The following is a 44671-nucleotide window of genomic DNA, read 5'->3' as shown; positions in this document are numbered from 1 at the left end:
CCCCCTGCTTCCCCTGCTCCCCCTGCTCTCTTATCCCCCCTACCTGAAATGAATCCTGCGATTATTTCCCATCAACTAGCCCAGGAATCGAAGATGCAACCAACACCAGAAAAAGCTATAAATTTCCAACGGGTACTAGAAAGTTTAGAGTACCTCTTGACAAAATTTCAACAAAATCAAGCTGAGAATTTACAAGCCCACGGAACTTACCTAAATCATCAGATGGAATACACTAAAACGTTTTTCCAACTGATGCAGCAGCAACATGCTTTGTTTGCTAACACCAAATCTTCCACAGAAACAGCACAACTCAAGCAAGTTGTCATGGAAAGCGTAGAACGCAGCATGATGCAGTTTCACGCCCAACAAGGTGAAACTTTACGCATCCATGAGCAATATCTGCAAGAACAGGTAGAATACGCGAGAAACTTTTTCCAACTCATCCAACAAGAGTATTCTCAGTTACTTTCACAAGAGGAAACTACGCAGCTTCCAAAAACACCAGCCAATGGAGTAAGCGATCGCCAGTTTGTACCTTTCACCATCGCTACACCCGTCACCGAAGCACCTGTACCTCCCACCGCTAAGATAGTCGAAAGCCAGTCGGAACCTGTACAGCAGCCTGTAACTAAGAATGGCTCAAAGGTCGCCCAAGCACCTGTAGCTCCAGTTTGGGAAATCCAACCAGAGCCTGTAGCACCCGTACCTGCTCCTGCTCCAGTGGTAGAGCCTCAGCCAGAAGTTGTTGTTAAAATTAGCACATTTGCCGTTGTTGAAACTACCCCTGAACCTGCACTCACAATTACTGCACCTATAGCTGTTCCCAACATTAATGTGGCTGACTTGGGTAAAAATCTGTTAGCCATCACCAGCGAGAAAACTGGTTACCCAGTGGAGATGCTGGAACTAGACATGGACATGGAAGCAGACTTAGGTATTGATTCCATCAAACGGGTAGAAATTTTGGGAGCATTGCAAGAGATGTACCCCGATTTACCCAAGCCAAACTTAGAAGAACTGGCAGAAAAACGCACCATCGGTCAAGTTGTCGAATATCTGCAATCCCACGCTGCTAAAAGTGTCTCTGTAGAAATTGCCATTAACCAAGTGCAAGATGCACCGGTAATGACAATTGTAGCTCCAGCCGAAGTAACAGTAATTACTGCACCTGAGCCAGTTGTTACCCCAGTAATTACAGAAATTGCAGAAACAGCTAGTAATGAGTATGCAGACTTAGGTCAAACTCTGTTAGCCATCACCAGCGAGAAAACTGGCTACCCAGTAGAGATGCTGGAATTAGATATGGATATGGAAGCTGACTTAGGCATTGATTCCATCAAAAGGGTAGAAATTTTAGGGGCGATGCAAGAAATGTACCCCAACCTACCCAAGCCAAACGTCGAAGAACTGGGAGAACTCCGCACCATTGGGCAAATAGTTGATTATCTCCAGCGGTTAGTTGGAGGTGAAAAAAAAAAGTCTCAGCCACAGTTTGACTTCCAGCCAGTCCAGATAATCGGTAACGTGGCGCGGCGTCCAGCTAAACTCAAATTCCTGCCACCACCGGATAGTTTAGATTTCACTTTACCAGAGGGACACATCGGTTTAATTACTGATGATGGTTCCCTCACCACCTCCCAAGTAGCGAAAACCTTAGTAGAACGCGGTTGGAAAGTAGTAGTTTTAAGCTTCCCCCAATCGCTCATCCCCCAACAAGCGCCTTTACCAGCCGGAGTTAATCGCATCACCTTAGCAGATATGAGTGAAGAACTACTCCAACACAAATTATTAGCGATCGCGACTAACTTCGGCAGCATTGGGGCGCTGATCCACATTCATCCAGTATTCCAGACGAGCCACACCAGCCCAATTTCCTATCTAGAACAGGACAAAGCCATAGTTAAGCATGTCTTCTTCATAGCCAAACACCTAAAGAAATCCCTCAACGAAGCAGCGCGTTATGAACGTAGTTGTTTTCTGACAGTGACTCGATTAGATGGAGCCTTTGGGCTTGAGCATAACACCAAATTTGGTGCGATCGCTGCTGGCTTATTCGGATTAGTTAAGACGCTGAGATGGGAATGGCCCAGAGTGTTTGCTCGCGCCATTGATTTAAGTCCCGCTTTGGATGCCCAACTCTCAGCCCAACACATTATCGCCGAGCTTCATGATCCTAATCTTTACATTAGTGAAGTTGCTTACGGTTCACAGGGACGCGTCACCCTCACTACTTCGTTTCAGAAGTAAAGGGATGAGGGGGAACTAATGGAAGAACTTTTACCAGAGTTACCCCCTCTACCAGAGTTCCCGCCTTTACCGGAGTTTCCTCCTGTGTCTCCTCCCAAGAGTGTACCTGAGCTTTCACCACCACCTTCTCTACCTCCTCTACCTCCTCTACCTGAACTTCCCGAACTCCCTGAACTTCCACCCCTTAAGGCTAACTGCTAGATTACTTAAATTTTTTTTTACGTAGACGCGCAGCGGCTTGCCGCAGGCTACCACAGAGGCGCAGAGAACGCAGAGGAGGAAGACAAGTAATCAATAGCAGCACGAAACTCAATCTTTCTCTCTGCGCCTTTGCGCGACGGACACTTTGACGCCAGTTGCTACAACGGAGGGAACCTCCGCAACGCACTGGCTCCTCAAGTCGGCAGAGCCTTCCTGTGCAAGTGTCCTCGTCTGCGTGAGCCAAAATCCAATAATTCCCAAACTCAAATAATATGACTACACAAACCCAGGTTCGCCCCTCATCTGTCTTCCTCGTCAGTGGCGGTGCAAAAGGAATTACTGCTCAATGTGCTATCAAAATGGCACAACATCAACCTTCTACATTCATCCTCCTCGGTCGTTCAGAAGTCTTAGAAACCGAGCCAGATTTTGCCCAGGATTGTTTTGAAGAATCGGTATTAAAAAAACGCATCATGGAAAATCTGCTTTCTCAAGGAGAGAAGCCTACACCCATGAGCGTACAAAAGATATATAACAAAATTGCTTCTAGCCGAGAAATAAAAAATACCTTGGTAGCAATTCAACAAACAGGAGCAAAAGCAGAATATATCAGCGTTGATGTTACAAATGTTGCAGAATTACAAAATAAATTAGCCGCCGCTGTTGCACGCACAGGAACAATCACAGGCATTATCCACGGTGCGGGAAATTTAGCCGATAAATTGATTGAAAAGAAAACCGACCAAGATTTTGAAAAAGTTTATACTGCTAAAGTGCAAGGGCTAGAGAATTTACTGAGTTGTGTCAATCCCAACCAACTAGAGCATTTAGTATTGTTCTCTTCAGTTACTGGATTTTATGGTAATCAGGGACAATCTGATTATGCGATCGCTAACGAAATTCTCAACAAATCAGCCCATTTAATCAAGCAACAATATCCTCAATGTCACGTAGTTGCTATTAATTGGGGAGGTTGGGATAGTGGTATGGTGACACCAGAACTCAAAAAAGCTTTTGCTGAACGCGGAATTGACATTATCCCTGTAGATGTTGGCACACAAATGCTTGTCAACGAACTGCATCCTGCTCATCATGCAACCACACAAGTTGTGATTGGTAGTCCCACCATTCGGCCACCAGCACCTTTAGAACCAGAACTACGAAGCTATCGCATCCGTCGCCGGATGACAGTAGAAGCCAATCCCTTTTTACACGATCATACAATTGCAGGTTCACCAGTATTACCAGCTACCTGTGCTATGTCCTGGATGATTAATGCTTGTGAAGAACTTTATCCAGGTTACACCTATTTGAGTTGCAAAAACTTCAAAGTTTTAAAAGGAATTACATTTGGTGAAAACTCACCCCAGGAACACATTTTAGAAATACAAGAAATTGCCAAAGCTGAGTCTGATTTCATTGAATTTGAAACTACAATCTTGAGTAATACCACCACAGGTAAAACTCATTTCCATTACAAAGCACAAATAAAACTAGTGCGAAAATTGCCAGAGGCTCCCATTTATGAAGATGTGAATTTGACCGAAGATAACATTATCACAACTACGGGCAAAGACTTCTATCAAAACGGTGATTCCTCACTATTTCATGGGCCAGCCTTTCAGAAAATTGTCCGAGTCTTAAATATTAATCCCACAAAAATTACCATCGAATGTTTTTGGCAAGAAATCACAGCCAGAGAACAAGGACAATTCCCCGTACAATGGCATAATCCCTACACAACAGACTTGAGTACACAAGCTTTATGGATTTGGTTGAACCATTTTCATCAAGAAGTTTGTTTACCGGGACAATTAACACATTCCGAACAATTTAGAACCGTACCCTGCAACGCACCCTTTTATGTTTCTTGCGAAGTCGAGAATAAAACAGCCACTGGTGTAACTGCTAATTTTTTCCTCCACGATACAGAAGGAAAAATTTACTCACGTATCTTAGGAGCAAAAGCCGTGATTGCACCAATGAATCTACATAAGCGTAAATAAACCTCTTTCCTTTGTGTCTTTGTGTCTCTGTGGTTAAATTTTTGATCAACCACAAAGACACAAAGACACAGAGATTATCTCAAGCTTAACGAACCGCCAAGACGCCAAGAGCGCCAAGAATTTGTAGAGGCAATTACTGTTAAGTAATTACTCACACTTATTTAGCCATAGCAATCCTATTGAAGTTGTGAAATTTGGTTTTAAAAAAACTACTACAGAAAAGTCTAAAGCAGCAGAGCCGCCGCTGGACAGTAAGAAAAAAAGTTAGTAACTTCATAAATCATTTAGGATTGCTATAATAAGCTGATATTATATTCTACTCTCTGCGCTCTCTGCGCCTCTGCGTGAGATAAAAAAATTAGGTATTCTTGCAGCAAGACAGAAGTAGCTGACATCTCTGCCTGTCCAAAACTCTCCGTAAATCCTTTCAAGTTTGAGTAACTGCGTAAATACCGTCCAAATTAGGGAGCGTAAATCCTTCTGGCTGCCCTGAAAAATTGCCCTGTAACCTAATACCCCAACGAGGAATCAGTAGTGGAAAAAATAGCCATTATCGGATTATCATGCCTCTTCCCTGATGCTAACAACCCTGAGCAATTTTGGCAGAATCTTACCGAAGAAAAAGATTCAACATCATCTGTAACTGTTGAAGAAATAGGCGTAGATCCTGCAATATTTTACGACCCAATTAAAGGCAAACCAGAAAAAACCTACTTCCTTCGAGGAGGATTCATTCGCAATTTTAAATTTGATGCCAGCGAATACAATCTGCCAACAGAATTTGTAGAAAGCTTAGACAACACCTTTAAATGGTCGCTTTATGCTGCCAAGCAAGCAATTGTGCAGAGTGGTTATTGGGGAAACAGAAATGTACTTGCAAAATGTGGCGTAATCTTAGGAGCTTTATCTTTACCTACAAAGTTATCAAATCAGTTAGTTGCACCCATTTATCGGCAAACCATTGACCCTGCGATCGCAGAACTTTTACAAGACCAAGATTTTCATCTTTCAGCTTTACCAACAACCACCAAAGCATCCCCATACAATGCTATGGTGTGCGGTTTTCCTGCTGCATTAATCGCCCAAGCTCTCTCTTTATCTAGTACTCATTTTTGTATAGATGCAGCTTGTTCTTCATCGTTTTATGCCATGAAATTGGCATCTCATTATTTGTGGTCACGCAAAGCTGATTTGATGCTAGCTGGTGCAATTAGTTGTTCAGACCCACTGTTTATACGCATGTTATTTTCTGGAATTCAAGGATATCCTGAAAATGGTATTAGTTCTCCTCTAGATCAAGCATCAAGAGGATTAATTACATCCGAAGGTATTGGGATGGTTGTGCTAAAACGATATAGCGATGCCATCAGAGATGGTGATAAAATTTTAGCTACCATTTGTGGTAACGGACTCTCTAATGATGGTAAAGGTAAGCATTTTCTCAGCCCTAATTCTCAAGGGCAAATACTAGCTTTTGAACGAGCCTATAAGGAGGCACAACTTTCTCCCCAAGCTATTGATTATATGGAGTGTCATGCTACTGGCACTTTGTTGGGAGATACTACGGAATTCAACTCCATAGAAAGCTTTTTTGGACAACACCAAGCATCTCCTTTAATTGGTTCTACTAAGGCCAATGTCGGGCACTTGTTAGTTGCAGCCGGTATGGTTGGCTTGGCTAAAACGATTCTGAGTATGTCTGGTGATGTGATTCCAGCAACTATTAATGTGAATGAACCTCTCGGTTCGGAAGATAATATCATTTCTGCTAAAACAATTGTGCGAACTCCAACGCCGTGGCCGAATGCAAAAACTAAATATGCGGCTTTAAGTGCTTTTGGTTTTGGTGGCACTAATTCACACCTAATTATTGAACAGACGAAGGAAGGATGAAGTATGAATTTTGTATTTTAAACTTCGGAGAATGTTGAATAAACGAACCGCCAAGACGCCAAGGACGCAGAGAAAGAAGAGTTTTAAAGAATTACTGCGTAAGTCCTAACTTGATATTTCACCCCTCACACTTTAATTGATGATGTTTGAACAAGAAAGTAATAGAATTGCCATTGTCGGCATGGATGCCTTTTTCGGTGAGTGCAATGGATTAGATGCTTTTGAACGTAGTATTTATGATGGCAAACAGCATTTTATTTCCCTACCGCCGAAAAGATGGTATGGCATAGAAGCACAAAAAGACTTACTCAAAGAGTACGGTTTAGCAGAGGGAAAGGCACCGATAGGGGCATACATTACAGATTTTGACATTGATACTTTAGGTTACAAAATCCCTCCCAATGAAGTAGAAAAACTCAACCCGCAACAACTATTACTGCTAAAGGTTGCCGATCGCGCCCTCAAAGATGCGAAAATCCCAGAAGGCGGTAATGTGGCAGTGATTATTGCGGCTGAGACGGAGTTGTCTGTCCACCAGCTACAACAACGCTGGGATTTGTCTTGGCAGATTAAAGATGGTTTAAACGCTGCGGAAATCACTTTACCCCAAGAACAAATTGCCCAACTGGAAACCATTGTTAAAGATAGCGTCCACCATCAAGTAGATATTGGTGAATATCTCAGTTACATCGCTAACATCATGGCGAGTCGGGTTTCTTCGTTGTGGAATTTTACCGGGCCTTCGTTCACTATCACAGGGGTGGAAACCTCCGCTTTCAAGGCGTTGGAAGTGGCACAAATGCTACTGATTTCTGGGGAAGCAGATGCAGTTGTGGTCGGTGCCGTTGATTTAGCTGGCGGGGTAGAAAGTGTTTTGTTGCGAAATCAGTTGGCAACAATTAACACAGGTGCCAATACCTTGAGTTATGACCAAAGAGTCAACGGTTGGATAATTGGCGAAGGTGCTGGGGCAGTTGTACTCAAGCGTTATGATACTGCTAAAGAAAATGGCGATCGCATCTATGCAGTTGTTGATGCCTTGAGTTTTGGGCAAGTCTACTCTAGTTCTGGCGATGCTGCAACGGTTACCCAAGTTTGTCATGAAGCTTTTCAGCAAGCAGGTATTCAAGCCGCCGAAGTTAAGTATGTAGAAGTTTGCGGTAGTGGTGTACCTCATGAAGATGAAGCAGAAATCACTGGCTTAATACAGGCTTATCCTTCGGTGGGAAATGGTTTGCACTGTGCTATTGGTAGCGTCAAAGCTAATATCGGTCACACTCACGTAGCTTCAGGAATTGCCAGTTTAATCAAAACTGCTTTGTGTCTCTATCACAAGTACATTCCCGCCACTCCTAACTGGTCTGGTGTGAAAGCACCACAAGTATGGGAAGGTAGTCCTTTCTATGTCGCTACGGAATCAAGGCCTTGGTTTTTGGCTAAAGACTCTACACGGCGCATTGCAGCGGTTAACAGTATCGGCTGTGATGGGACTTACGCCCACTTAATCTTGTCGGAAGAACCCGACCAACAACAATACAGCAGCAGCTATCTGGAACAAATGCCTTTTTATCTGTTCCCCATAGCAGCCGACCAGCGTGCAACTTTACTAGAGGCTTTGGATAATCTCCAACAAAGTATTGATCAGAGTTCTTCTTTATCAGCTACTGCAAGCCTTGCTTTTGCTACTTTTCAACAACAATCACAAGCCAAGTATGCTTTAGCAATTACTGGACGTAACAAAAAAGAATTACTTAGAGAAATCGAATCAGCCCGTAAAGGTGTAAACAGCGCTTTTGACCGGGGGACAGACTGGTTAACACCAGCAGGTAGTTACTTTACAGCTAACCCATTGGGTAAAAAAGGTGAAATTGCTTACGTTTATCCAGCAGCGGTTAATTCCTATGTTGGTATTGGTCGTAATTTGTTTCACTTGTTCCCTAGAGTCTATGAAGACTCGATGGTGAAAAGTATTTACAAACGTGTTGCTGATGTGGAGAGGTTGGTTTTCCCCAGAAGCTTGAATAAATTGTCAACCAGACATCTAGAAACGCTAGAAAAACGATTGCTAAATGATTCCTTGGCAATGTTTGAAGCGGAAATGTTTTTTACCAGATTAATCACCACAATTATTAGTGATGATTTTCAAGTTAAACCCAAATATGTGTTTGGGTATAGCTTGGGTGAAACTAGTATGATGGTTGCCCAAGGAGTTTGGAGCAATTTTTATCAAGGAAGTAGCAGCTTTAACTCTTCAGCTTTGTTTGGTGATAGATTATCTGGGCCAAAAAATGCTGTGCGTGAGTATTGGGGATTACCAAAAACTTCTGCCACTTCAGAGAATAATCTTTGGAGTAACTATGTTCTCATGGCCAATCCATCTCAGGTCAGAGAATGTTTGAAAAATGAACCGCGCGTTTATTTAACTCAGATTAATACTGATGAAGAAGTATTAATTGCTGGTGAACCAGCAGCTTGTCAGCGAGTAATTACAGCTTTAGGTTGTAATGCTTTTCCTGCTCCCTTCGACCATGTGATTCATTGTGAAGCCATGCGATCGGAGTACGATGAGTTGGTGAAATTAAACACTTTACCATCGCGAAATATTCCCGATATTGTATTTTATTCTGCTGCTGAGTATCAACCTATCAAACTTGATGATGGTGAAATTGCTCGTAGTATTGCCACCGGACTTTCTCAACAACTTGATTTTCCTAAACTAGTTGACCGTGTTTACAATGACGGTGCGAAAATATTTATTGAAGCTGGTGCTGGTAGTGTTTGTTCTCGCTGGATCGATAAGATTTTAGAAGACAAAGAACACATCACAGTATCCCTCAATCGTAGAGGTATGGATGACCATACTTCGATTGTCAAAGCATTAGCAAAACTGGTTAGCCATCGAGTTGCTTTAAATTTAGCACCAATCTACAGTTCTATCCCAGAAACTACTACTCAAAAGAAAGCAACATTGAGAACTGTCACCTTGGGGGGCAACTCGATTACCGCCACAATATTGAGTGAAGAGAACCGCAAACTATTCCAAAATATTGCGGAGAAATTCAGACGCGATCGCTCGCAAAAGCCACATCAAAATATACCATCATTCAGCAACTCACAACTCATCAATTCTTTGAAAGTTAATCCAAAACTTGTTAATGCTGATAGTCATTTTCAAAATATTTCACCAGCCACAACTCAGCCAGCGGAAGTCCAGATGAAAACTATCATTGAACACGGTTTTGCACCTCAAGAACAACTACAATTTTCTGAGTCAACTACCACTAAACAGGCGATTCCTCAAGCTATTCCGTCTGTAACTGTTACAAATAACGAAGTTGACAACACAATCAACATATTTGATTCCAAGCAATCACAGTATCAAACACTGACTGCTAACAATTCTCGGATAACAAAATCCCATACTGCGTTTTTAAAAGCCAGACAAGATTTCAGTAAGCAAATGAGCGAAATCATTCAACTACAACTAGCTTGTGCTGAAAACTTACTGAATGAATAAACCATTACCTTAGTGTCTTTGTGCCTTAGTGGTTAATAATCTTGAATAAAACCACCAAGACACCAAGACACAAAGAACAAACAAATAGTTAGTAAACTTGAGGGATAGCGACTGTGACCACTGTAGATGTGCTGCTCAATAAACTTGATAATGGTCTTGGCTTTTCTGCCTATACCTACAATCAAAACCTTGCCTGGAGAGGGTCTTTAGATGGTATATCTTTTGAGCAGACAGCCATTAAGGATAAATTGTTAGCCTTAGATAAACCTTGTTACATTTTGAAAGTTGCCGGAAAAATTGGTGTAACAAACGAAGGTTATTTATGTCCTGCTGAGAATGGTACAACAGCACAAGTAGAACTACTCACATCTGTTGCACCAATCTGCATTCAACAGTTGGGCGATCCTAATTTTCTCTCCTTTCATGGCGTGAAATATGCCTATGTCACTGGCGCAATGGCTGGTGGAATTGCCTCTGAAGAAATGGTTATTGCCCTTGGTAAAGAAAAGATTTTAAGTTCTTTTGGTGCAGGCGGTTTAAGTCCAGACCGTTTAGAATCAGCAATTAATCGCATTCAACAAGCCTTACCTCACGGCCCCTATGCTTTTAATTTAATTCATAGCCCTAACGAACTTGCCATTGAACGCCGTGCTGTAGATTTATACCTCAAATATCAAGTAAGAACTGTAGAAGCTTCTGCATTTCTCGACTTAACTCCCAACATTGTTTACTATCGTGTTGCTGGACTTTGTTTAAATGATGCCAATCAAATTGAAATCAAAAACAAAGTCATTGCTAAAATTTCTCGTCGAGAAGTAGCCAGTAAATTTCTGCAACCAGCACCAGCCAGAATTATTAAAGAACTTCTTGAACAAGGATTAATTACTGATTTACAAGCAAAACTTGCAGCCAAAGTTCCAATGGCTGATGATATTACTGTTGAGGCTGATTCTGGTGGTCATACAGATAATCGTCCCCTAGTTTGTTTATTGCCTTCAATTATTGCCTTGCGCGATGAAATTCAAGCACAATATCATTACGAACAACCCATTAGAGTGGGAGTAGCCGGCGGAATTGCCACACCACAATCAGCCTTAGCAGCCTTTATGATGGGTGCTGCTTATGTCATGACTGGTTCGATTAATCAATCTTGTATTGAATCAGGCGCTTGTGAACATACTAAGCAACTATTAGCGCAAGCAGAAATGGCTGATGTCATGATGGCACCAGCAGCAGATATGTTTGAAATGGGGGTAAAACTTCAAGTTCTCAAACGAGGTACTTTGTTTCCCATGCGGGCACAAAAACTGTATGAATTATACAGAAATTATGAATCAATCGAAGAAATTCCTCTTGCAGAAAGAGAGAAATTAGAAAAACAAGTTTTTCGCAAAACTATTGCTGAAGTTTGGGAAGGAACAGCAGCTTATCTATCTCAAAAAAATCCTGAAAAACTAGGTAAAGCTGTCAATAATCCCAAGCTGAAAATGGCGTTAATTTTTCGCTGGTATTTAGGATTATCCTCTCGCTGGTCTACTTCTGGTGAAAAAGGTAGAGAAGTTGATTATCAAATTTGGTGCGGCCCAGCAATGGGTAGCTTCAATGACTGGGTGCAAGGTTCTTATTTAGCTGAACCACATAATCGACGAGTTGTTGATGTCGCTTACCACATCATGACAGGAGCAGCATTTTTATACCGCATTCAAAGTTTGAAAATGCAAGGAATGCAAATTCCTGAGTACTACAGTCAGTATCGTCCCGAACATTCTGTGAAATTATCAGGAGTGATTTAAGTAAGTGTCATAAACCGAGTAACTATCGCATTCCTAAATCACTTGTGAAAATGCCTCCTTCTTATCTCTCTGTGTTCTCTGCGTCTCTGTGGTTCGATTAAAAAACTATTTTTCACTACTCAGATAGGACTGCTATCTTGCATTCCTAAACGATTCATGAAATCTCACGCAGAGACACAGAGGCACAGAGAGTATAAGAACGTAGTTATTTGATAACTTATTTTGGAATGCTTTACAAAAATACTCGGCTTTGATATCAATTTTCCCAGTTGAACTAATACTATCTTCAAGGTTTGCACATGAGTTTATCTAATCCAATTCCCACTTATACCGCAGAAGAAATTCAAACTTGGCTAACATCTCATATAGCTGAATTGCTAGGAGTCGAAGCAGCAGAAATAGATATTCAAGCGCCTCTTGATAGTTACGGTTTAGATTCAGCACAGGGAATGCTTATAGCAGCAAAAGCAGGTAAGTTTTTGGGATTTCAATTGTCTCCCTTATTACTGTGGCATTATCCCACTATCGAATTACTTTCCCAACGGTTAGCTGAAGAATCTCAAGCTTCTGAGTCTGAAGTGTTTGAAATTTAAAAATAGGGAGGGGGGAGGGGAAAGAAGTTTTTTATGTTTTGTTGTGTGAGCAAATAATTTGAGCAACTGTCTTAAAATAATTTGGTAATTACTATGAATGCATCGGAAATTTTGGCGACTCTCACCCAGAAAGGTGTACAAATTTGGGTTGAGAATGAAAAATTAAATATTCGTTCTCCCAAGGGAGTATTAACACCAGATATCCAGGCAGAAATAACTGCTCGTAAGCCAGAAATTTTAGAATTTTTACGTGAGCGTAATTCTTCCCCTATTACTCCTACAATACCATTACCACAGGGTTTAAGTTTACAAACCATTGGCCGTTTAATTGGAGAATCAGGTGATCAATTAAGTCTTGAGTGTAAGGAACCGATTATCGATCCTAAACTCATGGCTCAAAAGTTAAGTATCACTTTTAGACCTTTGCCGAAGGGATATAAAAATGCAGAAATTCTCAAGTTTAGAGCCGAACTAGAACAGAAGTTGCAAGAATATGGGGTCAATGTTACACCTTGGCAACAAGCTACTACAGAGTTCCGCTATGAAATTAATATCCCATTGACTAACATCAAAAAAAGCATTAAAACCAGAGTAGTTAAAACTGGAATTAATGCTGTTATTGATGTTGATAGACCACCTTCGGTCAGAAGTCGTGCTGAGACTTTTACAGCTGAGAAGTTGTATCAATTGTATTCGCGGTTTATTTTGAAAGAGCGCAAAATCTCAGTTTCCAGAATTGCCAGTTTGATTGGTTGGGCAGAAGATTGTGCCGCTAAATTTATCGAAGACCCTACCAATACTCAAGTAATTGTTCTCACTGATTTAGATAAAGAGTTTGTGAATTTTCAAACTCCTTATCAGCAAAAAATCAAGATGGGCTTGAATACTCTTGTGAGAACTTTCTCGGAAATTGTCATTGGAGTATCTTATTCTCAATTCTCTATTTTAAACATGAATCTGTCAGATTCGGTATTTTCTAGAGATGAAATTGATGGCTTTGTCTTAAAGTCACTCATTCCTAAAGTTTATGTACCCATTTTACCGCTACCTCTGAGTAAATTTAAACTAGGTAACTACAATCCCCAGTCCTCAAGTTATGCACAAAAATTAGTCAGCTTGAGTACTCAGCTAGCAGATACAAATCTCTTTCCTCCAGGTTCCAAACTGAGTGAAGTGATTAAAAGACAATCTCATCGAGATATTGTCAATGTCATCGTTAATGGTAGAACTGGTGTTTCTTACGGCTTTGTCGCTTATGCAGAACCACCGCAGTACATTGGTGAAATTGAAATACCCGAAAGTGATTGGCAAAGCTTAACTCCTGTGACTGGCTTCAATAGTGATGAAGTCCGACAAAATACCATCGGTAGACGGTATTTAAAAACCAAAATAGGAGCAGAATATAAGTTTAAACAGATTCCTGATATCTGGATTTGTAGCGCTCGTTCTGGCTCTAATAAAACCAATTTACAACTAGAAAGTGACATTCTCAGAATTGGTTTAACTGATAGGTTATTACTGGATTTACCACAGGGAATTGATCCACAATTAGCGGATATCAAGCCTTCATATGATGTGTATGTCATGCTAGCGATCGCCATGTCCGCATCTCTCTATGCACCAAACTTAATTAGCAATGGAATGCCGATGATCCATTTCCACGGATACCCAGCAGTTGAGTGGTTGCAAAAGCATGAATACTTTATGGGAGTGAACAATCCTTCGGTACCTTGTGGCACTTATGAATCAGGAGTGTTCAACTTTTTAGGTATTTATAATTTGGTGAATCAATATGGCACAGAGATTAACTTAGCCTGCTTGATAGAACCCGATCATGGCACTAACATTATTAGTCCTAATTTGGAATATCTCTTAGCAAGATTGAAAACAGGATGTGAAGAATCAACTATTGAGTTAGGTGGCAAACATTTTGCTTCTCTTAAGAGCAAATTAGCCAACTAATAAACTGCTTGAAAAAGTGCTGTTTTAGCACTTTTTCTTCATTAAAATTATGGATATTTTAGCATGACAACTCTCAAAGGAAAAACAGTCTTGCTGACAGGTGCTTCACGTGGTCTAGGTGTATATATTGCACGTGCATTAGCAAAAGAGCAAGCAACTATAGTCTGTATTTCTCGTTCCAAATCAAGGCTAGATAAAACATGTAATGAAATCAAAGCTTTGGGTGGTCAAGGAATCAGTATTCCCTTTGACATTCAAAACTTGACAGAATTACCAGTTTTAATGGAGCGAATTCAAGAATTTGTTGCTCCAATTGATATCTTAATTAATAATGCTGGCATAGAAATTCATCGAGCTTTTACAGACTATTCTACAGAGGAGATTCAGTCAGTATTAGGAACTAATCTGTTGTCTGCTATGGAATTAACCCGTTTATTATTGCCCAGTATGAAAGAACGGGGTAGCGGTCACATTGTCAATATTGCTTCTTTAGCTGGTAAAAAAGGCGTTGCTTACAACAGCATTTATTCTGCAAGTAAAGCAGGTTTAATTATGTGGACTGATGCAATGCGTCAGGAATTCGCGGGTACTGGCGTTTATTTCTCATCAATTTGTCCAGGCTATGTTTCTGAAATTGGAATGACTGCTGATAGCCACATACCCGCACCCAAACTAGCAGGTGTTTCAACACCAACGAGAGTAGTAAATGCTGTGCTTCGAGCGATTAAGCAAAACAAGGCAGAGGTAATTGTCAATGAGAATCTTCTCACAGAAACCTTGACAAAAATTATGTTTGCTATTGGACAAATTTCTCCGGTTTCTGTCGATACAATTTATCGCCTGTTGGGTGTGGCCGAATTAAACCAACGACGAGTCGAAAATTGGACTCCAAATCGTGGTTTAAAAATCGGTACATATGATAAATAAGGTAACTCCAAGAAATAAATTATCTCGGTTGAAGTAGGGGCTGGTTCACAAATATCCTCATACTATTAAGTGACAAGATTCATCAACCCGCCCCTACTGATACTTTTGACTGTTGATTATGAACAGTGGGATATTTTTGTACATATTTATCAATAGCGCGAGAACAGCCACAGCGTTTGCAGGTATGGTTTTGGGACGAGAACGGTTTAAAGAGATACAAAAACCATATCTTTAACTGTAAATTTTGCATTCTCATAATGATATAGCCGTAGCCAGATTTGTTAGGACAATATTGATTGCTCACAACATTGAAATAACTGGGTTTTCACTCAGCACTCAACACTCAGCACTCAGCACTTTGCTATAATTGCTGACCACGGTGACGCCTTCAGACCCGAAAGAAGCCGGCCGACCGAACGGACAGCCGTGCGCCTTGGGTGCTACAGTCGCCTATTTGCACTGCACTTTTTTGATAGTGACCGACTGCAATTTCTTGGCATCGTAGGTAGGGGGAATATTCGGGTCTTTCGCAGCAGTCATTGCCGTAACAAGATTGTTCAGGGCCTGCAAGTGACCCTGCTCTCCACTTTTGAACCTGTCCTGTGCTTGTTTGTTTGCGCCAAACATTCCATTGCAGATGAGTGCCTTCCTGAAGATCTCCAACACGGAGACTCTAGCATAGTAGGTCTCAAGGCGATCCTTTGCGTTGGTGAGATTGTGTTCGATTTTACTGTATTGGTTGCTGCACTCCTTTCCGAGGATGGGATATGCAGCCTTGATTCCCTCACACGAGGCTTCGGTGGCCGGCGGTTTGGCGAGTATGGCGGTCGGCGCGAGAGAAACAATCAGGATGGACGTTGCTACCGCAAGGCGAAGAACAACGAGGTGCTGCTGTTGATCTGTCATTTGACCTAGGTTTTTCATCGGATTCTCCTTTTTAATAGTCATGTCCCGTCTTTCCGGTTCCAGAGTGATTAGCGATCGCTTGTTTTTTTCTGATTTATCTAGCTACATTAACGTGAGTTCGATGAATACTGTTTCGACCTCTCCCCCAACCCCTCTCCTACAAGGAGAGGGGAGTAAAACCCTTATTTTTTCGTTACTCCTCCCTCGCCTAAATGGAGAGGGAGGCCGGGAGGGAGAGGTCTGTCGAACTCAATTAACATTAATTGTCTAATTTGTCAATGCTTAAGTTATAGCCCCAAGCTCTGAAGCCCAGAATGCTGCCACAAAAACATTCCCTTATATTTGACTTTTGCCCCATCTCCATATGCTTCAGGCTTGTTTACCCATTAAGGATATTCTGAATCTGGATAATCTTTAGAGCATCCCATGTTTCACCTCTTCTAATTCTTAATGTAATTGTGTCCGAACAAGTACTAATGCCCTGAATATTACACTTGGAAACGTGAAACCCTTGGCCCCTCTTGGGGTTCAGCCGGGATACTTTTTATCATGGAGCTTTTTCAAAACAATTTAACTAATATTTATAGATACTTATAAACTTGATTTAATTAGCCTTTAGTTAGATTAAGTAAATCAACCTTTGGTTGTACGAGTTTATTTGTTGTTTTAGATAATCCATTTCTCGACATTATCTATATCATTTTGAAATTTTTTTTAGTTTTTATTACCAAATAAGATGCGTTTTCCCTGTTCCCCTTCGGGTGACGCTCGTGCCTCGCTAACGCTGCGCTAACGCCAGTCCCTAGCGATGCACTGAAGCTCAAGAAGTGTCCCTAGTACCCGATCGCCACTACCCAATCAATACTGCCAGCACTTGAGATGCCAACCAAAACCTGCTACGGCAACAGCAGCTAGATAATTGTCAGCGGGTACTAGTTCTAGGAGACTCCAGTCTTTAATTGTCTTTAACCTAGCCGGTTCTGTGGGAGTTAGTGCGATTTCAACTTGCTCTAGTTGAGCTATTCCTTCTCCGGTTGCTTTTAAATAAGCTTCCTTACAAGTCCAGTAGCGAAAAAACACTTCTTGCTTTTGGTCAGTAGGGAGCGATCGCACCACATCATATTCTCTTGGTAAAAAGAATCTTTCGGCAAGGCTCTCCACATCGGACATAGGGCGAATATATTCTAGGTCTATACCAATTTGGCGAGTATAATTCACCGCACACAACCCTAAACCCTGAGAGTGAGACAAGTTAAACGCTAGCCCACTCTGAGCAAAAGTATCTGCTAACACTGGTTTGCCACGGGGTTGATAATCAAATTTTATGTGTTGCGGCTCAATACCCAAATAGCCAGCTAATATACTCCGCAGCATACCGCGACCAGCGATAAAACGCTGCCGATGCTCCTGAAAATAAAATCGTTCAGCACGAGCAAGTTCGTCAGCACAGAGAGTTGCTGCCAAATTTTGTAGCTGCCCTTGAGGTCGGTCAAGGTCAATTCGCCAGACATGAACTTCATCCGGCAATAAAGTTAAATCTGTTGGTGCAGGCAGCCACATAGGATTTAGACCAGTCATTCTAATTCGTAATTCGTAATTCGTAATTCATAATTGTAGAGACGATTCGGCGAATCGTCTGTACTCAGTTACTTAGCTTCCTTGAGATAATTGTTACGTTTTGAATCGTTCGTCTACAGGTATCTGATAGCCGTTGGCGAGACGATTGGTTGTGTTAGCCGTGGCGATTATCCCCATTAGTTCCCCAAACATGGTATCACTCATACCCTTGGCACGAGCTGCTGTTGTGTGCGAGGCAATGCAGTACTCACAGCCATTGGTAACACTCACAGCGATGTAAATCAGTTCGCGCATTAACGGGTCAAGTTCGCCAGGACTAGTCATTACTTCCTTCACCGCCTGCCAGGTTCGTTGCAAGGTGGGTGGATGGTTGGCTATAGCTTTCCAGAAGTTGTTAATGTAGTCATTCTGGCGCGTAGTCCGGATGTCATCATATACCGAGCGTACTTCGTCGCTGGCCTCTTCGTATTCGATCAGCTTGGTCATTTTTCCATTCAAGGTGACAGGGGACTGGGTGCAGGGGTGCAGGGGTGCAGGGGTGCAGGGGAGAATGATCACTGATAACTAACTCCTAACTCCTAACTCCTAACTCTTACTCCAATCCTTTTTATAATTTCAAAAAATCGCCATTTTGGCACACCTTTTTTGGAAAGGACAGTTATGCTTTTGGTGTGGGATACATTTCATGTAAAAAGTATTGGAAACTATAATCTCTCAGTTAGCTGCTGAGAGATTTTTTGTGAAAGCGATCGCAGGATATGCTCTTAGCTATTCAACTTCACCTTTGCTGGCATTAACTGCTGTTTGCGACTGATTATGCAGATCATTAGAGTTAGCAACAGTAAAGCTTTGAGTGTTGATGGTTCCACAACTGTTTTCACGTCCGGTACAGGCGGATTATGACACGACGAAACTCCGACGACCTGACCATTATCAATAGAACTGTTTCCATTGGTGGGAATGCATTCTGAGGGGTTGGGAGTAATAGGCGGGATATTATTCCCAGGTATATTTCCTGTAGGCGTTGTTTGACCGGACGAATTATTTCCATCACTTCCAAATAAGAAAGCTAAAGGAATTAATAGACCAGCTAATGACCACCACGGAAAATTGTCAGCTTCTGCTGCCTGTACAACATCTCCCAGGGCTAAAGATGCGTCTGGGATAGCGTTTATATCTGCTCCCTCTGACAATATTGGCTCTATATCTAGAGCTTCTCCTGCAAGAGGTATTGGCTGGAGTGCTAACTCTTCTGAAGCACCAATTGGTACACGTCCGTACTCAATAGTTGTGGAAGTTGTGTAGGGAAAGGAGAATATTTTCAAAATACTGTCCTGAAGTCCCTGCTCATCTCCAATTTTCAATGCATGTAAGCCGCCAGAGAGGGTACTCAAATAATATTGCGTCATATCTGGCGGCAGATTTAAAGACCTAATCTGCTGTTCTGGATTGGAGATTTTTGCAAACTCATTCAACAGAACACGACCGTAGGAGTATTTCAAGTCTAATAATCCACTACGGGGATCGAGGGAATTATCACCTCTTGTTAAGGGTGCCCAAGAAAACTTCTTGGTGACATTTCCTAGACCTTCTATAGGAGTACGGCTCACAGATTGCCCAAGAACGTACTGGGAACTATCTAGGATCGAAGAAGAGGTTTTTTGCTCTCGCCAAAATGAGATATACGGAGTTTGATAAACGTTGAAACTATTATCATAATAGCCAGTAAAATCTTTTAAATTATCTCTCCCCCCAGCTGCCTGAATTAACATCTCTTCATAGCTAGGGCCGCCATTAGACTTAATTATTTCCTCAAGTACTGACCCAGTTTTATTGCAGCTCAGACCAAATCCTGTAGTGCATCCAGGGATAACTCGCACCTGGCGTAGATCATTATTATGCTCAAGCTGATACTGAAGTAACTCTTGCTCTTGTCCTGGTGGGATACGATACTGGCCACCAAGATCTAGCCCGGCTGGTTTGGCAGTGGCAGAATGACACACAGAAAGTGCCGCTGCAAAAGATGCAAATAAAATTGCAGCGCTTTTAAAAGTTGATTTCAACAAGATACACCTCACATAAAGTACAGCAAAAGCTTGCCGCTGGCTATTAACAATCGGACACTATTGTTGGTTGGGTTTTAAAGTATTTCCTAAAGAAGTTGGAAATTCTCTATTTGTAGAACCCGAACTCAAATTTTTAGGCAATTGAATGTTGATGGTAATTGCTGTACCTTTGAGTTCTCCTGTTGTGAGTGTGTGGTACAAAACTAATGCACGGTTGGGTTGGTCAAAAAGAAACCCACGACGCGAGGGTTGTATTTTTCCTTGCTTCACCAGGGAAACGAAGGCTGACAAATACCTGCGAATACTTTCTTGATTCTCAACACTTGCATTCATGTGACGTTCAACAAGCGTCATAAAAAAGTCGATGCTGCGATTTTCTTGCCCGTCAATTAGGCTGCCACCATCAAGAAAAGAACTGCCTATCAGCTTTCCATTCACTTCTTGAACTTTAAAAACGGTATAGTAACGCCCCTCTTTTTTAGGGTCGTTCGCATAACAGACCCAAGCACCATCTTGGGTCTGTGTAAAACCTTCTTGGGCAAGGTAAGAAAGCACAGCATTTTGCTTGTTTTGTTGTGGTGGAGGTAATAAATCCTCAACGGGATCTAAAGAGCAAATCCTTTGTGTTGCCTGCACTTGGGGAACAGCAGGAGTCTGTTTTGGTGTTGTTAAGGGTTGAGGAACAGTAGGAGTTTCTTGTGCGAGGGTGACACCTGATATAGCAGTCAACGCTAATACTTGGAAAGTAAATGTTTTAGACAAATTCATGATTATATTCATCTTTTATCCTTGTTGGCATGATTTCAGTAATAACTTGGGCTTACTTGTGTATCGGATACAGTATTGCTTCATGGGCAATACTTAGGATTCCGGAAGGATGTGATTCCAGATTTTTACTCTTGACTTCTAAATTTCTTTTGGTACTATTTTATTCCTTTAGTATTTGCAACCAAGCTTTTTGTATATAAGTGTTTATATTTACAGAATAAAATGAAATGCACATTTTTTTTTAGGGAATTTCTCAGTAATTTTACTAGTGAACTATCAAAAAAACAAAATCTTTATGAACTATATGCATCATTAAATGCACTCTAGACATCATCTAACCTGACAGTTTATGCACATTTGGTGCATCAGGAGTATTTAAGTAAGTATGATTAACTTATAATGTATAATTGTAGCATAGTATTAAACTTATACATTTTTATTAGTAATTTTTATGACTCAGTATACTGCTATTAGAAACTGTTTATTTTTGCTTGATGTAAGTGTTCATACTGCTTAATTAAGTATTTTGTAGTTAATTTAATACTTATTAAGCTAAAAAATTAGCCAATAGGTATCCTGAACAACTAATCAAGTTGAGCTTTGGTACTAATGGCTGGCTATATCCAGCAATGTATGGTGTTTTACAGGCTTGCAAAAAGGAATTTACGCAGTGCTAATGTTTATCTATCTTCGTTTCATTCAACTTTGTGCCCTTCATCACAAAATTATGAATTTTTCAGAATTGCCGTAATATTCCTTAAAAAACTCTATTTAATTACAAATTAAACTTCTCTTGATCATGTTGAAATCTGAGAAAATCAATAATATTTGAAAGCTTGTCTGATTGAGATTTAGTCAAATTTTGGATTTGCCTGAAAGTATTAAATAGTTTTATCTTCTGAGAAGTACTGCACCCTAATAACGTTGTGGTCATGATTGTCAGTTGAGTTGTCAAAAATTCTGCTTCAGTGGACTGACTGTACCATTAGCTAGTGAGGATGAAAATATTGCATGGGCAACTTTAAAAATTGAACACTGCCAATTTTGCCTACCTCCTACATGAAAAATTGAGGATAAACTATATACGCTTAAGTAAATTTACTTATGTAAATAAATGTAAAGTACATGTAATAAATGCCTCTTGGTGTGCATTTGTGAACGTGAAGGAGAAAAAGATAGGAGTGAGCCTTCTGATCTGCCCCTGCTGCCTGATCTTTCCTACTTCCCTTCCTTGACATAACCTTAAAGATACGTAAATGAGATTGTGGCAGGGATTCATGGCAAGATAACTCAAGCAAGCTACGCGATCGCATCGATTTACACGCTTGCAAACAGTTCCATCAATAGTTACACTTTTTAAAACATTCTCATTTTTGCTTGGCGAGTGCATTAACGCCTACTAGGCGACTTCTGATCAAGTTAGCGTGTCCGACTGCCCAAGAGCCTGTAAGGCTTTTGCCAGTTCCTAAAGGAACAACAAAGGCGTTTTCTTCAACAGAAAACTTCAAGGGCAGTTACACGGGCGATCGCTACTCTACCAGGTAGAGCCTCTAAAGCGTTTAAGCACAGCCAAACTACCCACACAGTCTTCCCAGACTCAGCTGTGGAAAAGCTCAGAACCCTGGCAATAACAAAAACTCAGAAAACTCTCTGAGTGGCGGTAAGACAGCACTGCATTCGGATTTCCGAATGAAAGTAACTGCCAAGCCTCTTGGCTTCCGCTCTCAGAATCTCAGTAAGAAAATTGCTTTGTAAACATAACTCATCGAGGAGGAGCGTAGTCGATGGGACTACCCTGGTACCGAGTACACACAGTCGTTCTGAACGATCCAGGGCGACTGATTTCTGTACACTTGATGCACACAGCCTTAGTGGCAGGCTGGGCTGGTTCAATGGCACTGTACGAACTAGCTATTTATGATCCCAGCGATCCAGTTCTCAACCCAATGTGGCGTCAAGGGATGTTCGTGCTGCCCTTCATGGCACGTTTAGGCGTCACCCAATCTTGGGGTGGTTGGAACGTTACTGGCGGCCCCTCAACAGATCCAGGTTTCTGGTCTTTTGAAGGCGTTGCCGCAGCTCATATTGTTCTTTCTGGTCTGTTATTCTTAGCCGCTGTTTGGCACTGGGTTTACTGGGATTTGGAACTCTTTAGAGATCCCCGCACTGGTGAACCTGCTCTAGACTTGCCAAAAATGTTTGGCATTCACCTGTTCTTATCTGGTCTACTTTGTTTTGGCTTTGGTGCTTTCCACCTCACCGGACTATTTGGCCCGGGATTGTGGGTTTCTGACCCCTATGGAATCACCGGCAGCGTACAGCCAGTAGCGCCAGAGTGGGGGCCAGACGGGTTCAACCCATTTAACCCAGGCGGTATTGTCGCTCACCACATTGCCGCTGGCGTTGTTGGTATTATCGCTGGTTTATTCCACCTGACAGTCAGACCCCCCGAACGGCTTTACAAAGCCCTGCGGATGGGTAACATTGAAACCGTACTTTCCAGCAGTATTGCTGCGGTATTCTTCGCTGCCTTCGTAGTTGCTGGTACTATGTGGTACGGTAACGCTGCTACCCCCATCGAATTGTTTGGCCCTACCCGTTATCAATGGGATCAAGGCTACTTCCGTCAAGAAATTGAGCGTCGCGTGCAAAATAGCGTCGCTGAAGGTGCAACCCTTTCTGAAGCTTGGTCACAAATTCCCGAAAAACTGGCATTTTACGATTATGTCGGCAATAGCCCCGCTAAAGGCGGTCTATTCCGTACAGGGCCTATGGTCAAGGGTGATGGCATTGCCCAGTCTTGGCAAGGTCACGCAGTATTCAAGGATTCTGAAGGACGGGAATTGACCGTGCGTCGTCTCCCCAACTTCTTTGAAACCTTCCCTGTAATCTTGACCGACGCAGATGGCATTGTCCGCGCTGATATTCCTTTCCGTCGTGCAGAATCTAAGTATAGCTTTGAGCAATCTGGTGTCACCGTTAGCTTCTATGGTGGCGACCTGGATGGCCAAACTTTTACAGATCCAGCTGATGTGAAAAAATATGCCCGTAAAGCTCAAGGCGGTGAAATCTTTGAATTTGACCGGGAAACCTTGAACTCTGACGGTGTATTCCGCACCAGTCCTAGAGGTTGGTTTACCTTTGGACACGCTGTATTTGCTCTATTATTCTTCTTTGGTCATCTCTGGCATGGCGCCCGGACAATCTACCGAGACGTGTTTGCTGGTGTGGACGCGGATCTAGAAGAACAAGTAGAGTTTGGTTTATTCCAGAAAGTGGGTGACAAGACAACCCGCCGGAAGGAAGCTCTCTAATTTTTAGGGACTGGGGATCGGGGACTAGGGACTAGGAGCTGGGGACTGGGAAAGAGTTTTCCCAATACCCAATACCCAGTACCCAATACCCAATACCCAGTACCCAATACCTTAATTACCGACTGCATAGGCAGGAGCTTTTAGTATGGAAAGCGTTGCGTACATCTTGATTTTTACCTTGTGTATCGGTGTTCTCTTCTTTGCGATCGCATTTCGCGAACCCCCCCGCATTGAAAAGAAAGATGAGTAAGCTGCTATTACGAGATTTGTAAGAGCATATAAAATTTTTATCCGCTGTCACCAATGCTGGTGACAGCGGATATTCCAATTTATGTACTTTCTCACCAATCAGCACTCAACTAAAGAGCGCTTTTGAAGTCGTTAAATTACACCACTCCCTACTCCCGTCTCGGTCGTAGTCTAAATACCTAAAAGCTGACTAATCATTAACGCACATCATTATATGATATAATTTTCAATCTGTAAGTTGATATGTGCTAACACTAGCTTTTCTGCGCTAGGATGGAAAAAGATGTTAAGTGTAGACCCCCCTTGGGTAGTTCACATAAACATCACCCTCAGGCCACAACCTTTACGGAGACTAAAACCAGGAACCAATCAGCATGGTCAATCAGAACTTAACCGCTACAGAAATTGGATTTACTCACGAAGATTTCGCTGCTCTACTTGACAAGTATGATTATCACTTTAGCCCTGGAGATATTGTACCAGGAACTGTTTTCAGTATAGAGCCGCGCGGCGCTCTGATTGACATAGGTGCTAAAACAGCAGCATATATACCTATACAAGAAATGTCTATTAACCGGGTTGATGCCCCGGAAGAAGTATTACAGTCAAATGAAACGCGAGAATTTTTCATTCTCACAGATGAGAACGAAGACGGTCAGCTAACACTTTCCATTCGTCGGATTGAGTACATGCGGGCTTGGGAACGGGTGCGTCAGCTGCAAGCAGAAGATGCTACTGTTCGTTCCGGTGTATTTGCTACCAACCGTGGGGGCGCATTGGTCAGAATTGAAGGATTGCGTGGATTTATCCCCGGTTCTCACATTAGCACCCGTAAACCCAAAGAAGAATTGGTAGGTGAAGAACTGCCTTTGAAGTTCCTAGAAGTAGATGAAGAACGCAATCGCCTAGTTCTATCCCATCGTCGCGCATTGGTTGAGCGCAAGATGAACCGCCTAGAAGTTGGCGAAGTAGTAATTGGTACAGTTCGTGGTATCAAGCCTTACGGTGCATTTATTGACATTGGCGGAGTCAGCGGATTATTGCACATCTCGGAAATTTCCCACGAGCATATTGATACACCTCACAGTGTGTTCAATGTCAATGACGAAGTAAAAGTTATGATCATTGACTTGGATGCCGAAAGGGGTCGGATTTCCTTGTCCACCAAACAGCTGGAACCCGAACCCGGCGACATGATTAAAAACCGCGATTTAGTTTACGATAAAGCAGAAGAAATGGCAGCTAAATATCGAGAACAGCTGCTAGCTAAACAACAAGGCGCTCCTGCGGTAATGACTTTACCTGTGGAAGCAGCAGAAGGGGTAGATGCTGTAGTTGAGGAAGACATTCCAGCAGCTATTGAAACTGAAGAAGAAGAGATACCAGTAGCTATTGAAGAGTAATTCAGTTGTAGTTCTACTTATCTGTATTAAAATATCGAAATATCTTACAAAGAGGGATTTTCCCTCTTTTTTTTGTTTACTGATGATTGTTAACGGTCAATATACAATTCTCTTGGAAAAGGTTGTTATTAGTGACACTAATTTGAAAAATGATTGCGGGTGATGGAAGACTGGTAGGGGCGGGTTTAAAAATATTATCAATTATTAATGATCATCTGGGTAAACCCGCCCCTACTAACTTTTTTATAATCCAAAATCCGTCTTGAAAAGTTTGCAAGGGCGGGGGGCTTCAGGGCCCCCTACCCTGCGGGAACGCTCTTCGAGCGAACGGGTTCGCAGTTCCTTCAAGTCTGGCGACCGAACGGACTGCTCACCGCACGCAACTTTTCGCAAAATCTAAAATCCAAAATTGTATAACTTCTGTACGGGTGCAAAGCCTTGCGCCTTCCTAACTCAATCAGCGGGGTGAATCTTTTGGCAACTATTAAATGTAGAAATATTATATTTAACAATATCCAAGCAATTTTTTTTGACAAAAACGGTACATTAGAAGACTCAGAAGCTTACTTGCGATCGCTAGGACAAAAAGCAGCGCGGTTGATAGACGCTCAAATTCCGGGAATAGGGGAACCATTGTTAATGGCGTTTGGCATTAATAGTAATACCCTCGACCCAGCAGGTTTAATATCGGTAGCGAGTCGCCGTGAAACAGAAATTGCTGCTGCTGCATATATTGCTGAAACTGGTAGAGGATGGTTTGAGTCACTCAAAATAGCCCGTCAGGCTTTAGACGAAGCCGAAAAATATATTGGCAAAACTCCTGTACCACTTTTTGCAGGAAGCTTGGAGATACTAAAAACCTTGTCAGTAGCAGGAATTCAACTTGGCATCATTTCAGCTGCGACAACAGCAGAAGTAAATGATTTTGTGATACACCATCACTTAAGTGATTACATCCAAGTGCAAATAGGAGTGGATGATGGGCCAAGCAAACCAGACCCAGTGCTATTTTTGCAAGCTTGCCAAGCTTTAGGAGTTGAACCAGGCGCTACATTGATGGTGGGAGATTCTGTAGGTGATATGCAAATGGGGCGTAATGCAATAGCCGCAGGTTGTATTGGTATCACTTGGATAGGTAAGTCAGATAATGTCCAAGGTGCGGATGTGATTATTAACCAACTTGATGAAATCCAAGTTGTAAAAGCTTGATTCCGTAATTCCAATACACAGTCATCAATCATCCGTCAAAAGTAGACCCACTGGACTACGCAGACCACCATCCTACCCCGCCTGAAGTTTATCTAATTATTGAGGTAGCAGATAGCAGCCTGAAACTAGACTGCGAAACCAAAGCAAAAGCTTACTCCAAAGCGGGAATTAAAGATTATTGGGTGCTAGATGTCGTTAATCGTCAATTGCACGTCTTTCGAGAACCAACTCAGGATGGCTATCAAAGCAAAGTAGTTTTGCCAGAAGATGCGACTATCTCACCTTTAGATTTCCCTGATTTAAGTATTGCAGTTTTAGAAATGTTACCACCAGTGAGTAAGTCTTAGCTGCGATCGCATTTCCTCGCCTTACAAAATTGCTTAGCCACACAACAAATAATTTGGCTTATGTGGGGTTGTCATTCTGAATGATGCGCCCCAAGTACAGTACCAAAAAATCTCTGGCAGCAGCAGAGTTAATCTTCTCTAACGCTTCAACAATCTCTGGAATTGACTCAGCCAGAGGATCTCTTGTCTGATTAACCCAATAGTGAACAGTGGAACGTCCTATGCCCATTGTCACTGCCAATTGATTTTGGCTGATGTTATAGGTTTCGAGTACTTGTTTTAGTGCTTTTCCTGCTCTTCCCATGCCCCTCATAGTCTCAGAGGAGCATAACTAAGTAAATGTTCACAACTAGGAATACTAATGTAAAATAATTAAGTTCCTACTTTTGAACCTAAAGAATAGGTAGATTTATAGCAGTCGAACCATACTTTAGGACAGTGCTGATTGCTACTAGCCTTGAAATAACTTGGTTTTTACTCAGCAACGCGCTTGTGCGCGGCTGTCGGCAGAGCCGGACGCCAGTCGCTCATGGAGACCTCCAAGACCCTTACGGGTGACCCTCGCAAGCTCGCTACCGCTCTTGAGATCGGCAGTCCCCCAGACGCTCGGAAAGCGTAGCGTCTCCCCAAGGGGAGAAGACTCGCGCTTCGCTGGAAACCGCTCCTGTTGGGGGCTGCCTCACCGCGTTGCCGACGCTCCTACGTCGCTAACGTCACGCTAACACCACGACGCTGGCTCTCCAACGCACTGGCTCCACGATAGCGGGTTCGCCGTTAGGCGTTCTCGAATAGTAGCCGCACCAAGCGTCTACAGCACGAGCGCACTTTGCTATAACACCACAGCATATCCTTGAGCGTGTACCTTACGTCCCAGCAGCATTAAAAACCATTGTTGATCCAGAGCGCTTGTATGAGCATTTATGCGAAAATAGGCAAAACTTGCCTACCCTATAAAAATTGTTTTATGATAGGGCGGCTCTAGATGTGTAGTTGTTCTTTTCCAATCACCTCTTCCCGACAAAGCAGTGTAGACAGCCATTGCCACACTATTTTGCAAAAATCGGGACAGATTGTAGGGGCAATAACACATCATATTTTGAATTTCGTGTAATTTAGTTGTGATTTCACTCCTTCAGTTTTAATTTTTATGTTAAATTTAAAATCTTTTTTATAATCAATACAGCAATCTTTGTATTTACCAAAGGTTCTTATTTATCCTTAATAAGTAGTAATAATTTTTTAAGAATGCCGAGGATTCTTGTCATAGACGATGACCCAGCAATTTCAGAACTAGTTGCCGTCAACTTGGAAATGGCTGGCTACGATGTCAGCCAAGCTGAAGATGGTATCAAAGGTCAAGCTCTAGCACTCCAGCTACAACCAGACTTGATCATGCTTGACCTGATGTTACCGAGAGTTGATGGATTTACAGTTTGCCAACGCCTACGCCGGGATGAGCGCACAGCTGAGATTCCCGTGTTAATGTTGACGGCTTTAAGCCAAACTCAGGATAAGGTAGAAGGCTTCAATGCTGGGGCAGACGACTACCTCACCAAGCCCTTTGAAGTTGAAGAAATGCTAGCGCGGGTACGGGCATTATTGCGGCGTACTGACCGCATTCCTCAAGCAGCAAAGCACAGTGAGATTCTGAACTATGGGCCGCTGACCCTTGTTCCCGAAAGATTTGAAGCCATATGGTTTGGTGAAACTGTGAAACTGACTCACTTGGAGTTTGAGCTACTTCACTGTTTGCTGCAACGCCACGGTCAGACAGTTTCTCCTAGCGAAATCCTCAGAGAAGTTTGGGGTTACGATCCAGATGATGACATCGAAACGATTCGAGTACATATCCGGCACTTGAGAACCAAGCTAGAACCAGATCCCCGACACCCCCGCTACATCAAGACAGTGTATGGTGCAGGATACTGTCTGGAATTGCCCAGCGTTCCTCCATCAACTGAGGGGGTTTCAACATCAGCAGTTGAGTGAAAGCAGGCAGGAAGTAGTCCCTGTGAACTTCGTACACCACCAAGTATGATAGAGGGCAGGGGAGCAGAGCAGCAGCAAAGCAAGGGAAGCACTGCTAACTCCACACTCAGCACTCACCAATCATGACTCTTTCGAGGCAGAAGGTAAGAAAGTTTGTACAGTAAGCTTTTAAGCTTTTTTCCACTGGATAATTATTTCTGCCACGCTGTACTAGAGTTCATTAGTCAGTATTGTTATGGTCATGGTGAGTTAGATGCAGTGTAACAAAAACATCAGGGTAGGTTCTACCCCACTCTACGAAAATCTGCCTCTGTGTATTTATGGCAAGCTGCACTCTGCTCGACTATAGTCTCAACTCTACTTGGCTGTCTAATCTGTGGGCATACCCTACTCTACGAAAAGATGCTGTTTGAGTGTCTAGGGGAACGCCTACAGAATGACATGCATATCGCTACGAATGAGTAGTACAGCTTGGCAAAATTAAAAATTAGCGATCGCATAATGGAGGAAATTGGCAAAAATGCGATCGCACAATTTATGATTTTTTCTCAGGTTCAAGTTTATAGTTAATTTCAGCACCCCAAAATATCAGAGGAGAAGAGGAGTAAATTAATCCCTAATTCAAAATTATTTATCTTGAATTTAGAATTATCTACTCCCCGTCTCCTCTGTTGTTGTTAAGCCTGATTTTACTCTTATTAAGGAGCTAAGGCGTTACCGCGAATTAGACTACCAATTGTCTTGGCGGTAATTTTTAGTTGAGTGATGGGGTTGGCGGGGACAACTGTTTTGTACAGATAGCTATCGAATGTTAGCCGCTGCACATCAAGGTCAGCGCACATCTCTACAAAGGCTTCGCGGGTAGCATCAGAACGATAGAACACACTCTGCAAAATATCCAGCACTTTGTAGGTGAGTCCGTATTTTTTATCCCAACGCTTCAGGTAAATCTTCAGGTCATTTTCTGTGGGAATGCGGCTACCACTGTTGGACATTTCCACGATGGTTTCAGCACACATCCGCCCAGACTTGGCAGCAAAGTAAATGCCTTCACCAGAGGATTTGGTGACATAGCCAGCAGCATCTCCTACCAAAGCGATGCGACCGACTACGCGGCGAGGACGGGGATGTTCGGGAATGGGGTGTGCTTCTACTTTGATGATTTTACCGCCTGCCAGTTTTTCACTAGCGCGGGCGCGGATACCAGCTTGCAACTGTTTGATACTGGCTTTATGGACGTGCATTGTCCCAGTACCTACAGCTACGTGGTCATATTTGGGGAACACCCAAGCGTAGAAGTCAGTAGAAACGTCATTGCCTACGTACATTTCGGCAAGGTCGTTGTAATATGCCATTTTGTCTTCGGGAAGACGAATGCGTTCTTGGAAAGCGATCGCATAATTATAATCCCCTGCATCCATTTCTTTAGCAATGCGGGAATTAGCCCCATCCGCCCCAATAATTAAATCCACTTTCAGGGTTTTAGTAATGCCCTGTGGCCCACCTTCTGTGTGGTCAACGTAATGGATGGTATAAGGGTCGGTGTTGTTTGTCGGTATATCGAGTTTATGAACGGTAGCATTAATTAATGTTGCACCTAATTTTGCCGCGCGATCGCGCAAAAAGCCGTCCAGCACTTCACGGCGGCACATTCCTATATATTCTTCTTGTTTTACCAGATTGATATCAACCTCACGGTTGGAAGGCGAAATCATTTTCATCTTCCGTACCTGGCGGTCAATAATCTCTGGTGGCAAGTCAAACTCACTCACCATACACAGGGGAATCGCTCCCCCGCAGGGCTTGGCATTGTCTAGTTTCCGCTCAAACAGGTAGGTTTCAATCCCAGATGAAGCCAGTGTTTCAGCGGCAGATGAACCAGCAGGGCCTGACCCAACAACAGCAACCCGTAGTGTCAAAGGTCTTCTCCCAATCTTCACATTTACCGAAAGCATCGTATCACGGACTTTTGACTGATTTCGCGCTCTCAGGTCAGGTTTTGATAGAAATGCAATATTCCTTAATATTTCGATACAAAAGGGATGACTGATGACGGATGATTGTTATCTGTCATCAGTCATCCATCATCCGTCAAACCAAATCTTGAAAGTCAAAACTATTTTATATATGGTATAAATAAAACACGGTAAACCTAGCAATAAGCCGTATTAAAATTGCAGAGGTCAGCAGCAGTGGGTATTGTAGTTGATAATGTATCCAAGCAGTTCGGGAGTTTTAAAGCAGTTGATCAGGTGAGTCTGGAAATCAAGAGTGGCTCGCTGGTTGCCTTGCTGGGGCCATCGGGTTCTGGTAAATCCACCCTACTGCGCTTAATTGCCGGTTTGGAAATGCCAGATAGCGGCAGAATACTGCTCACAGGTAAAGATGCCACATATCAAAGTGTACAAGAACGAAATATTGGGTTTGTGTTTCAACACTATGCCCTATTCAAGCATCTGACTGTGCGGCAAAATATTGCCTTCGGTTTAGAAATTCGCAAAGCCCCAGCCAAGAAGATTAAAGGGCGAGTAGAACAGTTGTTGGAATTGGTGCAATTAAGTGGACTGGGCGATCGCTATCCTTCACAACTTTCCGGTGGTCAAAGACAACGGGTAGCTTTAGCCAGGGCACTAGCTGTAGAACCCGAAGTATTATTACTGGATGAACCATTTGGGGCACTTGATGCCAAAGTCCGCAAAGACTTACGGGCATGGTTACGGCGTCTCCATGATGAAGTACATGTTACCACAGTTTTTGTCACCCACGACCAAGAAGAAGCAATGGAAGTTTCTGATGAAGTTGTGGTGATGAATCAAGGGCGCGTAGAACAGGTGGGGACACCAGCAGCAATTTACGACAATCCGGCAACGGCATTTGTCATGAGCTTTATTGGGCCAGTGAACGTTTTGCCCAACACAGCGAATATTTTCCAGAGGAGTGGGTTTGAGACATCACATCCACAAGTATTTTTGCGTCCGCAAGATGTGATTATAGAAAAGACTCCCAATGGCGCTACTGCACCAGCCAAAGTGAGTCGGCTGATACATTTAGGTTGGGAAATTCAGCTGGAATTAACTTTAGATGATGGGCAAGTAGTGACAGCCAACTTAACACGCGATCGCTATAACGAGTTACAGTTAGAACCACAACAGCGCGTGTTTGTCAAGCCAAAAGATGCGAAATCTTTTCCAGTGTATTATTCGTGATCAAAAGACAGTTATCAGTTATCAGTGAGCAATGATAACTGATAACTGATTAGCTAACTACAGTTGCACATCCGGTGGATGCAGCACACCATCAATCACATGAATCACTCCATTACTGGCTTTGATATCTGCTGTGGTTACTTTTGCCCCATTTATCGTTATTTGACCATTTTCAACCTTAACGTTCAGTTCCTCGCCTTCAACTGTCTTAAGTGGGCCAGATTTGAGACTTTTAGAATCAATTGCACCAGGAACGACATGGTAAGTCAAAATTTCTTGCAATTCATCCTTGTTTTCTGGTTTGAGTAATTCTTCTAAAGTACCTTTTGGTAAAGCAGCAAATGCATCATTTGTGGGTGCAAACACTGTAAATGGGCCTTTTCCAGAAAGGGTTTCCACAAGACCCGCTGCTTTGACAGCTGTTACTAGGGTACTTAAAGATTTGTCAGCGCTGGCAATATCGACAATTGTGCCTGTAGTAGTTGCTTGAGCAATTGATGCAGCAGGCTTGGGTGATGATGAAACAAAGCTAGATTTCGCCAAAATGGGAACGCTGGCTAGAACAGTAGCCACAGCGATCGCAATCATAACTGTTTGACTCAAAAAGCGTCGGGATTTTTGCCTATGCATGGGTGGAAATTCCAGATTTTGCCTAGATGTGGTGATTTGCTCAGATCTTGACCAAAACACTGTGATTGAATTTCAAGACCTGCTTTCCGTGTTCGCACAGCTTTAGCCTGGATTATTTTTGATACTTTACAACTAACTGTTAACCATTAACAGCTACAGTTGACTTAAAACCTTCATGGGCAAGGCAATACACTACCTTACATACCCATTTTTAAGAGCGAACATCAGCCGCGTATACAGATGTCAAGCTCTTTATTGTATCTTTACCCAGACTTTATATAGACTTAAAATTTATGATAGATGCAGATACGAAAAATTGCGATCTTTTTTTCAAACTATCAATAAGATTAGTATTCACTTAAATTCATGGGTTGTCATCTTGACAGCCAAAGGCTTTTTTAGTATAAATGTACTATAAAAATTTTGTTTGATCAAAAATAATGAAGCTATCTAAGGTAGACTTGAGCAGTTTATTAGCGATCGCTCACTCTGACGGATATTTGCAGTTATTGCTTGACCGAGGTGATGAACTGGAGTTTTTGGAAATTCCTGCACCGATACAAGCTTACGAAGGATTGCAAGAACTGAACGAAATTATTGCTGAAACTCCTGCACTGCCTTTTGCAGAACAACCAATTGCCATGCTACCAGTTAACTCATCAATGGCGGCGGCTGTGGGCTACGATAGCGACGAATGCATTTTGCAAGTTGAGTTTCAAAATGGAGCAGTTTATCAATATACGGGTGTAGACTCCCAAACTTGGGAAGATTTACATTCAGCAGATTCAATTGGTAGTTTTTTCAACGAAGAAATTAAAGGTAGATTTGAATCTGAGCGTATAGATACTGATGACTATTGTTATTAGAGATTTCAGCAGTAGACAGTAGTGGCGTGTTAGGCGTTAGCCTTGACGCACCGTGACATATAGTTAAATTCTTGGTACTTATGAAGAATGTAATCATCTTTCATAAGATAGACCAAGTATGTCTAAGCTGACTGAGGTACAACAAAAAACTAGCAATGGAAGTCATGCTATTGTGATTGGGGGTAGCATGGCTGGACTGTTAAGTGCAAGAATCTTAGCAGAACATTTCGAGTATGTCACAGTGGTAGAACGCGACCACCTACCACAACAGCCAGAAACACGTCACGGAGTTCCCCAAGGACATCACGTTCATGTAATGCTGACTGGAGGTTATCGCATTCTAGAACAGTTGTTCCCTGGTATGGAAGCGGAACTAACTACAGCAGGTGCGCCGAGTGTCAACTGGACAGCAGAATCGTGTTTTTTTCATGCGCGGGGTTGGGGATACCGTGGTTCTTCGGACTTAGTTACCCGCACTTGCAGTCGTGCTTTTCTGGAGTGGGTAGTCCGTCGTCGTTTAAGTAATTACCGTAATATAGAATTTTTATCGGCGACTCAAGTCAAGGGGTTAGTCACTAATACAGACAATTCCAGAGTCACAGGAGTAAAACTTTGTTGTTTGGATGATTCCCAAGAACAAGAATTAACATCAGATTTCGTAGTTGATGCTAGCGGACGTAACTCTCAGTTGCCTAAGTGGTTAGAGAAAATCGGCTACGAATCCCCCAGCGAAACCATGATTAACTCATTTTTAGGTTACAGTACTTGTTGGTATGAACCACCAGAGAATTTCCAAGCAGATTGGAAAGTGCTGTATGTGGTTTCTCAACCACCCCATGACAAACGTGGTGGTGCGTTATATCCCATAGAAGGCAACCGCTGGGGTGTGATCTTGATTGGTATTAGTCGAGACTATCCACCAACTGATGAAGCCGGCTTTATAGAATTTGCACGCAGTTTGCGTACTCCTGAGATTTACCAATTCGTCAAAGACGCCAAACCCATTACTCCCATACATGGGTATCGGCGTACAGAAAACTGCTGGCATCATTATGAAAAGCTGTCTCGGATGCCAGATAGCTTGGTTGCAATTGGCGATGCTGTCTGTGCTTTTAATCCAATTTACGGGCAAGGTATGACCACTGCTGCTTTAGGTGCGCTAACTCTACATGATTGTTTACAGAAGCAACAGCACAACTTCACAGGCTTAACAAAACAATTTCAAAAGCAACTGGCTAAAGTTTTAGAAACTCCTTGGTTGATGGCAACCGGTGAAGATTTTCGCTGGGATACTACCGAAGGCGGACAACCAGATAAAATTACTCAATTCATGCATCGATATATGGATGAAGTCATGGAGATTTCAGTTAAAGATCCTGATGTTTATCGGTTATTTGTGGAAGTAATGCACATGGTTAAACAGCCAAATTCGCTGTTTGCACCCAGTGTTGTGATACGAGTTTTAGGGCAAGTAGTTAACTCAGTTTTATCCAACAATACCTTTTCCAAAATAAAAGTTTTGAAGACGGAAGGTTGATGATTGATGAACGCCAGTTGCTTCAACGCGGGAAACCCGCGCAACGCACTGGCTCCTGATGACTGATGACTGATGACTGATGATTGTTATCTGTCATCGGTCAACGACCTTCTGTTTATGGTATTGACTGTTAAACTATTGAAGCTGCTCTCCCTAATATCCGAAAAATTCTGGAGCGTAGATCCTAGAAGTTTTTAAATATTAATTATTTACTCTGCAATTAACTTTCTAAATTGTTCATCATCACCAATTTCATCAAAGTCAATGTCTGTTGCGGCTTCTTCTTTGTAGCTGGGATTAAGTTGAATCGCTTGTTGCAGGTTTTCTACAGCTAATTTAACTTCTTTTTGTAGTGCATAGCAGGCTGCTTTATTGTAATATGCACTGGCATAGTCTGGCTTAATTTCCAAGGCTTTGTCAAAACTAGCGATCGCATCATCATCACGTCCCAGTCTCACTAGAGTATAGCCGCGTTTATCCCAAGCTTTCGCAGAATCAGGTTTGTGTTGTAGCGATTGGTCAAACGAGGCGATCGCTTCTTCGTATTCTTCCAATTCTACCAAAGAAAGACCGCGATTTAACCAAGCAACTGCATCATCAGGTTTGATTTGGGTAGCTTTGTCAAAAGAGGCAAAAGCTTCTTGATGCTGTCGTAAGTTGCCAAAAGCGACACCGCGATCGCACCAGGCTTGATGATAGTCTGACTGAATTTTTATCGCTTGATCATAGCACGAAATGGCATCTTTATAGCGTTTCAATCTTCCCAGACTGATGCCTAGTTTTAACCAAATAACAGGTTGATCTTGTTGGATTTTAATGGCTTGATTGTAAGCTGCGATCGCTTCTTTATATCGTTTCTCAGCAAATAGAGTATCTCCCTGTTTCACAAATTCATCTGCTGATACTTCCGGCTGTGGCTGTGGTGACTCTGCTGGCTTTGATTCAGGAATAGATGGCGGTTGATTTTCAGTTAATTCTTTTAGTATTAAATCTTTGCGTTGTTGAGCATCCAATTTTAATTCTGAAAGTTGAAATACAAACTGCCTCTCTAATTTTTCCAGCTTTTCTAAAATCAGCAGCTTTTGTTGTTGAGCGTTCAAGTGCAAATCAGTAAATTCAGAGAGCAACTCTGAACCTGATTTCTCTAAATTTTCAAGAATTAGCTGTTTGCGATTTTGCACATCTGCTTGTAATTCTGATAGCTGCGATATAAATTCTAACTTCAAGTTTCTTAAACTTTCGAGAATTTTATCCTTTTCTACTTGAGTATCAGACTGCAATCCTGATATTAGCTCTCTAATATCTTCCAAGATGATATCTTTTTGTTGTTGAGCATCAACTTGGAAATTTGATAGTTGTGATGTCAAGTCTGATTGCAGCTTTGTTAAAGTTTCTAGAATTTCATTTTTTCGTAGCTGAGTATCAGACTGCAAGCCTGATATTAGCTCTTTGATATTTCCGAGGGTTAAATCCTTCTGTCGTTGAGCATCAACTTGGAAATTTGATAGTTGTGATGTAAATTCTAATTGCAGCTTTGTTAAACTTCCCAGTATTTTATCTTTTTCTCCTTGAGTATCAGATTGCAATCCTGATATTAGTTCTTTGATATTTCCGAGGGTTAAATCTTTCTGTTGTTGAGCATCAACTTGTAAATTTGATAGCTGTGATGTAAATTCTGATTGCAGCTTTATTAAAGTTTCTAGAATTTCATCTTTTCGTAGCTGAGTATCAGATTGCAAGCCTGATATTAGCTCTTTGATATTTTCAAGGGTTAAATCTTTCTGTTGTTGAGCATCAACTTGTAAATTTGATAGCTGTGATGTAAATTCAAATTGCAGCTTTGTTAAAGTATCTAGAATTTCATTTTTTCGTAGCTGAGTATCAGATTGCAAGCCTAATATTAGCTCTTTGATATTTTCGAGGGTTAAATCTTTATGTTGTTGAGCATCAAGTTGTAAATTTGATAGCTGCTGTGCAAATTCTGACTGTAAGGTTGCTAAATTTTCTAGAATGTTATCCTTTCTTTGCTGAGTATCAGATTGCAAGCTGGCAACTAAAGCAATGAATTCATCCCTAGATTTTTCTATATTTTCTAAAGCGATATTTTTTTGCTGTTCAGCACCTAACTGTAATTCAGATAGTCGCTGGGCAAGTTCCGATTCGAGTTTTCCTAAATTTTCGAGCGTCTGATTTTTTTGTCGTTGATTATCCAATTGCCATTGGGCTAATTGTGCGGCAAATTCCGATTCTAATTTTCCTACTTTCTCTTGTACATTTTTGATATCAGATTCTAACCCTGTAAACAGATTATCTTTGGCTTGCAATAACTCAGATGCTAAAACAGATAAATTTTCCTGCTGTAATTTGATATTTTGTTTGAGTGCCTCAGCTTCCTTATCTAATTGACGATTGAGCTTTTTCGCTTCTTGAATCGTATTTTCAGCTTCTTGTTTAACAAGAGTTAGTTGATTTTGTAAATTTTCTATTCCTTCTAGTTGTGCCATTGCTCTATTCACAATTTCACGGATTGCTACCCGACGCAGCAACCAAAATAAAGCAATGATTACCACTGGAAATAAACTTAATAACACTAACCAGATATTGATACGATTAAAAGCGCGATCCAATTCTAATTTTTCTTGCTCTCGCAGGCGTTTTTCTGCCCTCAGTCGCGTTAATTCTTCCTGTTGCTGATTGGTGATTGCCTGAACAGTAATTATATCTCTAGAGGCTGATGCTGGGGTTTGTCCACTGGCAATACCAGCAGATAGCAGTAAGGGTGAAAAGACAACAGCGCTTTTCAACATTAAGGTAAAAACAACTTGGTTCTTGTTCTTCATTACAACCATCCCATCTGTTAGCCAGTTTTGGAAGCGGCACGCTTCTCTCCAATCTATAGCAGAATTTTATTGTGAAATTTTATTAGCGCCAGTCAGACAGTAGCGATCGCCCATAGGTAGAATAATCTGCGGATAACTGTATTCCACTTGACAAACTGGACACTTTCTGTAGGTACTGAAGTGATTAAATGTGAGCATCGGCATATTGGAATCCGAATATTTTCGTATATATAGCTGAAAAAATTATGTTGTTGGATAATTTTCGCCGCAAGTTGCGTACTGAAGCGCAACTATGGCAGAGTGAGGGGTTAATTGATGCCGATTTGTATCAAAGATTGGCACAAAGGTATGAATTTGATCATTTAGAAACGGCTGCTCGCGATCGCTTCGTTTTTATCTTAATAGCGGTTGGGGCAATATTGTTAGGCTTGGGTGTAATTACTTTTGTCGCTGCCAACTGGCAAGCTTTAACTAGAGAAGTCAAGTTAATTTTACTATTGAGTTTATTCTTGGTGACAAATATTACTGGTTTTAGCCTGTGGAAACCAGCCACCAGAAATAATCAGTCCTCCAGAGACAGAAAACGCCGTCAACGTGTCTTAGGAGAAGGCTTGCTAATTGTCGGCTCTTTGACCATAGGTGCTAATATGGCGCTATTAGCACAAATGTACCATGTTAACGGTTCTAGTTACGAACTGTTCTTAGGTTGGGGATTAGCTGTTTTGCTGATGGCGTACAGTTTGCGCTTGACTTCCTTGGGGATGCTTGCCCTAATTTTAATGCTAATGGGGTCTTGGATAGGATTGTTCAATTGGTACTATGCAGTTAATGAGTTGACATGGGGTGTGACAGTTATAGAACATCTGCCTTTAGTCTTGAGTTTACTGTTTGTACCTTTAGCTTACTGGTGTCGTTCCCGTTGGATTTTTAGAATTACAGCGATCGCTTTTGTGATATCCTGGCAATCTCATCTCAGGTCGTTGGAAGTTATCACATACACAGATACTCCGCTTTGGCTTACTATAGCTGCCTTTACTGTGCCACCAGCCTTATTGTGGAGTTATGATGATTCACTGTTTCGCCAAGTTAATTCTAAAAGGTTTCAGCCGTTCGCGCGATCGCTAACTTGGGCATTTTTTAGCATCACATTTTATTTTCTTTCTTTCCGTTGGTTGTGGCAAGCGCGGATGATTGGTTATCAAACTCAATTTAGGAACACTCCTTTAGCAACCTGGCTACCTTTTTTAGATGTGGCAATTTTCATAATTTTAGCTGTATGGCAATGGTGGCATTTGTTACGTCCAACCCCAAACCAACAGCGTCAGCCAATAGAAGTAAAAAGTATTTTTATTGGCAGCTTGATTGTAATCACTGCCTTAGTCATCTTTGTGCATCAAGCTATCACTCCCATTCAAGTTATTCCCATCTTTGCGTTTAATCTTCTTTTAGCAGTTTTGGCATTTAAATTAATTCGAGAAGCACTGGAATTAGGGGAACGACGACCTTTTTGGGGTGGCATAGTATTACTAACACTACAAATTATTAGTCGGATGCTAGAGTACGACACCGCCTTATTATTCAAATCCTTGATTTTTGTCCTATGTGGTGTTGGGGTAATTATCGCCGGTTTGTGGTTTGAACGTTATTTGTCCTCTCGACCAACTATATCTGAAAATAATTCGTAATTCGTAATTCGTAATTCGTAATTAAGTTTCGTCAGATTTATTCTGTGTTTATACCTCTTGCCTTCTGCTTCCTGCTTCCTAATTTTATGGAAACTAACGAAACATTACCTTTGCCAGCCGAACCAAAAGAACAGCCTATAGTTATTTGGAGGTTTATTGTACCTTTGCTGATACAAACAGCATTTATTTTAGCAGTACCGGCTCAATCAGTTTACACAGTTATTACAGGTAAAACAGCTATTTTGCAAACTCAACCTGTAGATCCTTACGATTTACTGCGCGGTTATTCGGTGACGCTGAATTATGAAATTTCTCGTGTAGATAATTTAGCAAAACTTCCTGGTTGGACAGATTTGGTAAAGCAATATCCTGGTACAGACAAAAAATATCAGCCTTTAGCGTCAGGAACAAGTTTTTACGTCATTCTGGAAGAGGAAAAATCCTCTGGTAAAGTTCCTCAAGCGTGGAAACCTGTGCGGCTAAGTGAAGAACTTCCGACTTCCCTACCTGCAAATCAGATAGCTTTGCAAGGACGTTACAGTAGCTATAATTCAATTTCTTACGGCTTGGAAACTTATTATATTCCGGAGGATCAACGTAACGATATTAATCAGGATATTTCAGCAGCTAGACCAACTCAACCAGGACAAAGACAACCGATAGTAGTAGAAGTGAAAGTGAACGCCCAAGGTAAAGCTGTACTGATAAGTATGTGGGTGCGCGATCGCAAATATCAATTTTAACTATTGTGCCGTAAATCTGTAGCGATACTACGGTTAGACTCTACCTTTCGTAAATTATTGAAGGTATTGTTTAGTTGTAGCCATATTTTTTCACAAACCAGGTTTTTACTAACTGTGTCAACACAGAATAACTAGATAAAATCAACACTAACCAGAGAAAATAACTAGCAGGTAAAGGCACAAATCCCAACCCTGATGCGATAGGAGAGAAAGGAAGATAAATTCCGATCGCCATAATCGTCAGAGTCACCATTAACATGGGTAGCGATGCTGTACTTTGAATTAGGGGAATTTTCGCAGTGCGGATAATGTGGACAATTAACGTTTGAGTCAACAAACTTTCCACAAACCAACCTGTCTGAAACAGTGCTTGTTTTTCTATTGAGTTGGCACCAAATACAAACCACATTAAAGCATAGGTCGCATAGTCAAAAATCGAACTCATGGGGCCGATGTAAAGCATAAACTTCTGGATATCATTAATCTGCCATTTACGCGGTTTAGTCAGGTATTCTCGATCCACATGATCAAAGGGAATTCCAGTTTGAGAAAAATCGTAGAGTAGATTATTTAACAGTATTTGCACTTAACTCATCGGTAAAAATGGCAGCATGGCGCTTGCTCCCAACATACTGAACATATTACCAAAGTTGGAACTTGTACCCATTTTGATATATTTGACGATGTTGCCGAATGTCTTGCGCCCTTCATTCACCCCTGCTTCCAATACCAACAAGCTTTTTTCTAACAGGATAATATCTGCTGACTCTTTAGCAATGTCTACGGCTGTGTCCACGGAGATACCAACATCAGCTTCCCGTAAAGCCGCTGCATCATTAATTCCATCTCCCAGAAAGCCGACTATGTGACTTTTACGGCGTAAAACTTGAATGATTCTAGCTTTTTGTAGGGGAGATAGTTTGGCAAAAATAGTCGTTGTGACTGCTATCTCTGCTAATTCTTCATCAGATAATTTCTCAACTTCGCTACCTATTAGGGTGTGGTGAACATATAAACCCACATCTTTACAGGTTTTGCGAGCAATAATTTCATTGTCACCTGTTAATATTTTTACTTGGATGCCATTGTGATTCAGGGCGCTAATTGCTTGGGCTGCTGATTCTTTCGGTGGGTCGAGAAAGGCAATAAACCCTAGCATAATTAAATTACACTCATCGACTACTGAGTATGTGAGTTGGTCTGGTGGTAGTTCTTTATAAGCGACAGCAATCACTCTTAATCCATCTTCGTTTAATTCCTGGTCTAATTGCAATGCTTGGGCGTGGACTGATTCCTCTATGGGTAAAATCTGATCATTAGCTTGGACTTGAGTGCAAACTTGCAGAATTTCTTCGACTGCACCTTTACAAATCAATATATGCTTATGATGGGTTTCTTCCACAACTACGGACATGCGACGGCGGACAAAATCGAAGGGAATTTCATCAATTTTGCGGAAATCTTTTTCAACTTTTAAAGATGCGTGTAACTCGATATGTTCTAGTACAGCCACATCTAGTAGGTTTTTTAATCCTGTTTGATAGAAGCTATTGAGATAGGCATACTCTAGAACTTCGTCATTTTCTTCGCCATAAACATCCAGGTGCATTTACAAAATAATTTTATCTTGGGTGAGAGTGCCTGTTTTATCGGTACAGAGAATATCCATTGCACCAAAGTTTTGGATGGAATCGATATTTTTAACGATCACTTTTTTATCAGACATAGCGATCGCGCCTCTCCCCAAATTGGCTGTTACAATCATCGGTAGCATCTCTGGCGTTAACCCCACAGCCACAGATAGGGCAAAAAAGAAAGCCTCTGTCCAATTGCCTTTAATAAACCCATTGATGAAAAATACCAAAGGTGCAATGACCAGCATAAACCGCAATAGTAAGAAGCTAATGCCATTTACTCCTTTGTCAAAACTGGAGAGGGTTTTTTGACCGACAAGAGTTTGAGCGAATGCACCCAAGTAAGTATTGCTACCAGTTTGCACTACTACTGCCGTACCTGTACTGCTAACATTGCTCAAAACCTGGAAATAACTTAGTTTTTACTCAACACGGGCTGAACGCCCCACTTCCGCTAACAGCACTTTGTTATACATTATAGATATTTTGAAAAATTTTGTAATATTAAAAAAGATGGATATTTTATCCATCTTCCAAAAAAATGTACTGCATTGCACGTACAAGCCACAAAATTCAACCATTAACATTGATTTCTTTCGGTTTGGTAGTGAAATTTAACTAGCTGACGATTCAAATTGTTCAACCTCAGCTTCAGCTTGTTGTTCAGCAAGTTCAGCCTTAGCTTCAGCCACAATATCCTCAAAGGTTTCACCAACTTCTGCAATTACTTCTTTGCCCTTTTCATAGATGAGGATTCCGCCTTTAATGGCTGCTTTAGCTATTGGTTTGCCAACACCCGTTACTACTGGAACGATAACTGGAAGAAGCACTATTGCTGCAATCCCTGGAACTCCAAGGTCTTCAACTAAGTTTTCAACATCAGGTATGATTTTAGGTGCCATAATCTTATTAGTCCATTGATGTTTACAATTTCATTCTATCCAAGATTAAATAAATCAATCATCAAGAAAAATATTTTTATTAGAACTTTTATTCGTTAATTGAGTTTTGATTATATTGTGGATCATGCTGGTTATTTAACATAATAATTCCAATTAAAAGACTCTAAAGTTGAGAATAATATACCCATAGACAGATTAAGTTTTAGCATCGAATAATATTTTCTATTTCAACCAAAATTACCGTTGACATATTGGCGGGTAATTTCTTGTTTTGGCTGGTGAAAAATTATATGAGTGCGATCATACTCTACTAATTCGCCAGTACGACTTCCTTCTTTCATTTCCGTGTTTAAGAATGCGGTCATATCAGAAACTCGTAAAGCTTGCTGCATATTATGAGTCACAATTACAATGGTGTGATGTTGTTTAAGTTCCTGTATCAAAGCTTCAATTTGATTGGTTGATATGGGGTCGAGAGCGGAGCAAGGTTCATCCATCAAAATTATCTCCGGTTGCACAGCCAGCATTCGCGCGATACATAACCGTTGTTGCTGTCCACCAGATAGAGAGAGGGCGTTTTCTTTGAGCTTATGCTTAACCTCATCCCAAAGAACTGCACGACGTAATGACAACTCTACAATTTCATCTATATCTCCCCGATAGCCCTGAATGCGGGGCCCAAAAGCAACGTTATTATAGATGGATTTGGGAAAGGGATTTGGCTTTTGGAAAAGCATCCCAATGTTGCGGCGCAAGACTACTGCATCTTCTAAAGGATGATAGACATTGCGACCTTTAAACAGAATTTGCCCTTGTAAGCGAGTTTGGGGAATAAGATCATTCAAACGATTAAAACATTTAAGTAAAGTGCTTTTACCACAACCGGAAGGGCCAATAAAAGTTGTAATTAAGTTTTTGTAAATGGGAAGGTCAACATTACGCAAAGCCATAAATTTTTCATAATAAAACGCCTCTATCTGTGCGTGTAAAATAACTTCGCTATCTGCACTGTAGGCATTCACAGATGGCAAAGAAGGCGCTGCCATAATTTTTCTTTTTGTCGATGAAAGGAAGTAGTCTTTTCTGAAAATTGCAATAACTTACAGCGTTTTTCAATTGAATAGACACCAAATTTAGTAAACTGAAGGAGCAGCAAAAATACTCATAGTTATGCCGGCTCCCTACTCAACAGATTTACGCCAACGTGTGATAAATGCTTATGAATCCAAACAAGGGTCGCAACGCCAATTGGCTGAACGCTTTCAAGTGAGTGTATCCTTCATTAAAAGGTTAATTCGTCGCTATCGAGACACGGGACAGGTGACATCTTTGCCTCATGGAGGAGGTGCGATCGCTAAAATCAGGAATAGTAGTTTGGCAGTAATTGAGCAGTTAGTTGATGAGCAACCAGATGCAATACTTGAAGAATTATGCTCTGGTTTTGCAGCCAAAAGTGGTGTCGAAGTCAGTGTTACGACTATGCATCGAGCAGTTCAAAGGTTGAAGTTGACCACTAAAAAAAACACTATATGCTAGCGAGCAAGACAGTTCACGAGTCAATCAAATGCGCTTTGATTATCGAGATTGGGTTTTAGGTATAGACCCACATAATTTGGTATTTGTAGATGAATCCGGTTTGAGGTTGGGAATGACACGACTG

General features: G+C 41.6%; 36 protein-coding genes and 1 pseudogene. 21 read left to right on the top strand and 16 right to left on the bottom strand.

The window, feature by feature from the left end; genetic code table 11:
- The 9 genes from I8748_RS20335 to I8748_RS20295 form a co-directional block, all read left to right on the top strand.
- A partial coding sequence (locus I8748_RS20335; protein ID WP_225896488.1) for a phosphopantetheine-binding protein occupies positions 1–2247 on the top strand: 2247 nt, incomplete at its 5' end.
- A gap of 18 nt (positions 2248–2265) precedes the next feature.
- Complete coding sequence (locus tag I8748_RS20330) at positions 2266–2448, top strand: hypothetical protein (RefSeq protein WP_198126369.1); 183 nt, start codon at positions 2266–2268, stop codon at positions 2446–2448.
- Between the two features lie 272 nt (positions 2449–2720).
- Positions 2721–4454, top strand: a complete 1734-nt coding sequence (locus I8748_RS20325) for an SDR family NAD(P)-dependent oxidoreductase (protein WP_198126368.1) — start codon at positions 2721–2723, stop codon at positions 4452–4454.
- 534 nt (positions 4455–4988) lie between these two features.
- Positions 4989–6347, top strand: a complete 1359-nt coding sequence (locus tag I8748_RS20320; protein ID WP_198126367.1) for a beta-ketoacyl [acyl carrier protein] synthase domain-containing protein — start codon at positions 4989–4991, stop codon at positions 6345–6347.
- 142 nt (positions 6348–6489) lie between these two features.
- Entirely contained in the window at positions 6490–9864 is a 3375-nt protein-coding gene (locus I8748_RS20315) for a PfaB family protein (RefSeq protein WP_198126372.1), read from the top strand.
- A gap of 113 nt (positions 9865–9977) precedes the next feature.
- On the top strand, positions 9978–11657 hold the full coding sequence (locus I8748_RS20310) for a PfaD family polyunsaturated fatty acid/polyketide biosynthesis protein (protein WP_198126366.1): 1680 nt from the start codon (positions 9978–9980) through the stop codon (positions 11655–11657).
- Positions 11658–11956: 299 nt separating this feature from the next.
- Entirely contained in the window at positions 11957–12250 is a 294-nt protein-coding gene (locus tag I8748_RS20305; RefSeq protein WP_198126365.1) for an acyl carrier protein, read from the top strand.
- A gap of 93 nt (positions 12251–12343) precedes the next feature.
- Positions 12344–14212 carry a TubC N-terminal docking domain-related protein gene (locus I8748_RS20300; protein ID WP_198126364.1) on the top strand — a complete coding sequence of 623 codons (1869 nt, stop codon included), beginning with the start codon at positions 12344–12346 and terminating at the stop codon, positions 14210–14212.
- A 63-nt stretch (positions 14213–14275) separates the two neighbouring features.
- Positions 14276–15139, top strand: a complete 864-nt coding sequence (locus I8748_RS20295; protein ID WP_198126363.1) for an SDR family NAD(P)-dependent oxidoreductase — start codon at positions 14276–14278, stop codon at positions 15137–15139.
- 450 nt (positions 15140–15589) lie between these two features.
- Here the strand turns inward: I8748_RS20295 and I8748_RS20290 are convergent, their stop codons facing one another.
- The 6 genes from I8748_RS20290 to I8748_RS20265 all read right to left on the bottom strand — a co-directional run bounded on the left by I8748_RS20290 (position 15590) and on the right by I8748_RS20265 (position 21965).
- On the bottom strand, positions 15590–16087 hold the full coding sequence (locus I8748_RS20290; RefSeq protein ID WP_198126362.1) for a hypothetical protein: 498 nt from the start codon (positions 16085–16087) through the stop codon (positions 15590–15592).
- Positions 16088–16903: 816 nt separating this feature from the next.
- Entirely contained in the window at positions 16904–17623 is a 720-nt protein-coding gene (hetI, locus tag I8748_RS20285; protein WP_198126361.1) for a 4'-phosphopantetheinyl transferase HetI, read from the bottom strand.
- A gap of 93 nt (positions 17624–17716) precedes the next feature.
- On the bottom strand, positions 17717–18109 hold the full coding sequence (locus I8748_RS20280; RefSeq protein ID WP_198126360.1) for a carboxymuconolactone decarboxylase family protein: 393 nt from the start codon (positions 18107–18109) through the stop codon (positions 17717–17719).
- A 278-nt stretch (positions 18110–18387) separates the two neighbouring features.
- A complete protein-coding gene (locus tag I8748_RS20275) occupies positions 18388–19686 on the bottom strand; it encodes a hypothetical protein (RefSeq protein WP_198126359.1) in 1299 nt (432 codons plus the stop codon).
- Positions 19687–19746: 60 nt separating this feature from the next.
- Positions 19747–20469 (bottom strand): hypothetical protein, encoded by a 723-nt coding sequence (locus tag I8748_RS20270; RefSeq protein WP_198126358.1) that lies wholly within the window; start codon positions 20467–20469, stop codon positions 19747–19749.
- Between the two features lie 1355 nt (positions 20470–21824).
- The gene (locus I8748_RS20265) at positions 21825–21965 is read right to left on the bottom strand and encodes a hypothetical protein (RefSeq protein WP_198126357.1); all 141 of its coding nucleotides are present in this window, start codon (positions 21963–21965) and stop codon (positions 21825–21827) included.
- 276 nt (positions 21966–22241) lie between these two features.
- On the opposite strand from I8748_RS20265, the gene psbB reads away from it, so the two are divergent.
- From psbB to I8748_RS20240, 5 genes and pseudogenes are all read left to right on the top strand, one after another.
- On the top strand, positions 22242–23771 hold the full coding sequence (gene psbB / locus I8748_RS20260; protein WP_198126356.1) for a photosystem II chlorophyll-binding protein CP47: 1530 nt from the start codon (positions 22242–22244) through the stop codon (positions 23769–23771).
- A 145-nt stretch (positions 23772–23916) separates the two neighbouring features.
- A complete protein-coding gene (locus I8748_RS20255) occupies positions 23917–24021 on the top strand; it encodes a photosystem II reaction center protein T (protein ID WP_015115729.1) in 105 nt (34 codons plus the stop codon).
- A 373-nt stretch (positions 24022–24394) separates the two neighbouring features.
- Positions 24395–25423, top strand: a complete 1029-nt coding sequence (locus I8748_RS20250) for a 30S ribosomal protein S1 (protein WP_198126355.1) — start codon at positions 24395–24397, stop codon at positions 25421–25423.
- Between the two features lie 474 nt (positions 25424–25897).
- Complete coding sequence (locus I8748_RS20245; RefSeq protein WP_198126354.1) at positions 25898–26632, top strand: HAD family hydrolase; 735 nt, start codon at positions 25898–25900, stop codon at positions 26630–26632.
- A 38-nt stretch (positions 26633–26670) separates the two neighbouring features.
- Positions 26671–26979 (top strand): annotated as a pseudogene (locus I8748_RS20240) (Uma2 family endonuclease); the annotation flags it as partial.
- 58 nt (positions 26980–27037) lie between these two features.
- Here I8748_RS20240 and I8748_RS20235 read toward each other — a convergent pair.
- Complete coding sequence (locus I8748_RS20235) at positions 27038–27283, bottom strand: helix-turn-helix domain-containing protein (protein ID WP_198126353.1); 246 nt, start codon at positions 27281–27283, stop codon at positions 27038–27040.
- Positions 27284–28224: 941 nt separating this feature from the next.
- On the opposite strand from I8748_RS20235, the gene I8748_RS20230 reads away from it, so the two are divergent.
- On the top strand, positions 28225–28968 hold the full coding sequence (locus I8748_RS20230) for a response regulator transcription factor (protein ID WP_096553987.1): 744 nt from the start codon (positions 28225–28227) through the stop codon (positions 28966–28968).
- A gap of 698 nt (positions 28969–29666) precedes the next feature.
- Here the strand turns inward: I8748_RS20230 and chlP are convergent.
- Positions 29667–30923, bottom strand: coding sequence for a geranylgeranyl reductase (gene chlP, locus I8748_RS20225; RefSeq protein WP_198126352.1), 1257 nt, complete (start codon positions 30921–30923; stop codon positions 29667–29669).
- Between the two features lie 237 nt (positions 30924–31160).
- On the opposite strand from chlP, the gene I8748_RS20220 reads away from it, so the two are divergent.
- Positions 31161–32174: a sulfate/molybdate ABC transporter ATP-binding protein gene (locus I8748_RS20220; RefSeq protein WP_198126371.1), complete on the top strand. Its 1014-nt coding sequence runs from the start codon at positions 31161–31163 to the stop codon at positions 32172–32174.
- Between the two features lie 57 nt (positions 32175–32231).
- On the opposite strand, the gene I8748_RS20215 is transcribed toward I8748_RS20220, so the two are convergent.
- Complete coding sequence (locus tag I8748_RS20215) at positions 32232–32804, bottom strand: fasciclin domain-containing protein (protein ID WP_198126351.1); 573 nt, start codon at positions 32802–32804, stop codon at positions 32232–32234.
- A 440-nt stretch (positions 32805–33244) separates the two neighbouring features.
- On the opposite strand from I8748_RS20215, the gene I8748_RS20210 reads away from it, so the two are divergent.
- Together I8748_RS20210 and I8748_RS20205 are read left to right on the top strand one after the other, a co-directional pair.
- Complete coding sequence (locus tag I8748_RS20210; protein WP_198126350.1) at positions 33245–33670, top strand: KTSC domain-containing protein; 426 nt, start codon at positions 33245–33247, stop codon at positions 33668–33670.
- A 118-nt stretch (positions 33671–33788) separates the two neighbouring features.
- Entirely contained in the window at positions 33789–35207 is a 1419-nt protein-coding gene (locus tag I8748_RS20205) for an FAD-dependent oxidoreductase (RefSeq protein ID WP_198126349.1), read from the top strand.
- A 209-nt stretch (positions 35208–35416) separates the two neighbouring features.
- On the opposite strand, the gene I8748_RS20200 is transcribed toward I8748_RS20205, so the two are convergent.
- Together I8748_RS20200 and I8748_RS34680 are read right to left on the bottom strand one after the other, a co-directional pair.
- Positions 35417–38047 carry a tetratricopeptide repeat protein gene (locus tag I8748_RS20200; RefSeq protein WP_198126348.1) on the bottom strand — a complete coding sequence of 877 codons (2631 nt, stop codon included), beginning with the start codon at positions 38045–38047 and terminating at the stop codon, positions 35417–35419.
- A 66-nt stretch (positions 38048–38113) separates the two neighbouring features.
- Positions 38114–38251: a hypothetical protein gene (locus tag I8748_RS34680; RefSeq protein ID WP_214662675.1), complete on the bottom strand. Its 138-nt coding sequence runs from the start codon at positions 38249–38251 to the stop codon at positions 38114–38116.
- Positions 38252–38292: 41 nt separating this feature from the next.
- Here I8748_RS34680 and I8748_RS20195 point away from each other — a divergent pair, with 41 nt between their 5' ends.
- Complete coding sequence (locus tag I8748_RS20195) at positions 38293–39732, top strand: DUF2157 domain-containing protein (RefSeq protein ID WP_198126347.1); 1440 nt, start codon at positions 38293–38295, stop codon at positions 39730–39732.
- 86 nt (positions 39733–39818) lie between these two features.
- A complete protein-coding gene (locus I8748_RS20190; protein WP_214662674.1) occupies positions 39819–40475 on the top strand; it encodes a GDYXXLXY domain-containing protein in 657 nt (218 codons plus the stop codon).
- 70 nt (positions 40476–40545) lie between these two features.
- On the opposite strand, the gene I8748_RS35230 is transcribed toward I8748_RS20190, so the two are convergent.
- The 5 genes from I8748_RS35230 to pstB form a co-directional block, all read right to left on the bottom strand.
- On the bottom strand, positions 40546–41061 hold the full coding sequence (locus tag I8748_RS35230) for a cation transporting ATPase C-terminal domain-containing protein (protein ID WP_225896487.1): 516 nt from the start codon (positions 41059–41061) through the stop codon (positions 40546–40548).
- Positions 41062–42084 (bottom strand): HAD-IC family P-type ATPase, encoded by a 1023-nt coding sequence (locus tag I8748_RS35225; RefSeq protein ID WP_225896486.1) that lies wholly within the window; start codon positions 42082–42084, stop codon positions 41062–41064.
- On the bottom strand, positions 42085–42510 hold the full coding sequence (locus I8748_RS35220; protein ID WP_225896485.1) for an HAD-IC family P-type ATPase: 426 nt from the start codon (positions 42508–42510) through the stop codon (positions 42085–42087).
- Between the two features lie 213 nt (positions 42511–42723).
- Positions 42724–43011, bottom strand: a complete 288-nt coding sequence (locus I8748_RS20180) for a DUF5132 domain-containing protein (protein WP_198126346.1) — start codon at positions 43009–43011, stop codon at positions 42724–42726.
- A gap of 227 nt (positions 43012–43238) precedes the next feature.
- Positions 43239–44057, bottom strand: coding sequence for a phosphate ABC transporter ATP-binding protein PstB (gene pstB / locus I8748_RS20175; RefSeq protein ID WP_198126345.1), 819 nt, complete (start codon positions 44055–44057; stop codon positions 43239–43241).
- Between the two features lie 124 nt (positions 44058–44181).
- Here pstB and I8748_RS20170 point away from each other — a divergent pair, with 124 nt between their 5' ends.
- On the top strand, positions 44182–44547 hold the full coding sequence (locus I8748_RS20170) for a helix-turn-helix domain-containing protein (RefSeq protein WP_198125864.1): 366 nt from the start codon (positions 44182–44184) through the stop codon (positions 44545–44547).
- Positions 44548–44671 lie beyond the last annotated feature (124 nt).

The organism is Amazonocrinis nigriterrae CENA67 (assembly GCF_016056305.1).
Lineage (GTDB): Bacteria > Cyanobacteriota > Cyanobacteriia > Cyanobacteriales > Nostocaceae > Amazonocrinis > Amazonocrinis nigriterrae.
This window is presented reverse-complemented; position numbering and strand designations above follow the sequence as displayed.

Excerpts from the sequence above, each read along its gene's own strand:
- I8748_RS20315 (WP_198126372.1), top strand. The coding sequence starts at position 6,490 with ATGTTTGAACAAGAAAGTAATAGAATTGCCATTGTCGGCATGGATGCC.
- I8748_RS20210 (WP_198126350.1), top strand. The coding sequence starts at position 33,245 with ATGAAGCTATCTAAGGTAGACTTGAGCAGTTTATTAGCGATCGCTCAC.
- I8748_RS20295 (WP_198126363.1), top strand. The coding sequence starts at position 14,276 with ATGACAACTCTCAAAGGAAAAACAGTCTTGCTGACAGGTGCTTCACGT.
- I8748_RS20325 (WP_198126368.1), top strand. The coding sequence starts at position 2,721 with ATGACTACACAAACCCAGGTTCGCCCCTCATCTGTCTTCCTCGTCAGT.
- chlP (WP_198126352.1), bottom strand. The coding sequence starts at position 30,923 with ATGCTTTCGGTAAATGTGAAGATTGGGAGAAGACCTTTGACACTACGG.
- I8748_RS20255 (WP_015115729.1), top strand. The coding sequence starts at position 23,917 with ATGGAAAGCGTTGCGTACATCTTGATTTTTACCTTGTGTATCGGTGTT.
- I8748_RS20200 (WP_198126348.1), bottom strand. The coding sequence starts at position 38,047 with ATGAAGAACAAGAACCAAGTTGTTTTTACCTTAATGTTGAAAAGCGCT.
- I8748_RS20250 (WP_198126355.1), top strand. The coding sequence starts at position 24,395 with ATGGTCAATCAGAACTTAACCGCTACAGAAATTGGATTTACTCACGAA.
- I8748_RS20195 (WP_198126347.1), top strand. The coding sequence starts at position 38,293 with ATGTTGTTGGATAATTTTCGCCGCAAGTTGCGTACTGAAGCGCAACTA.
- I8748_RS20280 (WP_198126360.1), bottom strand. The coding sequence starts at position 18,109 with ATGACCAAGCTGATCGAATACGAAGAGGCCAGCGACGAAGTACGCTCG.
- I8748_RS20170 (WP_198125864.1), top strand. The coding sequence starts at position 44,182 with ATGCCGGCTCCCTACTCAACAGATTTACGCCAACGTGTGATAAATGCT.
- psbB (WP_198126356.1), top strand. The coding sequence starts at position 22,242 with ATGGGACTACCCTGGTACCGAGTACACACAGTCGTTCTGAACGATCCA.
- I8748_RS20190 (WP_214662674.1), top strand. The coding sequence starts at position 39,819 with ATGGAAACTAACGAAACATTACCTTTGCCAGCCGAACCAAAAGAACAG.
- I8748_RS20305 (WP_198126365.1), top strand. The coding sequence starts at position 11,957 with ATGAGTTTATCTAATCCAATTCCCACTTATACCGCAGAAGAAATTCAA.
- I8748_RS34680 (WP_214662675.1), bottom strand. The coding sequence starts at position 38,251 with ATGCCGATGCTCACATTTAATCACTTCAGTACCTACAGAAAGTGTCCA.
- pstB (WP_198126345.1), bottom strand. The coding sequence starts at position 44,057 with ATGGCAGCGCCTTCTTTGCCATCTGTGAATGCCTACAGTGCAGATAGC.
- I8748_RS20180 (WP_198126346.1), bottom strand. The coding sequence starts at position 43,011 with ATGGCACCTAAAATCATACCTGATGTTGAAAACTTAGTTGAAGACCTT.
- I8748_RS20235 (WP_198126353.1), bottom strand. The coding sequence starts at position 27,283 with ATGGGAAGAGCAGGAAAAGCACTAAAACAAGTACTCGAAACCTATAAC.
- hetI (WP_198126361.1), bottom strand. The coding sequence starts at position 17,623 with ATGACTGGTCTAAATCCTATGTGGCTGCCTGCACCAACAGATTTAACT.
- I8748_RS20215 (WP_198126351.1), bottom strand. The coding sequence starts at position 32,804 with ATGCATAGGCAAAAATCCCGACGCTTTTTGAGTCAAACAGTTATGATT.
- I8748_RS20300 (WP_198126364.1), top strand. The coding sequence starts at position 12,344 with ATGAATGCATCGGAAATTTTGGCGACTCTCACCCAGAAAGGTGTACAA.
- I8748_RS20270 (WP_198126358.1), bottom strand. The coding sequence starts at position 20,469 with ATGAATATAATCATGAATTTGTCTAAAACATTTACTTTCCAAGTATTA.
- I8748_RS20205 (WP_198126349.1), top strand. The coding sequence starts at position 33,789 with ATGTCTAAGCTGACTGAGGTACAACAAAAAACTAGCAATGGAAGTCAT.
- I8748_RS20290 (WP_198126362.1), bottom strand. The coding sequence starts at position 16,087 with ATGACTATTAAAAAGGAGAATCCGATGAAAAACCTAGGTCAAATGACA.
- I8748_RS20230 (WP_096553987.1), top strand. The coding sequence starts at position 28,225 with ATGCCGAGGATTCTTGTCATAGACGATGACCCAGCAATTTCAGAACTA.
- I8748_RS35225 (WP_225896486.1), bottom strand. The coding sequence starts at position 42,084 with ATGCACCTGGATGTTTATGGCGAAGAAAATGACGAAGTTCTAGAGTAT.
- I8748_RS20330 (WP_198126369.1), top strand. The coding sequence starts at position 2,266 with ATGGAAGAACTTTTACCAGAGTTACCCCCTCTACCAGAGTTCCCGCCT.